The sequence below is a fragment of the Mesorhizobium sp. USDA 4413 genome (assembly GCF_056280365.1).
On record NZ_JBVPRP010000001.1, the window covers coordinates 1,741,622 to 1,799,292 of the forward strand.

At 64.7% G+C, this 57,671-nt stretch carries 48 protein-coding genes (2 of these 48 running past the window's edge); 20 read left to right on the plus strand and 28 right to left on the minus strand.

Annotated elements, in window-relative coordinates; all coding sequences use genetic code 11:
• A protein-coding gene (gene tagH / locus ACVMIM_RS08510) for a type VI secretion system-associated FHA domain protein TagH (protein WP_476111571.1) crosses the window boundary here: on the minus strand, nt 1-248 show its 5' portion. Its footprint begins 835 nt before the window's first position; the window shows 248 of its 1,083 coding nt (coding positions 1-248); the start codon lies at nt 246-248; its stop codon lies off the left edge, out of view.
• A 306-nt stretch (nt 249-554) separates the two neighbouring features.
• On the opposite strand from tagH (ACVMIM_RS08510), the gene ACVMIM_RS08515 reads away from it, so the two are divergent.
• From ACVMIM_RS08515 to ACVMIM_RS08525, 3 genes are read left to right on the plus strand one after another with little or no spacing between them, the layout of a single operon-like run.
• The gene (locus ACVMIM_RS08515; protein ID WP_476111572.1) at nt 555-2,879 is read left to right on the plus strand and encodes a type VI secretion system Vgr family protein; all 2,325 of its coding nucleotides are present in this window, start codon (nt 555-557) and stop codon (nt 2,877-2,879) included.
• A 9-nt stretch (nt 2,880-2,888) separates the two neighbouring features.
• The gene (locus ACVMIM_RS08520; protein ID WP_278047517.1) at nt 2,889-3,314 is read left to right on the plus strand and encodes a DUF6484 domain-containing protein; all 426 of its coding nucleotides are present in this window, start codon (nt 2,889-2,891) and stop codon (nt 3,312-3,314) included.
• Nucleotides 3,314-3,682 carry a hypothetical protein gene (locus tag ACVMIM_RS08525; RefSeq protein ID WP_278047518.1) on the plus strand — a complete coding sequence of 123 codons (369 nt, stop codon included), beginning with the start codon at nt 3,314-3,316 and terminating at the stop codon, nt 3,680-3,682. Before ACVMIM_RS08520 ends, ACVMIM_RS08525 begins: the two co-directional genes overlap by 1 nt.
• On the opposite strand, the gene ACVMIM_RS08530 is transcribed toward ACVMIM_RS08525, so the two are convergent.
• The 17 genes from ACVMIM_RS08530 to tssA all read right to left on the minus strand — a co-directional run bounded on the left by ACVMIM_RS08530 (nt 3,673) and on the right by tssA (nt 23,668).
• Nucleotides 3,673-4,515: a WD40/YVTN/BNR-like repeat-containing protein gene (locus ACVMIM_RS08530; RefSeq protein WP_278047519.1), complete on the minus strand. Its 843-nt coding sequence runs from the start codon at nt 4,513-4,515 to the stop codon at nt 3,673-3,675. The genes ACVMIM_RS08525 and ACVMIM_RS08530 overlap by 10 nt on opposite strands.
• Before the next feature lie 11 nt (nt 4,516-4,526).
• Entirely contained in the window at nt 4,527-5,489 is a 963-nt protein-coding gene (locus tag ACVMIM_RS08535) for a DUF4150 domain-containing protein (protein ID WP_278047520.1), read from the minus strand.
• Nucleotides 5,489-6,508, minus strand: coding sequence for a 3-oxoacyl-ACP synthase (locus ACVMIM_RS08540; RefSeq protein WP_476111573.1), 1,020 nt, complete (start codon nt 6,506-6,508; stop codon nt 5,489-5,491). The genes ACVMIM_RS08535 and ACVMIM_RS08540 overlap by 1 nt, the downstream gene beginning before the upstream one ends.
• Nucleotides 6,505-7,605, minus strand: coding sequence for a DUF2169 family type VI secretion system accessory protein (locus ACVMIM_RS08545; protein ID WP_476111574.1), 1,101 nt, complete (start codon nt 7,603-7,605; stop codon nt 6,505-6,507). Before ACVMIM_RS08545 ends, ACVMIM_RS08540 begins: the two co-directional genes overlap by 4 nt.
• Nucleotides 7,605-8,147, minus strand: a complete 543-nt coding sequence (gene tagF, locus ACVMIM_RS08550) for a type VI secretion system-associated protein TagF (RefSeq protein WP_476111575.1) — start codon at nt 8,145-8,147, stop codon at nt 7,605-7,607. The genes ACVMIM_RS08545 and tagF overlap by 1 nt, the downstream gene beginning before the upstream one ends.
• On the minus strand, nt 8,129-11,671 hold the full coding sequence (gene tssM, locus ACVMIM_RS08555; RefSeq protein WP_476111576.1) for a type VI secretion system membrane subunit TssM: 3,543 nt from the start codon (nt 11,669-11,671) through the stop codon (nt 8,129-8,131). The genes tagF and tssM overlap by 19 nt, the downstream gene beginning before the upstream one ends.
• A complete protein-coding gene (tssL, locus tag ACVMIM_RS08560; RefSeq protein WP_476111577.1) occupies nt 11,671-12,996 on the minus strand; it encodes a type VI secretion system protein TssL, long form in 1,326 nt (441 codons plus the stop codon). The genes tssM and tssL overlap by 1 nt, the downstream gene beginning before the upstream one ends.
• 4 nt (nt 12,997-13,000) lie before the next feature.
• Entirely contained in the window at nt 13,001-14,335 is a 1,335-nt protein-coding gene (tssK, locus tag ACVMIM_RS08565; protein ID WP_476111578.1) for a type VI secretion system baseplate subunit TssK, read from the minus strand.
• Nucleotides 14,336-14,370: 35 nt separating this feature from the next.
• Nucleotides 14,371-14,823: a type VI secretion system lipoprotein TssJ gene (tssJ, locus tag ACVMIM_RS08570; protein WP_040994279.1), complete on the minus strand. Its 453-nt coding sequence runs from the start codon at nt 14,821-14,823 to the stop codon at nt 14,371-14,373.
• 4 nt (nt 14,824-14,827) lie between these two features.
• Entirely contained in the window at nt 14,828-16,276 is a 1,449-nt protein-coding gene (gene tagH, locus ACVMIM_RS08575; RefSeq protein ID WP_476111579.1) for a type VI secretion system-associated FHA domain protein TagH, read from the minus strand.
• Nucleotides 16,276-17,340, minus strand: coding sequence for a type VI secretion system baseplate subunit TssG (tssG, locus tag ACVMIM_RS08580; protein ID WP_476111580.1), 1,065 nt, complete (start codon nt 17,338-17,340; stop codon nt 16,276-16,278). Before tssG ends, tagH (ACVMIM_RS08575) begins: the two co-directional genes overlap by 1 nt.
• Complete coding sequence (tssF, locus tag ACVMIM_RS08585; protein ID WP_476111581.1) at nt 17,304-19,178, minus strand: type VI secretion system baseplate subunit TssF; 1,875 nt, start codon at nt 19,176-19,178, stop codon at nt 17,304-17,306. Before tssF ends, tssG begins: the two co-directional genes overlap by 37 nt.
• Nucleotide 19,179: 1 nt before the next feature.
• Nucleotides 19,180-19,932: a type VI secretion system baseplate subunit TssE gene (gene tssE / locus ACVMIM_RS08590; RefSeq protein WP_476111582.1), complete on the minus strand. Its 753-nt coding sequence runs from the start codon at nt 19,930-19,932 to the stop codon at nt 19,180-19,182.
• Nucleotides 19,919-20,368 (minus strand): Hcp family type VI secretion system effector, encoded by a 450-nt coding sequence (locus tag ACVMIM_RS08595; RefSeq protein WP_278047792.1) that lies wholly within the window; start codon nt 20,366-20,368, stop codon nt 19,919-19,921. Before ACVMIM_RS08595 ends, tssE begins: the two co-directional genes overlap by 14 nt.
• Before the next feature lie 73 nt (nt 20,369-20,441).
• Nucleotides 20,442-21,947: a type VI secretion system contractile sheath large subunit gene (tssC, locus tag ACVMIM_RS08600; RefSeq protein WP_278047531.1), complete on the minus strand. Its 1,506-nt coding sequence runs from the start codon at nt 21,945-21,947 to the stop codon at nt 20,442-20,444.
• 3 nt (nt 21,948-21,950) lie between these two features.
• A complete protein-coding gene (gene tssB, locus ACVMIM_RS08605; RefSeq protein WP_040994294.1) occupies nt 21,951-22,487 on the minus strand; it encodes a type VI secretion system contractile sheath small subunit in 537 nt (178 codons plus the stop codon).
• Nucleotides 22,488-22,492: 5 nt separating this feature from the next.
• Nucleotides 22,493-23,668: a type VI secretion system protein TssA gene (gene tssA, locus ACVMIM_RS08610; protein WP_476117148.1), complete on the minus strand. Its 1,176-nt coding sequence runs from the start codon at nt 23,666-23,668 to the stop codon at nt 22,493-22,495.
• Between the two features lie 331 nt (nt 23,669-23,999).
• Here tssA and tssH point away from each other — a divergent pair, with 331 nt between their 5' ends.
• Nucleotides 24,000-26,831: a type VI secretion system ATPase TssH gene (gene tssH / locus ACVMIM_RS08615; RefSeq protein WP_476111583.1), complete on the plus strand. Its 2,832-nt coding sequence runs from the start codon at nt 24,000-24,002 to the stop codon at nt 26,829-26,831.
• Nucleotides 26,832-26,856: 25 nt separating this feature from the next.
• Here tssH and ACVMIM_RS08620 read toward each other — a convergent pair whose 3' ends face one another.
• Together ACVMIM_RS08620 and ACVMIM_RS08625 are read right to left on the minus strand one after the other, a co-directional pair.
• On the minus strand, nt 26,857-27,591 hold the full coding sequence (locus ACVMIM_RS08620) for an SDR family oxidoreductase (protein WP_476111584.1): 735 nt from the start codon (nt 27,589-27,591) through the stop codon (nt 26,857-26,859).
• A 25-nt stretch (nt 27,592-27,616) separates the two neighbouring features.
• Nucleotides 27,617-28,387 (minus strand): 2-keto-4-pentenoate hydratase, encoded by a 771-nt coding sequence (locus tag ACVMIM_RS08625; RefSeq protein ID WP_476111585.1) that lies wholly within the window; start codon nt 28,385-28,387, stop codon nt 27,617-27,619.
• Nucleotides 28,388-28,808: 421 nt separating this feature from the next.
• Here ACVMIM_RS08625 and ACVMIM_RS08630 point away from each other — a divergent pair, with 421 nt between their 5' ends.
• The 12 genes from ACVMIM_RS08630 to ACVMIM_RS08685 all read left to right on the plus strand — a co-directional run bounded on the left by ACVMIM_RS08630 (nt 28,809) and on the right by ACVMIM_RS08685 (nt 42,843).
• Nucleotides 28,809-30,062, plus strand: a complete 1,254-nt coding sequence (locus tag ACVMIM_RS08630) for a sarcosine oxidase subunit beta family protein (RefSeq protein WP_476111586.1) — start codon at nt 28,809-28,811, stop codon at nt 30,060-30,062.
• Nucleotides 30,063-30,075: 13 nt separating this feature from the next.
• Nucleotides 30,076-30,345, plus strand: a complete 270-nt coding sequence (locus tag ACVMIM_RS08635) for a sarcosine oxidase subunit delta (RefSeq protein ID WP_476111587.1) — start codon at nt 30,076-30,078, stop codon at nt 30,343-30,345.
• Nucleotides 30,342-33,221 (plus strand): sarcosine oxidase subunit alpha family protein, encoded by a 2,880-nt coding sequence (locus ACVMIM_RS08640; RefSeq protein WP_476111588.1) that lies wholly within the window; start codon nt 30,342-30,344, stop codon nt 33,219-33,221. Before ACVMIM_RS08635 ends, ACVMIM_RS08640 begins: the two co-directional genes overlap by 4 nt.
• Complete coding sequence (locus ACVMIM_RS08645; protein WP_476111589.1) at nt 33,214-33,738, plus strand: hypothetical protein; 525 nt, start codon at nt 33,214-33,216, stop codon at nt 33,736-33,738. Before ACVMIM_RS08640 ends, ACVMIM_RS08645 begins: the two co-directional genes overlap by 8 nt.
• Nucleotides 33,739-33,790: 52 nt before the next feature.
• On the plus strand, nt 33,791-34,453 hold the full coding sequence (locus ACVMIM_RS08650; RefSeq protein WP_476111590.1) for a TetR/AcrR family transcriptional regulator: 663 nt from the start codon (nt 33,791-33,793) through the stop codon (nt 34,451-34,453).
• A gap of 266 nt (nt 34,454-34,719) precedes the next feature.
• A complete protein-coding gene (locus tag ACVMIM_RS08655) occupies nt 34,720-36,729 on the plus strand; it encodes a CocE/NonD family hydrolase (protein ID WP_476111591.1) in 2,010 nt (669 codons plus the stop codon).
• Nucleotides 36,730-36,746: 17 nt separating this feature from the next.
• The gene (locus ACVMIM_RS08660) at nt 36,747-37,697 is read left to right on the plus strand and encodes an ABC transporter permease (RefSeq protein ID WP_476111592.1); all 951 of its coding nucleotides are present in this window, start codon (nt 36,747-36,749) and stop codon (nt 37,695-37,697) included.
• Complete coding sequence (locus ACVMIM_RS08665) at nt 37,681-38,568, plus strand: ABC transporter permease (protein ID WP_476111593.1); 888 nt, start codon at nt 37,681-37,683, stop codon at nt 38,566-38,568. Before ACVMIM_RS08660 ends, ACVMIM_RS08665 begins: the two co-directional genes overlap by 17 nt.
• Nucleotides 38,565-39,530, plus strand: a complete 966-nt coding sequence (locus ACVMIM_RS08670) for an ABC transporter ATP-binding protein (protein ID WP_476111594.1) — start codon at nt 38,565-38,567, stop codon at nt 39,528-39,530. Before ACVMIM_RS08665 ends, ACVMIM_RS08670 begins: the two co-directional genes overlap by 4 nt.
• On the plus strand, nt 39,527-40,558 hold the full coding sequence (locus ACVMIM_RS08675) for an oligopeptide/dipeptide ABC transporter ATP-binding protein (RefSeq protein ID WP_476111595.1): 1,032 nt from the start codon (nt 39,527-39,529) through the stop codon (nt 40,556-40,558). Before ACVMIM_RS08670 ends, ACVMIM_RS08675 begins: the two co-directional genes overlap by 4 nt.
• A 1-nt stretch (nt 40,559) precedes the next feature.
• Nucleotides 40,560-42,122, plus strand: coding sequence for an ABC transporter substrate-binding protein (locus ACVMIM_RS08680; protein ID WP_476111596.1), 1,563 nt, complete (start codon nt 40,560-40,562; stop codon nt 42,120-42,122).
• 43 nt (nt 42,123-42,165) lie between these two features.
• A complete protein-coding gene (locus ACVMIM_RS08685) occupies nt 42,166-42,843 on the plus strand; it encodes a TetR/AcrR family transcriptional regulator (RefSeq protein WP_476111597.1) in 678 nt (225 codons plus the stop codon).
• Nucleotides 42,844-42,915: 72 nt separating this feature from the next.
• On the opposite strand, the gene ACVMIM_RS08690 is transcribed toward ACVMIM_RS08685, so the two are convergent.
• Nucleotides 42,916-43,761: a LysR family transcriptional regulator gene (locus tag ACVMIM_RS08690; protein ID WP_278047547.1), complete on the minus strand. Its 846-nt coding sequence runs from the start codon at nt 43,759-43,761 to the stop codon at nt 42,916-42,918.
• A gap of 173 nt (nt 43,762-43,934) precedes the next feature.
• On the opposite strand from ACVMIM_RS08690, the gene ACVMIM_RS08695 reads away from it, so the two are divergent.
• The 3 genes from ACVMIM_RS08695 to ACVMIM_RS08705 are packed head-to-tail and all read left to right on the plus strand — an operon-like array spanning nt 43,935 to nt 46,055.
• Nucleotides 43,935-45,020, plus strand: a complete 1,086-nt coding sequence (locus tag ACVMIM_RS08695) for an amidohydrolase family protein (RefSeq protein WP_476111598.1) — start codon at nt 43,935-43,937, stop codon at nt 45,018-45,020.
• On the plus strand, nt 45,020-45,397 hold the full coding sequence (locus ACVMIM_RS08700; RefSeq protein ID WP_476111599.1) for a Rieske (2Fe-2S) protein: 378 nt from the start codon (nt 45,020-45,022) through the stop codon (nt 45,395-45,397). Before ACVMIM_RS08695 ends, ACVMIM_RS08700 begins: the two co-directional genes overlap by 1 nt.
• Nucleotides 45,398-45,431: 34 nt before the next feature.
• Nucleotides 45,432-46,055, plus strand: a complete 624-nt coding sequence (locus ACVMIM_RS08705) for an HD domain-containing protein (protein ID WP_476111600.1) — start codon at nt 45,432-45,434, stop codon at nt 46,053-46,055.
• 69 nt (nt 46,056-46,124) lie between these two features.
• On the opposite strand, the gene ACVMIM_RS08710 is transcribed toward ACVMIM_RS08705, so the two are convergent.
• Complete coding sequence (locus tag ACVMIM_RS08710; protein WP_476111601.1) at nt 46,125-47,663, minus strand: trimethylamine methyltransferase family protein; 1,539 nt, start codon at nt 47,661-47,663, stop codon at nt 46,125-46,127.
• 67 nt (nt 47,664-47,730) lie between these two features.
• A complete protein-coding gene (locus tag ACVMIM_RS08715; RefSeq protein WP_476111602.1) occupies nt 47,731-49,833 on the minus strand; it encodes an oxidoreductase in 2,103 nt (700 codons plus the stop codon).
• Between the two features lie 210 nt (nt 49,834-50,043).
• Between ACVMIM_RS08715 and ACVMIM_RS08720 the strand changes: the two genes are divergently transcribed.
• Nucleotides 50,044-50,223 (plus strand): putative quinol monooxygenase, encoded by a 180-nt coding sequence (locus tag ACVMIM_RS08720; RefSeq protein ID WP_476111603.1) that lies wholly within the window; start codon nt 50,044-50,046, stop codon nt 50,221-50,223.
• 58 nt (nt 50,224-50,281) lie between these two features.
• Here the strand turns inward: ACVMIM_RS08720 and ACVMIM_RS08725 are convergent, their stop codons facing one another.
• The 5 genes in view from ACVMIM_RS08725 to ACVMIM_RS08745 are tightly spaced (at most 4 nt apart) and all read right to left on the minus strand, a layout consistent with a single transcriptional unit that may run on beyond the window.
• Nucleotides 50,282-51,094: an NAD-dependent epimerase/dehydratase family protein gene (locus tag ACVMIM_RS08725; RefSeq protein ID WP_476111604.1), complete on the minus strand. Its 813-nt coding sequence runs from the start codon at nt 51,092-51,094 to the stop codon at nt 50,282-50,284.
• Between the two features lie 4 nt (nt 51,095-51,098).
• Nucleotides 51,099-52,301: a pyridoxal phosphate-dependent aminotransferase gene (locus ACVMIM_RS08730; RefSeq protein WP_476111605.1), complete on the minus strand. Its 1,203-nt coding sequence runs from the start codon at nt 52,299-52,301 to the stop codon at nt 51,099-51,101.
• Nucleotides 52,301-53,917: a hydantoinase B/oxoprolinase family protein gene (locus tag ACVMIM_RS08735; protein WP_476111606.1), complete on the minus strand. Its 1,617-nt coding sequence runs from the start codon at nt 53,915-53,917 to the stop codon at nt 52,301-52,303. Before ACVMIM_RS08735 ends, ACVMIM_RS08730 begins: the two co-directional genes overlap by 1 nt.
• Before the next feature lie 2 nt (nt 53,918-53,919).
• Nucleotides 53,920-56,010: a hydantoinase/oxoprolinase family protein gene (locus tag ACVMIM_RS08740; protein WP_476111607.1), complete on the minus strand. Its 2,091-nt coding sequence runs from the start codon at nt 56,008-56,010 to the stop codon at nt 53,920-53,922.
• Nucleotides 56,007-57,671 carry the 3' portion of a thiamine pyrophosphate-dependent enzyme gene (locus ACVMIM_RS08745; protein WP_476111608.1) on the minus strand. Its footprint extends 6 nt past the window's final position, so the window shows 1,665 of its 1,671 coding nt (coding positions 7-1,671); its start codon lies beyond the right edge, outside the window; it ends in the stop codon at nt 56,007-56,009. The genes ACVMIM_RS08740 and ACVMIM_RS08745 overlap by 4 nt, the downstream gene beginning before the upstream one ends.

Below are 57,671 nucleotides of genomic sequence, written 5' to 3' on the forward strand. Positions count from 1 at the left end.
TGCGGCCCGCTCATGCGCTGGCTCGAACCGTTGACGAAGGTGCCGTTGCGCGAAAGGTCGTAGAGCCAGAACGAACCCGCCTGGTAGCGGACCTCGCAGTGCCGGCCCGAGATGAACTTGTCCGGATCGGACAACGTCCAGTCGCAATTCTCGCGGCCGATCTCGAAGCTGCGGTCACGGGCGGCATAGCTGGCGGCGGTGCCGGCCGGCAGCCTGTCGACATTGCTGATCTGGAGCGAGATGAACATCCGCAAGCGTCGCCGAACTTGGTCAACAAATGCTTATCTTTTCCGCAATTCCGGGCAGAAACGCCAACGTACCATCCAGGAATTGCTTTGGCATTCTAGCAGCTTGCGAGCGCGGCGGGAGAGGAGCGTTTCACACCGGCGCATAGGCCTGTTTAGCCACAGCTGTTATTTGGCCGCCGCCAAACATGTGCTAGGCTGAAAGCGGTCCGGTGCGGTGGGCGTGAAAAGTTCCCGAACGTGATGCGGTTAACATAGCGGGGGCTTCAATCCATCATACTGGCGGCCGCGTCCAGGAGGGGCACGACCATGCCGAACGAACGCGCCACGGTTGTGCAGACGCCGGCTGGCGCCGACCTGACCTTCACCCATCTCATCGGCCGCGATGAGATCAGCCGCTGCTTTGCCTACACGGTCGGCTTCGTCTCGAAGAACCGCGACATCGACCCGCTGAAGATGCTGGGCGGCGCCGTTTCGGTCGAGGGCGAATCCGATCCGAAGCGCTGGTTCAGCGGCCTCGTGTCGGACTTCAAGCTGACCCGCATCGAGGACCGGCTGGCCTTCTACGAGGCCACCGTCAGGCCATGGCTGTGGTTCCTCGGCAACACCACCGATTGCCGTATCTTCCAGAACATGACGGCGGTGGAGATCGTCGAGAAGATCTTCTCCAAATACGGCATCGCGAAATTCGAAAAGCGCCTGCAGGGTTCATACCCGTCGCGCGAATATTGCGTCCAGTACGACGAGAGCGACCTCGATTTCGTGCAGCGGCTGCTCGAGCATGAAGGCATCTTCTATTTTTTCGAGCATGACGAGGGCAAGCACACGCTCATCCTCTGCGACGCGATGAGCAAGCTGAAGCCGGCGCCGGGTTACGAGAAGGTGCTTTACAACTTCGAGGGACAGGCCTCGCGGCGCGATGTCGAATACATCACCGAATGGATCCCTGGCAGTGCGGTGCGGCCGGGCGCCTATGCCCACACCGACTATGATTTCGAGAAGCCCGGCGCCGATCTGATGGCGAAATCCGCCCAGCCTTTCGCCCATAAGGAGGCCTCGGGCGAAAATTATCGCCAGCCCGGCGCTCATCTCGATGTCGGGCGCGGCGACAAGATCGCCGCGATCCGCCGCGAGGAGCTTCAAGCCGTGCACCAGCACAGCACGGCGGTCGGCACGGTGCGCGGCCTTTTTTCCGGCTGCAAGTTCACGCTGGAGAGCTTTCCGCGCGACGACCAGAACCAGGATTATCTGGTGGTCAGCGCCGAATACCGGCTGTTCGATCCGGGCTATCGGACCCAGAACGAGGCCCACAGCGAGAATTTCAAGGTGGTACTGGGCGTGGCGCCCACCAAATTGCCCTACCGGCCGCCGCGCATCACGCCGCGGCCGATCATGCGCGGGCCGCAGACGGCGACGGTGGTCGGTCCCTCAGGCGAAGAAATCTTCACCGACAAATATGCCCGCGTGAAGGTGCAGTTCCATTGGGATCGCCTCGGCAAGAAGGACCAGAACTCTTCCTGCTTCGTGCGCGTTTCGCAGACCTGGGCCGGCAGCAACTGGGGTTTCATCCAGATCCCGCGCATCGGCCAGGAGGTCATCGTCGACTTCATCGAAGGCGATCCGGATCTGCCGATCATCACCGGCCGCGTCTACAACGCCTCGCAGATGCCGCCCTACGGGCTGCCGGGTAACGCCACGCAATCCGGCTGGAAGTCGAACTCGTCCAAAGGCGGCGGCGGCTACAACGAGCTGATGTTCGAGGACAAGGCCGGCTCCGAGCTCGTCAACTTCCAGGCGCAGAAGGACCATCACCTGCTGATCAAGCACGACCGCAACAAGACGGTCCAGCACGACCAGTCCGACCGCATCGACCACGACGCCAAGCACTCCGTCGGCCACAACCTCGACGAGGACGTCGGCAACAATAAGACGGTCAAGATCGGCGTAGACCAGACGACGAACATCGGGTCGAACGATACCGAGACGGTGGGTAAGAACCGATCGCTGACGGTGATGGCAAACGAGACGATTCACGTCGTTTCGAATTCGACGGAAAACATCGACGCGAACCATTCGCAGACAGTGGGGCTCAACCAGACGGTCACGGTGGGCGTTGCACGGGTCGACACCGTGGGGGCAGCGGAAGCCCGAACAGTCGGCGCCTCGCAGACGAACACGATTGGTGCGTCGCGGAGTGTGACTGTTGGGACGGCGCAAAGCCATAGCATTGGGGCAGATGACAGCTGGACGGTGGGTTCGAACCAATCAGTGGACGTCGGTGCAAATCAGAGCTTCAAGATAGGCGGAGCGCATACCTCCAAGATCGGCAAGGGACGTGATGCGAAGATCGCGGAGGACGATGCGACCGATGTGGGCGGTTCGCGGGCTTTGAAAATAGCCAAGGGCAGCCTCGTGGAGGTCGGCGAGGACGGAGCTATCAAGGTCGGCAAGGCCCTCGTCATTGAAGCCGGCGACGCCATCACCATCACTTGCGGCTCGGCAGCGATCGCGATGAAGAAGGATGGCACGATCTCCATCTCCGGCAAGGACATTTCGGTGAGCGGATCGGGCAAGATCAACATAAAGGCATCGAGCGACATCACCATGAAGGGCTCGGAGATAAAGCAGAACTGAGGGGTTTCGATGACCAAGACAGTCGAGCGCATTGAAGGTGTGGTAATCGGCCTATTCCTGGGTTTCGACGAGGGCGGGCCGCTTGTCGTCTTTCCGGGAAACCCGCGGGAGACAGCCGTTGCGGCGCGCAGCCTCGCAGAACTCACGTCGGATATGATCGGCGCGGAGGTGGCGTTGCTGTTCCAGGACGGAGATCTCGGTCGACCGCTGATTGTCGGGCGCATCATCGATCCTCAGCAACGATCAAATATCCCCCACATCATCCGCGACGGTGAGCAGATGCGGATCACGGCAAATGAGCGCCTCGAGCTTCGTTGCGGCAAAGCGACCATTGTCATGGAGAAGGACGGGCACATCACAATCCGCGGCACCTACGTCACAAGCCATGCAAGCGCCGCCAATCGCATCCGCGGCGGCTCGGTCAATTTGAACTGATGCCGGCACCCGTCCTTCGCGAAATTATCCGCCAGCACGCAGAGATGGCTGCGTTCCTCTGGACAATATACGACCATAACCTCCTCAACCCCGGAAGGAACCCGGACATGGACGAGGAGCGGCTTGCCCGACTCGTCGAGCGCCTGGAAGCACATCTTGACGGGCTACGAGTCGCTGGCGAGGTCGGCATCGAGATCGCAAACGAGCGCTACGCCGAATATCCCGAAGCCGGGGAATTGTTCGTCGTGCGCATGCTCTCGGTCAAAGAAGCATTGCCGGTTGCCGAACTCGATCTTGCCAGGGTGCGCACCTATCTGGCTGCGAAGCCGAAGCCAGACACGCAATCTCATTCGAACCGTCAAGTATAATCTGGACCGTCCCAGTCCGAGCCATTGTATCTAACGGCGGAGTTCCCGCCTGCCAGCGCAAGGTACGAGCCATTGGATGAAAGCCGATAGACGGGGAAACTATCCTTCAGGTTGGAAACCGTTGCTCCATCGAATATGAACACTCCTTGCCCACCGCCCGCAATGTGGATTTTTTTTCGGTAGAACGCCATTTTGTAGAAGTCTCGGCCTCGCTGGGAGACATCGGTCCAGTTAAGGCCAGAGCCGCGAAACAAGGTCCCTGCGCTGCCCGAGACGAGGACATCGCTCGAGGACAGTACCAACAGTCCAACCAAGATCGCGTTGGTGGGCAGCTGGATTTGGGCCCACTGCCTGCCGTCGTAGTGCCAGAAAAGTGCACCTTCGCCAGATACGTAAAGATCGTTGGACGACGACCCAGCTATGCAAAGAATGGTGTTGCCGAGCGCGGGACTGGCAGCGGACCAGCGGATGCCGTCCCAGCGATAAACAACTCCCTCCGATCCTCCGGCATAGATGCTGTTGTCGTCGAAACCCCAGACCGTATTCAGGTGGCGGGGCGAGACCTGGGCTTCCGCCCATTCGGTCCCTGAGCCCGAATGCACCACGCCATTGTCATCGCACACGTACAAACGACCGGAGTTGGAACGCCATATGTCTGTGAACCAACACGGCTTTTCGTAAAGTCGTTCGGTCTGATTGTCGTCGCTTGCCACATCGGATTCGGAGATGACGAACGAGTAGAAACTTTCACCGTCATAGTATGCGACGGCGGAAGAAATGGTCCCGTCATCGGCCACAACCGTGCCATTTACCGTTACGCTGTAATCAGCCATACCATGTCTCCTTAGCGTCCTCTGCGAACTGTACTCGTGGGACTTGGCTTGAATTTGCCGGTCGCGGGCGCGCGCGCCTGGGTGTCGTCTTTCTTGCTTTCTGGGCCGCTCATCATTGCCTTGAAGTGAATGTCGCAAATCATTCTCAGGCACTCGATGGCCGGGTGCTCCTTACCCCTTGGCCCATCCGGGATGTTCTTGGCCTTTTTCATGGCCTCCATATTGGCTTCCCGAACTTCCTCGTAGCTGGGGTTCGTGCCTTTTGCGCGTTGTGCCTTAGCCCACTCGCCTTGCGCTGCGGTTTTGCGGCCATGCTCGGTGTTCGGATCGGTAGCGTCTTCAAGGCACACGCAGGGGGCATCGTTCATAGTGTAGCCCGGTGTTGTGCTAATGGCCTGCCCTCCACGTGAATTCTGGAAACAGGCATTTTGTAGGATATGGTCCGATTGTTGGTTGGACGCGCATTCCTTGCTGGCGTCGCCGTAGCGGTGCACCTTCATGCCGAGCTTCGCCAAGATCGACGCACACGACTGCCGGCCGATTTTCAACTTTCCGATCTTCGGCCAAGGCGGCGCGTTGCCGGTCGGCGAGGCGTGATTGTTGGTTGACAGATCGGTCATGCGGCTGACCGGTTCACCGTCAGCCTTGACGTCGCTCGACCAGGCTACGGCATACTCCTTGCCGGTGTTGACCGAGGTGATTACGCCCTTCTTCGCAGCACACCCGGCCTCGGTACCACTGGTCTTGGTATAGTATGACTTATTTTTCTGAGTGATGGTTTTACCGCCGATTTTGACGGTCCCCGTCCCGTTATCGGTATCGGAATCGAGTCCGAACGAAGGGTATGGAATAGGCACGCCCGGTGGCGTTGCCGGATTTTCAGGCGGCGTGAAACAAACGTCTGGAAAGGCAGCAATCACCTTGTTCGCCTGTGCTTTGCAGGCAATCTCCAGACCATTCGCGTAGACAGTCATCAGGCTGCCCTCGCAGCGAGGATTGCCGCCCCGCAGGCACCGGCATCGTTAGATGCCTCAATCAGAACGGGATTTCCCGCGGCGTATCCCTTCCGCGCTGCCATCCAAGCCATGCCGACCATTAGCGGAACCACCGCCGCGCCAATATTGCCGAGGGACTCGCCAGGGGACCAGATGTCTTGAAAATCGTGGCGGCCACGCAGCAATCTGAGGCTGGCCAAGGCGCTCTGCTTGAACCAGTATTGCTCGCCAATGAGGTCAGCTATCCGATAGCCAAGCCGGTTCATCTCGATGCCGGTTTCTTTAAACGCAGTGCTGTAGGCCGAAGTCATTCCGTCCGCACGCAATGGCAGGTCCTCGGAATTGTAGATTGTTGCCGGTTCACGCGCCAAACCAAGTCCGAAGAGGCGCAGGCCGTCACCGCGCGAGCGCGCGCACAAGACGGCGGCGGCGGCCTCACCCGGAATAAATCCGTTTGGATTGTCGGCGGCGAGCAGGCGATTTTCGCCGAGATAGTAAGCGATGGCAGGCGCGGTGAGGTAGCTGTCGACGCCTGCAATCATCACATAGGGCACTTCGCCCGATGCCATTATCCTGCGCGCCTGATCGAGTGCGATATGCCCGGAAGGTCGACCATGCGCGACGATACGGGAACGCATATTGGGTTGAATTTCGGTGATCTCCGCAACACTGTGTAGCAAGCGCAGGCCATCATCAACCGGCCGGCCGGGGCGATCTTCCTCGGCAAGACAGAGGATGAGGGCAGTATTGCCGCGCGCCTGTGGCACGGCTTCAAAGGCTTCAGAAATCGCTGCTGCAGCGAGGTGTGCCATACGCTTCTCGCCAATCCAGCTTCGGGGCAACGGCACGGGCGCACCGATCAGAGTATCGGCGCCTGACACGAAACTCGTCTCTTGGAAACCGTCGAGCCGAGCACGCATGGCCGCGCAAGCCGAAGGCGCGTCGAGACCAACGGCGGTCACCATGCCGACCGAGGCGATGTCGAGTCTGGCGCTCATGCGTCCTCGACCTCCTCAGGCGCGGTTCCCTCTGCACGGACATACTCCTTGCCTGCTGCGTGCGCACGCAGCATCGACTCCGTGGGTGGGCCAACCCAGCATTCCGAAAAATCGAGGATGGACCTATGAATGCGTTGCGAAGCGCGCCATACAAGCGAGAAGCGACGGTTCTCCAGATCAAATAGGACAGTGTCTGGATGGATCGTCGCCTCCAGCGACTTGTCGCTGTCCTTGAACAGCGTCAGCGGCAGCGCCGTGTTGGGCAGCCGGAAGCTCACGCGCCCCTCAGGCGTCAGATTGACTAACACCACGTCCTCGCCGCCACGCGGGTGATCGATCTGCTGGTCGGGTGGCGCCATCTGGAAATAGCGCTCATCGAAATCCTCAGGCAGAAAAGGGAAGACATTGTCGATCCAGTTCTGGTCATAGGTACCGCCATATTCGATGCGGCCAGGCCAGCCGCGGCCCATCGGTCCGAAACTCATCGGCTTGTAGTCGCCGAAGGGCGAGCGGATTTCCTCATTGATAGCCTGCGTGTTCGGCAGGCGAAGGCCTGGAATGAAACGCTGGTTCTTCGCGCGCGACCAGCCGGTACCGACCGGGTTGTATTTGTAGCTGGCGGGAAGCTGGTCGCCGGGGTCCAGCCGGTCGACGCCACCCCAGGCGACATTGTAGGAGATCGGCAGTTTCAGGAAGGGCTGCGGTGCGGTTGCGGTGAACATGGGCCCGACAGCACGCCATTCGCGGTGGCCGACGACTTCGAACAGCTTCGACCAGTTGCCGACCTTGATGCCGACCGGCACCCGCTCCGCCGGGCGTCCGCCCGGCGCGTAGGCGCAGCCATTGGCGATCACGTCGCAGCGCGGTTTGCGGAAGGCGAAGTCGGTTTCCCACAGTGCTGCCGAATAGCCCGGCGCGCCGGTATGCGTATCGGCCATGACCAGCGGAACCTGTCCCGCCGATTTCCGCACCAGTCCGCCCGGCTTCTCCGGAAAATCGAACGTGCCCTTCACCACCACGACCAGCCACTCATGGCCGGCCTTATCCATGCCCATAGTGAACTGGTGCGGATAGCCCATCTGGTTCCAGATCTGCATCAGCTGGTCTCCCACCTCGCGGCGAAGATCTGCTCCAGCGTCAATTGCGGCGCCTGCGGATCGACGTCGAAAATATCCGTATGCGCCGTCCACATGACCAGGTCGCCGATGACATCGCTTTCGCCATCGACAAACGGAGCGGGCAGTTTGACCAGCATCGCGTCGAGCTCGTCGGGCGCCAACTCCCCCCGCTGTGCCGCGAAGGCTGCGCCCTCGATGCCGTCGAACCAGCCATCCGCATAGGCCAGCGTGAGAGACGCCTCGGTGAGCCGCACGACGACGCTCAGGGGAAACCGGCGGCCAATCCTGTCGGCGCTTTGCACGACGATGCCCATCGAGGCGCCGAACGAGGCTGGGCCCGCTAGGAAGCGCAACGCGGTCTCCGCCGGCCAAGTTTCAAGGTCGAACAGCGGCACGATGTGTTGCGCCAGCCAGCGGTCCCACACGCGCACGAAATCGCCCGGCAGCCGGCGCGTCACGAAATCGCCGGCGGCGGGCATTTTGCCATAGAAGCCGGGCACATTCATATCTGTGGCGGACATGTGAACTTCTTGAACATCTCTAACGTGTAGGGGTTCTCGACGCTGGCCGCCTTGAGTTCGAAATCGGCCCACATTCCTTTGGTGCCGAGCCGCAGGCTGTAGACGTCGGTGAGCTTGGTCGCGGTGAAGCGGCCGCCGCGCAGCATTCTCAGCCACGCCCAGCTGCCGGTCTCGTTGAGCATCACTTCGGGCGAGCCGTCGACCGGCTGGAAGGCGAGCGAAATCACGCCGGTGCCGTCCTTGCCGGGCCATGTCATCGGCTGCGGCCTCGTCGCGTTGTTGTAGTAGACAAGGTTCTGGCCATCGAGGTTGAGCGTCACCCTGGCCACGTTAGGCGACAGGTCCTTCGGCTCCAGGGTAAAATTCATCACCGGGCCGGTGCCGCCCGGAAAGAGGTCGTCGCGGATGTGGCGCGCCTGCTCGAAGGCCGCCAGCGCCGCCGGATCGAGGCCGAAATCGGCGCGCCATTTCCACGGTTCGCTGGCGGTGTCGACATAGTTGATCAGATGGTCGTTGGTGAAGGCGTCGATCAGTCCGGTCGGCCCGAACAGGCGCTGGAAGTCGCGCACATTGACGTCGACCGCGCTGTCCGGGCTGAACGGATAACGGTTGTTGAGCGCGGCCTGGCAGAAAGGCAGGATGTCGGCGCGCCAGATGGCGTTGAGCTCGTTGGTGACGGCCTTCTGCGACAGGCCGCTGGTGTCGCCGGCAATGCCGCCCAGCCAGTCGTTGATCGGCGAGGGCAGGATCTGCGCCTGTCTCGCCACCGCGCCTGTCAGTTCGGCCAGCCCGCCCTGCTTCTTGATCGCATCCTGCGGATCGGGATTGGCAGTCACCGTCTGCAGCACGTTGGACAGCGCCGTCAGCGCCACGACGGCCGCGTCGAGCGCCGGCGGCTGGCCGTCGACCTGGGCGATCGTGCCCTTGAGCGGCTTGAAATGCTCGGCCACCAAACTGCCGGTCATATCGACCTGATCGGCCGAGCCCGCGCGGGGCAGCAGTTTCGCGCCCGTCTTTACCACCTTGCCCAATTTGCCGAGCTTGCTGAGCAGCTTCGAACCGGTCTTGGCGGCCCCGCCGCTCTTGTCCTCGGCCGCCGCGTCGTCGGATCGGGTCAGGTCGGTCTCCTGCACCACCGCCGTCAGCAGGCGCTTCAGCGCGGAGTCGGCGCTGGAAAGGTCCTTGAGGTTCTCGCTGGCGACGTTGAGGTCGGTCAGGGGCGCCAGCCGCATGTCGCGCAGGAAACTGTCCCACTGCGCGATATAGTCGTCGTAGTAGAGCTTCAGGATGTCTTCCGACAGCGCGGAGACCGACGTCTCCGAATTCTCCGAACAGCCGCCGGCAAACACGGCGCGGTCGAGCGCCGCCTGTCCCGCCACATCCTCGACCCGATCGAGGATCGCGTCGTGGAAGCCGGCATAGGTGTAGGGGCCTGGCACGCCGACGCGCAGCGTCTTGTCGGAGCGGCGCGCGAACACCTTGGCGCCGTTCGGCCCGGCGAAATTGGCCGGCACCCATTCCTTGACGGCTGCCACTTCCGGGTCAGCCAGAAGCTGCTTGTAGGCGCGCTCCGGCAGCGAGATCGTGCAGACCGTCTTCAGCGCCTCGGCGACCAGTTCCTTGTCCGGCGCGATGTAGCTGTCGTCGACCGCCATGCGGCGGATTGCGGCAAGCTGGTGCTCCTCGGCGTCGGCGGTCGGGAAGGGCGCGGCCGGCGCGAATTGCGGCAGGCTGTTCACCCACCAGTTCTGCACGAAATCGGTGTCCATCTGCGACAGGCCGGTCATCATGCGGTAGGTCTTCAGCGCGCCGAGCATGAAATCCGGATCGCGGATCTGCCGCCACATCGTGGCCTCCAGGAGCGCGACCATATGCGGCTCGAGCACATTGCGCAGCGCATGGTCGTAAGTGTCGGCCTGCGCGCGCACCAGCTCGGCGGAAGCGGTCGGACCGAGCAGATTGTGGATCGCATCCGGCGGCGCGGTTCTGGCGGCTGCCACCGCGTCCATCGCCGCCAGCGCCCCGTCCATGGTCGGCTGCTCGACCGCGGCCGGCATGGCGGCGACGTCGGTCAGCGGCTGCTGCAATGCCTCGAACTGGCCGGCCTGTTCGGTGATGGCGTTGCGGTTGTCGAGATAGGACCAGGTGAACAGTCCGCCGGCGAGCAAAGCTGCGAGCGCGCAGGCGGCCGCTGCGCCGCGCCAGATCCAGGCGCGGCGGCGCTGCGCCAGCGGATCGAATGTGCCGAGGCCGGCCTCCTTGAAGATCACCTCGGTCAGGAGGTTCCTGAGGAAGAAGCTGCGCTTCTCGACACGCGACACCGGCATGGCGCGGCGCGGCGGCAGCCCGAAGGATGAGGACAGCGCCGCGGTCAGCCGGTCGATCGGCGCGCCTTCCTGCGTCGCCGAGGTCAGATAGAGGCCGCGCAGCCAGGCGGCTTCTTCGTACCGGCTCTCGCCGAACGTGGCCTCGACCAGCACCTGGATCGGCTCGGAAAGGCTCGCCAGCTGCGCCGGGAAGCGGAAGATTTCCGCGCGTGCGCCGAGCTTGTCCTCGTCCTCCAGGCGCGGCACCAGCCGCCGTTCCAGCTCGGCGGCAAGCCTGGCAAGTTCCGTCTGGATAATGCCGGCGTTGACGCGAACGTCGAGCGGGAAAGTGGTTCCCCACACCTGCTCGCGCACCGTCGTCGACAAGCCGCCGAAGAAGGCCTCGAAGCCCTTGATCAGGTCGGCCTTGGTCAGCATCAGATAGACGGGCAGGCGGATCTCGAGCCGGTCGTTCAGCTCCGCCAGCCGGCGTCGGATTTTCCGGCCATGCGCCTTGATCGCCTCGTCGCCTTCCGAGAGCACATCGATCGACAGCGCGACGATGACGCCGTTGAGCGCGCGGCGGCCGCGGTGCTTCTTCAAAAGGTCGAGGAAGCCGAGCCACTCCGCCGCGTCGACATCCGGCTGGCTCTCCTGCTGGACGTAGCGGCCGGCGGTATCGATCAGAACCGCGTTTTCGGAGAAGAACCAGTCGCAATTGCGCGTGCCGCCGACGCCCTGCAGATCGTCGGTGAGGTCGATCGGGAAATTGAGGCCGGATTGCCGCAAGGCCGTGGTCTTGCCGGTGGCCGGCGGACCGACGATCACATACCAGGGCATCTCGCGCAGGAACTTTCTGCCGCCGAGCTTGCGCCGCTTGAGCTCGGCCATCACCTCGCCGAACTTGGCGCCGACGGCCGCGACGCTTTCCTCGCCGGGCGTGAGCTGCTTTTCCTGAACAGGCGCCGCGATCTCGGCAACGAACATGCGGTTGGCGCGGATCGCGCGGCGCTGCGCGATGATCAGCCAGATCAGCCACAGGATGATCAGCCCGGCGATGATGGCAATGCGCACATTGTCGGATTCGAACGGGGCGTAAGGGCCGACCTGCACGATCGGGCCGAACACCCAGATCAGCAGCGAGAGCAGCGCTATCCCGATCAGCGTCCAGAGAAAACGCGAGGTGATGACGGCCCAGAGGAAGCGCAGGATGAACATCAGAGCCTCTTCTCGACCAGAACCTCGACCCGCCGGTTGAGCGCGCGGCCCTCGCGTGTCGAGTTGTCCGCCACCGGATCGGTTTCGGCGCGGCCCTCGGAAGAGATGCTCTCCTGCGGCACGCCCGCCTGCACCAGAAGCTTGGCTATGGTTTCGGCGCGCGCTTCCGACAGACGCTGATTGCTGGCCAGCGGGTTGGACTTTTGCAGGCGCACATTGTCGGTATGGCCGACCACGGTGATCTTTCCGATCAGCTCCTTGTTGTCGAGGATCACCTTGGCGATCGACTCGATCAGCGGCTCGTAGCCTTCCGTCAGCGTCGGTCGGGAGGATTGGAAGAGCTCGGGATTGGAGGATTGGATGACCAGCTTGGCGAGCGAAACGCTCTCGGTGCCGCTGAGCGCTCCTTTGAGGTTGTCCGGCGCCTCGGCCTTGAACTCCGGCAGCAACGCGAAATCGACCGGCTGCGGCTCAGGCGCGGGCGCGTCCTGCTTGGGCGCCGCGCGGGTGACGTCGCCGCGCGAGGCCGGCGGCAGCGTGCGCACGAGCGCGGAGAGCTCGACCGCCTGGCTGCTCAGGCCCATCGACAGGCCGATATAGGCAGCCGCGGCGACGACGACCGCCGCAAGCGCCATCACCCAGATCGGCACGATGAAGCGCTGCGGCTCGTCGGAGGCGATCACGCCTTTCCAGTTCGGCGACAGCGGCGCGTCCTCGGCATCCGCATTGCGCAGGAAGCGTGCCGCCGCCACGCGCACGGCATTGAGCGACCGGTCGCCGGCGCGGCCGGGCACGCGGTATTTGCCGCGGAAGCCGAGCGCCAGGCAGTAATATTGCAGTTCCAGCATCTCGCGGTCGCGGTTGGGATGCCGCTCCAGCTCGTCGAGGCGCGTGAAGAACTGGGTGCCGGCATCGACGTCGCCGCGCAGCATCACGACAAGCGGCTGGCGGGGCCAGGCGCTGGCGCCGCCCCATGGCGTGTTGAGCGCGAGGTCGTCGAGCAGCGCCGCCACGGCCCATGCGGCTTGGTCGGCGCGCTCCAGCGAGGAGCCCGCGGCAACAGCGGCGTCGCGCGCCCGCACCAGCTCGTCGAGCAGGCGCGTGCGCATCACCTCCGGGTTCTCCGGCGCCAGCGCGCTTTCGAGCTCCGGTGCGAATTCGAGCAGCGGCGCGAAGATGTTGATCAGCGTGTTGGGATGGGCGCGCGCGCGTTTGACCGGCGCGCCCGGCGCCAGCGGCGCCATCGGCCGGGGCGCGGCGCCCGTCAGCCGGATGCGTGTGCGTTCGCGATCCTCCGACAGTCCGAAAGGATCATCCCGGCTCATGGCCTCACCTGTTCACCGAATAGCAGTCGACCTGCGGCTCGCTCGGCAGCACGCCGGAAACGCCGATGACGAAGCCGGGGGCGTCGAGCAGAGAGGCCCAGTGCTCGCTCTTCTGGTCGAGCTCCAGGCACAGCCGGTCGCCGTCATAGGGGATCTCGCGCGGCTGCGAATGCAACGGCTTCAGCGGAATGCCCGGCAGACGCGACTTCCACAGGCCTTCGAACTGGTCCGCCGAGCCGACCGTCGCCTGGTTGACGAAGATCTTGCGCAGCGCGTCTTCCGAGAGCTCGGAGCCGACGCGGATGACGATGCGGCTGGCGACCAGAAGCTTCGGATTATCGATGCGCACCTTCCACACGTTGGTCGCGTGCCGCATGACCGGCAGCGCGCGCGACTTCGGCTCGATGTAGCGCAGGCTAAGGATGAGCGAACGCAAGGCATCCGCCAGCGCCATATAGGCCGGGCCGGGCCCCATGTGGTCGTAGGCCGGCAATTCGCCGAGCCGCCGCGAGCTCGAGCCGTAAGTGGCCATCTCGCCGGCGAGGCCGGCAAGCTCGAGATAGAGCTCGGCCGGATGGAAGACGTCCTGCGCCAGCATATGCGCAAGCCGCGGCCGCGCGGCATTGGCGAGATGCAGCATCAGCAAATCTTCGACGCTGCGGCCGGCCCCGCCCATCACCATCTTGCCATGCGCCTCGGCGATCTGGTCGAGGCCGGTGACGACCTCCTGCAGCAATTGCCGGTACCAGTGCACGGCGCCGGTGATCAGTGTCGGCGGCAGGAAGCCCTCGTCGAGCGAGACGCCGCCATCGGCGCGCACGCCCTTGATGTCGGCGACCGGCAGCGCCGTGTAGCCGCCGACCGATTTGCCGGGCGCCAGCAGCACCGCCTGCGGCCGGGCGATTTCGATCTCTTCCGGATCGGCGCCGCCCTGCACGGCATCGCGCACCGGGACGATCTTGCCGTGGTAGCGCGCGCCGGTCGATTGGGCATGCGCCGGATCGAAGCCGACGCCGCCGGGCGGCTCCAGCGGCAGCGCCACCAGCACCGGCCCGGCGCCGGTGTCGGCCGTGACCGGCAACGGCTTCGGCGCGTCCATCAGTTCCGGGATGGAGAAGGGCGTGCCGTCCGGGAAGATGCCCCGGGCGGACACGATCGACACCTGGCCGGCGTCGAGCAGCGACTGGTCGAGCGTCAGCTGCTGGAAACCGAACGTGTGGAGCTGGCCGGCCTGCAAGGCGCCGCGCACCATCCCCTCGAAGAACCGGTCCTGCTGCTGGAAATGCTGGGTCCTGAGAAACAGGCCCTCCGACCACAGCACCCTGTTTGCGTCGCTCATGCCACTGCTCTCTGCACTGTCCTGCCGTCGGTTTGCTAGGCGGATATGCCGCCCTTGCCGAGGCTGACGTTGATGGTGAATTTCGACCCCGGCGAAACGGACTTGGTCGTACGCCAGTTGCGTCCGCCCGGTTCGCGGATCAGCGCCACGAAGCCGAGCGCCGTCGCGTTCGGCTCGACCGTGATGGTCTTGGCCGCCGTCTTGCCCGGCGCGACCGAGATCGCGTCGGAGCCGATCAGGTCGGCGCCGAGCGCCGAGCCGGCATCGCCCTGCAGTGCGAAATAGTCGGCCGAGTTGAACTTGCCGGTGCTGGCAAGCCGCATCACCAGCACGGTCACCGGCCTGTCGCTGCCGCCCGGTCCCGGGTTCATGCCGGCGCCACCGGTCACATTGACCGTGATGACCGATGGTTTCGGCGGGCCGCTCTGACAAGCCGCAAGCAGCCCCGTTGCGCCAAGGGCAACGATGAATTCCCGTCTGTCGATCATGTCCCTACTCCTCTTCATATGCGTCCCTGAAGTCTGCGCCGATCTCCCCCAGGAAGCTCGATTCCGCGCCCTGGGCGATGTCGCGATGGCGTTTCTGGTAAAGCTCCCAAAGCTTGGCGTTACGCCCGCCGGCGAGCAGATTGCCGATCGCGGAATTGGACTTTAGCTCTTCCTCGATCGCGGCCGGATCGAAACGGTCGATCATGCGCCGAAGCGCTGCCTGCACGCCGCGCCAGGCGCGCACGTGATGCTGCGCGAGATCCTTCACCGCGTCGCCGATCGCCGCCTCGCCGGAGAGGAAGCCCGGGCTTCGTTCCGAGATGATGGTGACGATCACATCCTCGACCGTCGGCAGGAATTTGAGCGGGTTGACCTCGGAGGCGCCGACCATAGTCTGGGCGACGCGCGCACTTCCTTTTTCCTCGGCGCGCTTGCGCAAGAGCTGCATCAGACCATCGAGCATCAGCCTGTATTCGCGCCCGAACTTTTCCATTTCGGCGATCGGGTCGCGTCCAGGAAAATCGGCCTCCTCGATGCCCATGCCGCGCAGGAAGGCGGCGCGCAATGCCATGTCGCTCGGCGCTGCCGATATCGGGCGTGACGGTTTGGAGACGGGGCGAGGCGAGGGTGCAGCGGGTCCGGCTGCCTGCGCCGGTATCTCCCATGGACGAACGGCTTTCGGCTTCCCGGCCGGCCGTTCGACCCGGCCAGTTGGATCGGCACCGTTGGCGGAAGCGGGCGCCGCTGGCGGCCCGAAGCTGAAATCGTCGAAGCCGGACGGTTTCGGCGCGGGCTCGGGCAAATCGTTGCGCGACGGCATGTCGCCGAAGCCGAACGGATCCGACCGGCCGGCGGCGGGGCCTTCGTCCGAGGCCGGCGTCGCCACCGGATCGAGGCTGAACGGGTCGTCGAAGGCAGGCGAGCTACGCTGGTTCGAGGCGCGGTCATAGGCTCCCGGCACAGGCTGCTCGAACGGGTCCGGCAACTCGGCCGGGCGCGGCGGCCGCGGCTCCTCCTCGACCTTGGCCGAGAAGAAATCGTCGCCGCCGAGGCTGGCCGGCGTCCGCGATTGCGGCGATGACCATGCCGGCGCGGCATTGGCGATCGGCGCCTGATCGATCGACGTGTGGCCGGCGCTGGGTTGAACCTCGACATGGAGCACATAATCGCCCATGCGCAGCCGCATGCCGCTTTGCAGCCGCGTCGACCTGCCGGCGCCGAGCGGGCTGTCGGAATCGTCGATGAACAATCCGCTGCTCGACGTGTCGGTGACGAAGTAGCCGTCACGCCCGCCACTGATCTTGCAATGGGCGCGCGATACGAACATGTCCGGATCGTCGATCTGCCAGCCGGCATCGGCGCTGCGGCCGATCACCAGCTCGCCCTCGTCCAACCGGGTCTGCCTCACCACTTGCGAGCGCGGGCCTTGTTCCAGGGTCAAAAGCAGGCTCATCAGGCTGCCTCCGCCATGTCCGGCCGCCAGCCGACGATGGTGCGCAGTCTGAGATCGTCGGCGTCGCCCTTTTCGGCGGGGCGTGAAAGCCAGGAGGTTCGGCCGAGCTGGATGGTTCCCATCTTCGGAGGTGGCACGGCGTCGCGCGCGAGCACGATCCTGAGATCGACATCGAGCGCCTCGCCGATCATGTCGCGCACCGCCTTCTTGAACAGGGCAAGGCGCCGTTCGCCGGGCAGGAACGACTTGAAGTCGTCGAGGCTGAGCGGACCGACGCGCAATTCGATCCGGCTCTGCCGGCTGAAGACGCGCGGGCCGATCGTTGCTCCGCCGCCCAGCGCCGCATAGGCTTTGCCGACTTGGCTCTGCAGCGCCTTCGGAATGGTGATCCAGGCGGCGACGAATTCCTTGATCTCAACCGGCACCTTGAAGGCGGTGGCGAGGAACAGCGTCAGCCGCTCCGCGCCGTCGACCTGGTTGGCCAGCGATCCGGCCTGACGCAGCCGCACCGTGTCGAGCTCGGGATCCTGGGTGCCGGGGAGTCCGATCCCGGCCATCGCCTCCAGCATGGCGCGCACGCGTCCGCCGACCGAACGTTCGACCTGCACCGCCGGATGCGCATCCGCCCATGCGCGGTAGTAGAGCGCGATCATCCGATGCTGCAGGATGTTGACGAAGTCGACGAAGGTCGTGTCGCTGGTCTGCTCGGCGCCGGTGCCGGTGAACCAGCGCTGCGACAGCCGGTCGAGCACCCAGCGCGTCAGATGCAGCGGCATCGGACCTTCCGGCCCGAGCAGGCCGAGATTGGCGATGGTGACCCGCGCCGGAGCCTTTTCGCCTGCATCCTGGAATCTGATCACGTCCCTGGCCGAGAAGCTCAGCCGCACATGCTGGCCGAGCCTTGCCGGCTCGCGGTCCGCGGTTCCGGAATGCCCGAACAGCCCGCGTCGCTGCTCCAGGCGGCGCAGCAGCTCGAAGAAATCATATTCCTCCGACAGCGACTCCGATTTGGTTAGGGCAGGCTGCGCTAGATCAGGTAGCGATTGCCGGGCGTCATCGGCCATGGCACATCCTCCTGCTTCTGCAGCAACCGCGTACGCGTCCGCACGAAACCATTTATCCCGGCATGGCGGGCGAACAGCCGCGCCAGCAGGGCCGAAAGCAGCAGCGTGCTTTGGCCCGCCAGCACCGACTGGTCGACATGCAGCGTCACCTCGGTGCCGCGGCCGAAACACATCGGTCCGTCGATCTGCAGCCGTTCGATCACCGGGCGCGAGTCGATGCGGGTGATCGAATGCACGTTGCGGGCAAGGCTCGGATCGCCCCGGTCGGCATAGAGGTCGAGCAGGGCGTGCAGCGGATCGACACCGCGGCCTTCCTTGGCGAGGCTGAGGAAATTGAGCGAGAGCTGCGCCACCAGCCGCCAGGCGAGATTGTCGGCGCGGGATTCGCCTTCGGCGCCGGCCGGCAGCGCTGCCGGGATCGCCGGCTGCGGCGGCCGGAGGGCGCCGAGCAGCCGCACCGCTTCCACAGGATCGGCGGTCTCCAGCGTCAGCGTCGGCGTGTCGTCCAGGATCGGCAGATCGCGGTTGGTGCAGAGCGCCATCACGTCGAGCCGCTTGAGCGGCCGGTTCGCCGGGCTTCCCGCCGGGCGTGAGACGGCGATAAAGACATCGTCGCCGGTGTAGGAGGTGCGGGTCAGGCCGTCGCGGCGCTCGTCTTCCGTCGCCCGGCGCGGGCGCCGCTCCGTCGAATAGACCCAGCCGCTGCCGCGGTTCTGCCCGAGGCTGAACAGTTCTGGGATTACCGCCTCGCTGCTTTCGGCGTCGGCATCTTCCACCCGGGTGACGCGGAAGATCTCGAAGTCGCGCGCCCGGGTGCGATCGGCATGCAGCACTTGGCGAGTCCGCCGCGGATCGATCTCGATGATGTCGCACTCGCGTTCGAAGAGATTGATGATCGGCGTCACGAACAGCTCGAAATCGGCCGCCGTCACATCGGCGAGTTCCGGCACCGGACGCCGGAACAGGAAGATGATCTCCATTCCCCCATCGCATTTGCGCACCACGGGCTGCAGGCCTGCGACGCGTACATAGTGGAAGCGCTCGGGGATCATGAAATATTCGCGCAGCAGCCGGTATCCCTCGAAGGTCGGCCGCGTGCGCGGCATCAGCGCTTCATCGTCGTGGATGCCGATCATTTCGGGTTCGGGCAGGGCGGTGAGCGGATTGGTCTTGCCTTCCGCCCGCGCGCCGGCGGCCGAGCAGGCGCCGAAGATAGCGTCGAAGATGAGTGGCGCCTTGGTGCGTCCGGTGAAATAGAGGTCGAGACGGTCGAGCGACAATTCGCTGAGCTTGCCTTTTCCGGTTCGCGCGAGCGTGATGCGAAATGCCGCTTCGCCGCGCACCCCGCCGACCGGCGCGATGCCGGCGGCCGCCAGCGCGCTGCGGTCCTGGAAGTAGCTGACCGAGGTGATCGCGATCGGCCACAGCGTCACCTCTTGCGCGGTGGTGAAGGTCGAGCGCGTCGAAAGCCCCGGATGCAGGCTGGAGACCAGCCGCGTGCCGCGCGCGACGGCGTGGCCGGCGATCATTGACTGCACCTGCTGGCCGGGCTTCAGCACGGCCATTGCCGTCGCCGGAGCCGGGGTCACCAGGTCGGGATAAAGCACGTCGAGCACGGCACGCGAGAAGCGCGAGCGCTCTGCGTCGAGCTTAAGCCGCGTGCGAGCGGCAAGGAAAGCCACGCCGTCGAGCAGCCGCTCGACATAAGGATCGGGGCAAGGGACGGTGTCGAGGGAAAGGTTGCGCGCGACCGCCGGATGCATGTCGGCGAATTCCGCGGCCAGCGCACGGATATGGGTCAGTTCCTCTTCGTAATACTCCACGAAGACCCGATCCATCTCAGGTCTCCCGGAATTCGGTTCGCGCCAAGCCGTTGTCGAGATTGATCGTGGTGCGCAGCCGCATGCGTTCCGGCGTCGGCGTCATGATCAGCACGGCATCGATCTCGATCTTGAGGCCGACGCTTTTGTCGCCGAGCGTGACGTTGACGGTCGTGGCGCTTTCCTTGAGACGCGGCTCGAAGGTGGCGAGCACCGCGCGGATCTCGCGCGCCAGGGTATCGCGGTCGAAATCCCGCGACGAGCGGCCCGAAAAGGACGGCACGCCGTAATTGACGACGCTGCGGCGCACCTCCGGAAAATCGCCGAGCGGCGGCAGCTCGTCCAAAGGCTGTTCGTGCTCGGCGCCTGAAAGCATCGGCACGGATTCGAAGCGCTCGGTGTTGAACAGGGCCTCTATGTCGCGCCGGACCGCTTCCCTGAGCACACGCGCTGACACCACCACGCCGCGGCTTTCGATCTCGGCGCGATGCTCGGTCTGGAAGATGAGCCTGTGCAGCCGTCGTTTCTGCTCGGATGTGAGTTCGGCATCGGCATCGATGGCGCGCGCGCTGCCTCCAAGAAGAGCCTCGACGCGCTCGGCGCCGAGCTCTTCGTCCAGCAGACGGCGCAACCCATCGATCTCCGAGGTCAGCCCGGGCAGATCGTTGACGAGGCGGTCCCAGAGCGAGGGCTGGACCGCCTCGCGTTTTGCCCGGGAGCTGCCAGCGAGCTGCGCTTTCGCGCCAGGCCGCTTGGCCTCACTTGCCGACATAGACGTCCATTTCGATCTCGTCGTCCTTGTCGTAGACGAACTTGATCTTCTTGTAAGCGAAGCTGACCTCTTCCTCGATCAGGTCCGACTCGTTGGCGTCCTGGCGCATGTCGTATTCCATGATCGAGGCGTCGGTGAGCGTCACGACCAGATAGTCGCTGGTCTCGCCGTCGATGGTGCGGCGGGCCGAGAACACCACCTCGTCGAGCGCCTTGTTCTCGAACAGCGCCTTCTTCAGATAGGGCGACGACTTGTCGTAATGCTTGAGGAATTTGATCATTCCCATCGACACGCGGCCGCGCCGCGAGAGCGAGTTGGGGTCGTAGGGCGCGATCATTTTGTAATCGACGCCATGGATCTCGATTTCGTCTTCATGGCCGTCGCGCTTGCTCGGGCCCTTGATGTCCGGGACTTTCAGGAAGCCGTCGATCTTCATCGAAGGCGAATCGGTTCTGTCTGGCATTGTCTTTCTCCACCGCTACGAAACAGGATGACTTTGCTTAACGATTTCAGCCCTTCACCGACGGCAGTTCCGACACCAGCCGGAGCGAGGCATTGATGCCTTCCAGCTGGTAGTGCGGACGCAGATAGAAACGGGCATTGTAGTAACCGGGCCGGCCCTCGACGCTGTCGACCTGGACCTCGGCGGCGGCAAGCGGGCGCTTGGCGCGCGCCTTGTCGTCCGCAAAGGCAGGGTTGGCCAGCACGTACCGGTTGATCCATTCGGTCAACCAGATCTCCATATCGCTGCGTTCCTTGAACGAGCCGATCTTGTCGCGCGCGATCGCCTTGAGGTAGTGCGCGAAGCGCGAGACGGGGAACAGATAGGGCAGGTTAGCGCTCAGCCGTTCGTTCGCCTGCGCGTCCGGATCGACCAGACGCCCGGCGCGCGTCTCGTCGTCCTGCAGGGAATGCGCGCCGATGAAGGCCGCGAGATCGGTGTTCTTGCGATGCAGGATCGGCATCAGGCCGAGCTTGGCCAATTCCGCCTCGCGCCGGTCGTCGATGGCGACCTCGGTCGGGCATTTCATCGCGATCGACCCGTCGTCGGTCGGGAAGGCGTGCACCGGCAGGTTGAGCACCGTGCCGCCATTCTCGACGCCGCGGATCTGCGTACCCCAGCCGTAAAGCTTGTGGCTGCGGTTGATGTTGACGCCCATCGGGAAGGCGGCGTTCATCCAGACATATTTGTTGTGGTCGCCACCCACCTCTTCCTCGAAGGTGAAACCCTTCACCGGAACGGTTTCCGAGCCGTAGGGCAGGCGCGCCAGCACGCGCGGCATGGTGAGCCCGATATAGCGAGCGTCCTCGCTTTCGCGCAGCGACTGCCATGAGGCATAGGCCGGGTTGTTCACGATCATCTGCAGGTCCTGCGGGTTGGGCAGTTCCTGCCAGCTGTCCATGCGGAACAGCCGCGGCGAGGCGGCCGCGATGAACGGCGTGTGCGCGGAGGCGCAGACGCCGGAAATGTTGCGCAGCAGGCCGACATCGCGCGGGTGGTTGGAGAATTCGTAGGCGCCGATAATGCAGCCGATCGGCTCGCCGCCCAGCATCGAATATTCGTCCGTATAGACTTTCTTGAAGATCGGGCTCTGGTCCCACATCTGGCCTTCATAGTCTTCCAGCGTGTCGGCCAGCTGCTCCTTGGAGATGTTCATCACCCGGATCTTCAGCTTGGTATCCGTCTCGGTGTTGTTGACGAGGTACCAGAGGCCGCGCCAGGTGCCTTCCATCTCGCGCACTTCCGGCGCATGCAGGATTTCGTTGACCTGCGTCGTCAGCATCTTGTCGATGCCGGCGATCAGCGACTTGATCGACTTGATCGCATTGGACGAGATGGTCGTCGTCTCGGAGCGCGACTGAGCGGCCAGCGCCAGATTGCGCACCAGCTGCTGCAGCTTTTCGCTGTCGTCTTTCTTGACCTTGAAATCCTTTTCCAGGAGCCCGCTGAACTCGCCGAGATCTATCGCTTCCGCTTCGGCGGTGGCGACTGCGGTTTTTTGCTGTTCGGCCATGACTTACTCCTCGCCCTTGCCGTCATCCATCGCCTGGCTGGCGATCTTGCTCAGCAGCGGCTCGTTGTTCAGAAGCTGCGCGATGCGCTTTTCGGCGTCGACGCGGCCGTCCATGAAGCCGAGCAGCTCCTCGAGCTGCCGGCGCATCTTCAGGATCTCGGCCAGTTGCGGGACCTGCTCGGCGATTTTGTCGGGCGCGAAGTCGCCCATCTTGGAGAAGGTAAGATCGATCGCCAGCTCTTCCTCACGCTCCTGGCCTTCGGGCTGCGGCAGGGTGTTCTTCACCCGCGCCTTCACGCGCGGACCCATCGCTTCCATGAATTTCGGGAACCGGTTGGCGTCGGTTTCGACGAAGTTGCGATCGAGGACCGACTTCGACGCTTCCTTGGTCTGCGATGCGCCGGCAAGGTCGGCCATCACGGCCATGACGAACGGCAGTTCGATCGTCGTCGGGCTGCCGTAGGTTTCGACGTCGTAGGCGATCTGCACGCGCGGCGCGCGGTTTCTTTCGATGACCTTCGCTTTGCTCTCTGCTGGCATGCTTTCTACCTTTCATCCTTCTGGACGGGCTTCTTGGGATCGGGGACACCGGCGAGCAGCCGGAATTCCTTCAGCCCCGACGGGGCGAGATCTTCCATCAGTTCCACGAAATCCATGTGCACCATCCGGCGCACGCGCCGGGCGAGATGCGGGATGGGGCTGGACGGTTCGGTGCGGTCGTAGAAGGCGACGACGAGGTCGAGGCATTTGACGACTTCGTCGCGCGAGTTGATCCGATCCGGCAGACCGGCGCTCGCTTCCATGGGGCTTGCCACACTTGCCATCGTCTCGGCTCCATGACCGTTGCGGGCGGGCATTGCTGGTTCCGCTACCGCTTGCGGAGCGGGCTTAGCGGCACCGTTCGTCGTGGCGGCGGCACCGGAATTCCGCTCCAGCGTCGTCAGCAAACGCTGCAGGAACTTCTTCAATTCCGGGACGGTGGCGCCATGGCCTTCGATACGGGCGTTGAGCGCGGCGTCCACGGCGTCGAGGGCGGCGATCGCGGCATGCGCGTCGCCCAGCAGCGACGTCATCGCCTCGCCGGCCTGATCGATTTGTGCCGCGCATCCGGCGCGCACCCGGTTCAGCAAGTGGTTGTGCGCGCTTACCAAGGCCGCCTTTTCGGCGGCGTTCAGCCCCGAGGCCGCTTCCTGCAGCATGAGGCGCTCGTCGAGCGCGCCCTGTTCCAGATCGCGTCCGCTGATCGGTCCGACCTGGCGCGGCGAAAAGAAGATCTTCTCGCGCAGGTTCGCCAGCAGGCCCTGCTGGGCGTTCTGGAGGTCGAGAAGCGCATTGATGCGCCGCAAGGCCGCTTCGCGCGGCGGCGCGTTCGCCCGCAGCGCCGGATGCATCGTGTCCCAATGCCGCTCGAAAGTCTCGGCGATAAGCCTCAGGCCCTGGGCGAGACCCGCCAGCCCTTCTTCGTTTGCCAAGGCCCGCGCGACGATGACCAGCAGGCGCAGGTCCCTGCCGCGGGAGCGCAACTCTTCGGCCTTTTCGAGCACCGCCACCCAGTCGACCGGACTGGATTGCGAGGTGGGCTTGCCGTTGCCGTCATGGACAACCTTGAGCTGAGGCTCTGTCAGGCGCTCCAGCTCATGAAAGGCCGGGTCGTTGCGCAAGTCCTCTCCCGACGGATTCTCACCGTTCAGAGGATTGAGCCAGAGTGCGAGATCAATCACACTAACCCCCAGCCAGCGGCCCTGAGACCCTATGTGACGTAACGTTATCACCGGCCTCACGCGACGACAATTGAGCATCTGCGCAAAAACTAACGGAAGCTAAACGCGACCGTTCTCTTCGGCGAAACCCATTGCGCGATTGTCGGACCCGGTATGTGAAATGGCTCGCATAGCCCGGACAGCAATCGTGTTTGTTGGCCACGAGTTTGCAAGGCTTGTGTAACCGGGCGGTGCCGCCCGGATAGATCCAAATGCCTTATCCGTCGCACGGCTTTGTCAAGCAGCCGCTTATATGGCAGGGTACGGTCGGCAGATTGCGGGAGCAGGTTCGATGGAACAGCGCCGGTCATCGCAGAGCTTCAAGCGTAAGGAACTGGTCGCCAAGCTCAACGCCACGGGCGTGCGCGCCTTCAAGGCCGCGGCCGACACCGCCAAGCTGCGCGGCAATCCCTATGTCGAGCTCGCCCATTTCATCCAGCAGCTGGTGCTGTCCGAGCGCTCGGACGTGCAGATGATCCTGGCCGACGCCGGCATCGATGCCAGCCGGCTGACGGCCGACATGACCCGTGCCATCGACAAGCTGCCTTACGGCGCCACCTCGGTGGAGGAATTCTCCGATCACATCTTTCACGCCATCCAGGAGGGCTGGAACCTGGCGACGCTGGAGTTCGGCGTCGAAGAGGTGCGCAGCGCCCATATCCTGCTTGCCTGCCTGAAAACGCCGGCGCTGGAAGGCCTGGTCTCCAAGATCAGTGCCGAGTTCGACAAGATCGACACCGACGGTGTCATTTCCCGCTTCGCCGATGTCACCGAAGGCTCGCTCGAAGCCGGCTCACCTCCCGTCGAACCCGCCAGTGAGACGCCCATGAAGCGTGGCCCGGGCGCGGATTCGGCGCTGGCTAAATACGCCACCGACCTCACCCAGCGCGCCCGCGACGGCAAGATCGATCCGGTCGTCGGCCGCGATCCGGAAATAAGGCAGATCGTCGACATCCTGATGCGACGCCGCCAAAACAACCCGATCCTGACCGGTGAGGCCGGCGTCGGCAAGACGGCGGTCGTCGAGGGATTTGCGCTGCGCATCGCCCAAGGCGACGTGCCGCCGACGCTTCAGAATGTCAGCGTGCGCATGCTCGATGTCGGGCTGATGCAGGCCGGCGCCAGCGTCAAGGGCGAGTTCGAGAAGCGGCTTAAGGCAGTCATCGACGAGGTCCAGGCCTCCGAGGTTCCGATCATCCTGTTCATCGACGAGGCGCATACGCTGATCGGCGCCGGCGGCGCGGCCGGCACCGGCGATGCGGCCAACCTCTTGAAACCGGCATTGGCGCGCGGCGAGCTGCGCACCATCGCGGCCACGACCTGGGCCGAGTACAAGCAGCATATCGAGAAGGACCCGGCGCTCACCCGCCGTTTCCAGGTGGTCAAGATCGACGAGCCTTCGGAAGCGGTGGCCGTGCTGATGCTGCGCGGCGTCGCGGGCGTCTTGGAGCAGCACCACAAGGTGCAGATCCTGGACGAGGCGATCGAGGCGGCGGTCTCGCTTTCGCATCGCTATATCCCCGCCAGGCAACTGCCGGACAAAGCCGTCAGCCTGCTCGATACCGCCTGCGCCCGCGTCGCGGTCTCGCAGCATGCGACGCCGGCCGAAGTCGAGGACATCCTGCGCCGCCGCCAGGCGCTGGAGGTCGAGAGCGGCATCATTGGCCGCGAGGCGGCGATCGGTATCGACGTCGCCGACCGGCAGGCCCGTGTCGATGCCGGGCTGGCGGAAACCGAGACGACCTTGGCCGCCGCCCAGGCGCGCTGGGACCGGGAAAAGGCGCTGGTGGCCGAGATTCTCGACCTGCGCGCCAAATTGCGTGGCGAGGGCGTGCCGCTCGACGAGGCAGCGGACGAAGAGGCCACTGCGGAGACGGCGAATGCGGAGAGCGCGGAAAAGGCGCCCGAGCAAAAGGCTTCCGAAAGCAAGATTGGCGAGAGCAAGGCTGACGAGACCAAGAAAATCAAGGCCTCAAAAGGTAATGGGGCCAAGGGTGCGAAGGCCGAAACAACTTCAGCCGAGCCGGCGGATGAAGCCGCTGCCAATCTTGCGCGGCTGCGCGACCTGATGGCCGAGCTTGCCACCGCGCAAGGCGAGACACCGCTCATCCTGCCGTCGGTCGACCGCAATGCGGTCGCCGCCGTGGTGCAGGATTGGACCGGCATTCCAACCGGACGCATGCTCTCCAGCCAGACCGAAAAGGCGCTCAGGCTCGCCGCGACCCTGTCCGAGCGGGTGGTCGGCCAGGACCATGCGATGGAGATGATCGCCAGACGCGTGCAGACCAGCCGCGCCGGCCTCGGCGCGCCGGAAAAGCCGGTCGGCGTGTTCCTGCTTTGCGGCCCCTCCGGCGTCGGCAAGACCGAGACCGCACTGGCGCTGGCCGAGACGCTTTACGGCGGCGAGCAGAACCTGATCTCGATCAACATGTCGGAGTTCCAGGAAGCGCACACCGTCTCGACGTTGAAGGGCGCGCCGCCCGGCTACGTCGGCTATGGCAAGGGCGGCATCCTGACCGAGGCCGTCCGCAGGAAGCCCTATTCGGTGATCCTGCTCGACGAGGTCGAGAAAGCGCATCCCGACGTGCACGAAATATTCTTCCAGGTCTTCGACAAGGGCATGATGGACGACAGCGAAGGCCGCCGCATCGATTTCAAGAACACGCTGATCCTGCTCACCTCGAATGTCGGCTCCGACGTCATCATGGACCGCACCAAGAACGGCACCGTGCGGACCGGCATCGACGATCTCGACGCCGCGCTGCGCGCCCCGCTGCTGAAGGTCTTCCCGGCCGCCTTCCTCGGCCGCGTCGTCACGATACCCTACTATCCGTTGTCGGATTCCATGATCGAGGCGATTGCCCGTCACCAGTTCGGCAAGATCGCGCGCCGCCTCAAGGCCACCAATGACGCCGAGCTGGTGATCGGCGACGGCGTGATGGACCTGGTCAAGGCGCGCTGCACCGAGATCGAATCCGGCGGCCGCATGATCGACGCCATCCTGACCAACACGTTGCTGCCGGAGCTGAGCCGCGGCGTGCTCAACCGCTCGCTCGAGGGCAAGACGATGGCAAAAGTCACCGTGGGCGCCTCGGCGGAAGGATTTACCTACTCGTTTGAATAGGCCTCCACGGTGAGGGAAGCCGTCCTCAGATGGACCAGAGCGCGCCGCCGTCGCAGGCAACGGCCTGGCCGGTGATGTAGGAGGCGCGATCGGAGGCGAGGAAGGCAGCCAGTGCCGCGAACTCTTCGGGACGGCCGATGCGCCTGGCCGGTATGGCCTGGCTCACTTTTTCGAGATCGAGCTTCGCGTCCGCCAGCCTCTCGGTCAGCGTATAGCCCGGCATCAGCGCGTTGAAGGTGATGCCGTTGGCTCCTTCTTCCTTGCTCAGCGTGTTGACCAGCCCGTGGATGCCGGCGCGCAGCGAGTTGGAGAGTGCGAAGCGGTTGATCGGCTCCTTCGCGGCGATGGAGGTCACGAACAGCACGCGGCCCCATTTCTTCTCGCGCATCGAAGGCAGCACCGCCCGCACGATCTCCACCGCGCTCATGAACAGATTGTCGAACGCGGCGCGCCATTGCTCGATGGTGATCTCGTCGAAGGGTGCGGTGGGCGGGCCGCCGGTGTTGACCACCACGATATCAGGTGCGCCCAGTGTCGCCGTGGCGCGCTCGACCAGCTCCGTCGCCGCGCCCGGCTTCGCCAGGTCGCAGACGAGTGCCGTCGCGCCGATCTCGCGGGCGGTCTGTTCCAGCGTCGCGGCGGTGCGGGCGCAGATCGCCACGCGCGCGCCCTCGTCCAGCAATTCCTTGGCCACGGCGCGGCCAAGTCCCTTCGACGCGCCCAACACGAGCGCGTTCCTGCCCTTCAATCCAAGATCCATCCGTTCTCTCCGATGATGCGGCGGCTCAGGCGCCGCTGACCTCGACGCTGCCGAGGCCGGCAATGTCGAACCGATAAGAAAATGCCTTGTCGGGGAAGCGCGTGCGCACGATGCTGCCCGTCATGACGATGTCGCCCGCCTTCATGCCCCTGCCGGAGGCGCCGAGATGGTCGGCCAGCCAGGCCAGCGGCTCATAGGGATGACCGAGCGCATCGGCGCCGACTCCTCTGCCGATCTCGACGCCGTCCTGGTAGACGATTGCCTCGACTTTCTCCAGCGCTGCCGGCGGGGCGACGAAATCGCCCAGCACCACACCGGCATTCCAGGAATTGTCGGCGACCAGTGAGCGCACGTCCAGCACCGAATAATCGGCGTGGCGATCGTCCACCACCTCGACCGCCGCGCAGACGCCATCGACCGCCGCGGCGACCTCTTCGCGCGTATAGGGTGCGGCGCGCGGCGCAAGATCGCGGCCGAGCCGGGCGCAGATCTCGAATTCCACGCCGAGATGGCCGTAACCGGTCAGCGAGAGCTTGGCTCCGCTATGCATCACCCGCCGCCCGAAAACAGTGCCGGCGACGGGATGGTCGATCCCGCACATGCTCTGCATGCTGTGCGAGGTCAGGCCGATCTTATAGCCGGCTATGCGATCGTCGCCGATGATCGCCCCGACATAGGCGTCCTGCACTTTGTAGGCGGAGGCAAGGTCCGACAATCCCTTGATCGTCACGAACTGCGTGTTGTCTCGATGGCCGCGCACCAGCGCTTGTGCGGCCCCAGCGATATCGAATGCCATGTCAGATCTCTCCATTCCCGTCCGACGGTCCGCTCGCCGATTGCCGAACCAGTTCGTCATCAGCCGCCGACCGCCTAAAAACGCGATGCCTGCTGCATCAAGATTTCCCGGTCTAGACCAATTCCAGGAAAAGTGTGAGCGATCAGGCTCGGCGACTTCGCCATATCAGCCTGCCGGCCAGTATCGGTCTCGTTGGACCAAGTGGCACAAAATCTGTGAAACACGCGGGAGCGTGCCATACGCTTTGAATGGACACAGGTGTACATTCACGCTAGATGTGCGCTTGACGCTGCTTTGGGAAATTCGGCACCAACAGCAAAGCAGGTATCTTTAAGGGGCGATCGATGCACATGTTCGAGCTGGAGACACGGCAGCCAGGCCCTTGCGGTGGAGCTCCGGCCCGTGACGGCGGTTTGCGCGCATGACGAGGCAGTATTCGGCGCTTTCGCTCTTCAAGGAAGGCATCGCCGGTCAGACCGGTTGGGAAAAGGCCTGGCGCTCTCCCGATCCGAAACCGCGCTACGACGCGATCATCATCGGCGGCGGCGGGCATGGACTTGCCACCGCCTATTATCTCGCCAAAAATCACGGCATCACCAATGTCGCGCTCCTGGAGAAGGGCTGGATCGGCGGCGGCAACACCGGCCGCAACACCACCGTGGTGCGTTCGAATTACTTCTACCCTGAAAGCGCGGCGATCTATGGGCTGGCCCACAGCCTCTACAAGACGCTATCGACGGACCTGAACTACAATGTGATGTTTTCGGCGCGCGGCATCCTGACCCTTGCGCACAGCGAAGCCGGAATGGAGACCGCCGCGCGGTCGGTCAACGCCATCCAGGTCAACGGCATCGATTGCGAGTTGTTCTCGGTCGAGGACGTGCGCCGCGTCGTGCCGATCTATAATTTCAGCCCGGATGCCCGCTTCCCGGTCTATGGCGGCACCTGGCAGCCGAGCGGCGGCACCGCCCGCCACGACGCCGTCGCCTGGGGCTACGCACGCGCGGCGAGCCGTCTCGGCGTCGACATCATCCAGAACTGCGAGATTACCGACTTCATCATCGAGAATGGGCGCTGCCGCGGCGTCGTCACCTCGCGCGGCGCAATCCGGGCCGAGCGTACGGGCATGGCGGTCGCCGGCCATTCGTCGGTGCTGGCGGCGAAAGCGGGATTCCGGTTGCCGGTCAATTCCTACGCGCTGCAGGCCTGCGTGTCCGAACCGGTCAAGCCGGTCATAGACACGGTGGTGATCTCGCCGGATACGGGCGTCTATGTCAGCCAGTCGGACAAGGGCGAACTGGTGATCGGCGGCGCGCTCGACCGCATCCCGTCCTACGGCCAGCGTGGCAACCTGCCGGTGCTGGAAGGCGTGATCGCCGGTATGCTCGAAATGTTTCCGATCTTCGGCCAGTTGAAGATGATGCGGCAATGGGCCGGCATCGTCGACGTCGTCCCGGATTCCTCGCCCATCATCGGCGAATCGCCGCTGCCCGGCCTTTTCCTCAATTGCGGCTGGGGCACGGGCGGCTTCAAGGCGATCCCCGCAGGCGGCACCCTGCTTGCCCATCTGCTTGCCACCGGCAGGCATCACGACATCAGCCGGCCCTTCGATCTCGACCGCTTCGCCCGCGGCCGCCTGATCGACGAGGCCGCCGGCTCCGGCATCGCCCATTGAAGGTATAGAAAAGATGCAGCTCTTTCCCTGCCCGTTCTGCGGGCCGCGCGAAGAAAGCGAGTTTCACTATGGCGGCGAGGCCGGCAATCTGAGGCCCGACGGCAGCGAGGTGACCGCCGAGCGCTGGGCCGGTTATCTTCACATGCGCGACAATCCGAAGGGACCGGCCCGGGAGATCTGGGTGCATCTGACCTGCGGCGAGTTCTTCGCGATGGGCCGCGACAGCGTCAATCACAAGGTGTCGGCCTCTTCCTTGCTCGGCGAAGCGGAGCATGGACGATGAGCGCCTCCCGTCTCACCACCGGCGGCAGCGACATCGACCGCGGCCGCCCGCTGAGCTTCACCTTCGACGGCAGGCACGTGGAGGGTTTTGCGGGCGACACGATCGCCTCCGCCCTGCTCGCGAGCGGCCAGGCCGTGGTCGGCCGCAGCTTCAAATACCATAGGCCGCGCGGCATCTGGGGCTCCGGTGTCGAGGAACCCAACGCGTTGGTCGATGTCGAGAGCGCGGTCGGCCGGGTGCCGAATGCGCGCGCCACGACCGTGCAGGCCGCAGACGGCATCAAGGTCAGGAGCGTCAACGCTTTGCCGACGGCTGAGAACGACCGCAACGCGGTTCTGGACCGCTTCGCCCGCTTCCTGCCGGCCGCCTTCTACTACAAGACCTTCATGTGGCCGGACTGGCACCTGTTCGAGCCGCGCATCCGCGCGATGGCCGGACTTGGCGTCGTCGACAGCGACTGGCAGCCGCGCCAAGTCTCCGATCAGGTCAACCACCATTGCGACGTCCTGGTGGTCGGCGCCGGGCCCGCCGGCCTTGCCGCGGCGGCCAGCGCGGCGGCGGCCGGGCACTCGGTCGTCGTGGCCGACGACAGGACGCATCCCGGCGGGTCGCTGCGCCATCGCGCCGGCGAAGTCGATGGCGTCGAGGGCAAGGCGTGGGTCGAGACGACTGTTGCCAGGCTGAAGAGCGGGGGACAGCTCGTGCTGAGCGAGACGACCGCTTTCGGCCTTTACGACCACAACCTGGTCGCGCTCAACCAACGCCACTCCGACGGCCGGCCGGACACGCTTTGGCGCGTGCGGCCGCGCCGTATCGTGCTGGCGACGGGCGCGATCGAACGGCCCGTGCCGTTCGCCAACAACGACCTTCCCGGAATCCTGTCCGCTGATGCCGCGCTCAGCTACCTGCGCCGGCATGGCGTGCTTGTCGGCCGGGAAATCGTCGTCGCGACCAACAACGACAGCGCCTATGAGCCGGCCTTGGCGTTGGCCGCGGCCGGCGCTTCGGTGACGGTAGTCGATTGCCGGCGCGACGGCGGTACGCAAGCGAAAGCCGGCATTCGTATTCTGGCCGGCCGGACGGTTGTCGCGGCGCGCGGGCGCAACGCCGTCCAGGGAATCCTGTTGGACGATGGCACGACGCTTGGCGTCGATTGCGTTCTGGTCTCCGGCGGCTGGACACCCACCGTGCACCTGTTCTCGCACGCGAAAGGCAAGCTCGCCTGGAGCGACGAGCTTGCGGCCTTCATTCCCGGCGAAGCCATTGATGGGATCGGCGTCGCCGGCTCCGTGGCCGGCACGGTCTCGCTTTCTGACGCTTTGGCCAGCGGCGCCGCGGCCGCCGGCGACTTCGGATCGTTGTCGCCGGCGCCTCGCGGTACTGGAGCGGAAGCAACATTGGGCGTCGTCAGCCTGTGGCCAAAGCCCAAGGCCAAGGGTCGCGTCTGGATCGACTATCAGAGCGACGTCACCGCCAAGGACGTCGAGCTCGCGGCGCGGGAGAACTTCGTCTCGGTCGAGCACCTGAAGCGCTACACCACGCTCGGCATGGCGACCGACCAGGGCAAGACCTCGAACCTCAACGGTCTGGCGCTGCTGGCGGATATCACCGGACGCGGCATCGCGGAAGTCGGCACCACGACCTACCGGCCGCCCTTCACGCCTGTTCCCTTCGCCAGCCTGGCCGGGTCGCGCCGCGGCAGCATGCACGCCCCGGTCCGCCGTCTTCCACTGGAGGCAAACCATCGCGCCGCCGGCGGGGTGTTTCAGGAATATGGCGGTTGGCTGAGGCCCGCCTATTATGGCGGCGGTGAAGCCGGCGCCTCGATCCAGGACGAGGCACGGCGCGCCCGGCAGTCGGTCGCGCTTTTCGACGGCTCGACGCTCGGCAAGATCGAGGTGATCGGCCCGCACGCGGCCGAGTTTGTCGATTTCATCTATTACAACACCATGTCGACCCTGAAGCCGGGCCATTGCCGCTACGGCTTCATGCTCTCGGAAAATGGCGTCGTCTTCGATGACGGCGTCCTGGTCCGCCTGGACGAGCATCGCTTCATCGTCTCCTGCTCGTCGTCGCATGTCGCCGCGGTCCACACGCGCCTCGAAGAATGGCGGCAGGACCGCTTTGGCCGCGATGCCGTTTATATCCACAACGCCACCGCGCAATACGCCACTTTGACCGTTTCGGGCCCGAATGCGCGCCAGGTCGTCGAAGCGCTCGATCTGGGTGCAGCGCTGGACGATGCCAGCCTGCCGCATATGGCCGTCGCCGCCGGCCGCTTTGCCGGCGACGAGGTGCGCATCGCCAGGGTTTCCTTCACCGGCGATCGCAGCTACGAAATCTCCATCCGCGCCGATCGGGCGGAGGCGCTCTGGGCAAGGATGCAGCAGGAGGGCCGCGCCTTCGACGCCGTGCTGCTCGGACTTGAATCGCTGATGATCCTGCGCGCCGAGAAGGGCCACATCGTCATCGGCAAGGACACAGACGGCACAACCATGCCGCACGATCTGGGCGTCGCCGGACCGCGGACCAAACGCGCCAGCGAGTTCGTCGGCCGGCGCTCGCTTTTCACGGACGCTGGAAACAGCAAGGACCGCAATCAGCTCGTCGGCCTTGCGCTGCGCGAAGGCGAGGCGCCGCTGGCGACCGGCGCGCATGGCGTGGAGAAACGAGACGGCCGCCTCAGAAGCATCGGTTTCGTCACCTCCAGCTACCAGAGCCCGACCCTGGGACGCCCGGTTGCGCTCGCGCTCATCGAACGGGGCGCGGCGCGGCACGGCGAAACCATCGACGTTCAGCATCTCGGCGTCGTGCGGCAGGCGACGATCGTCGCGCCTTGCGCTTTCGATCCGGAAGGGAGGCGGCTCCATGCGTAACCTTGCCGAAAAATGGCCGGCGGCGCCCGACTGGGCCACGTCCACGCTCAACAAAGGCGGCGTCAGCGTGCGGACGCTTGGCGGGCTGAACCAGTTGCTGGTCAGCGGCGACCTCGCTGCCTGGTCGAAGGCGTCAAGGCTTGCCGGCGAAGGCGTCGGCGCCGGCGCGATCGCCAGCGGCGACAAATACATGGTGCGGATCGCGCGCGACCGCCTTCTTGCGGTCGGGGAACAGCCGTTTCCCATTGCCGCCGGCTGGCACCCGGCCGGTTTCGCGGTCACGGCCATGGATGCGGCACTGCATGTGTTCGAGATCGAGGGGTCGGACCTGGAGCGCCTGATCGCCAGGGGCACGGCGCTCGATCCGGGAGCGGCAAGCCGCTCGGCTTCGATCCTTTTTGCCGGCGTCGGCGCTCTCTTCTACCGGTTCGGCAACCCCGATCGGGCGCGTCTCCATGTCGACCGGGGCCTTGCCCCCTATCTCTGGGAGTGGCTCGAACAGGTGCAAGTATTGTAGCGGGGTGGTTTCAGGTCTATCTAGCCGGCGTTCAAAACTTGGCCGGCCCGCTATGTTCTCCGATTCCAATGCTGATGAAGTCGTGCGGCGGCCCGGTCTGATCGGCAACACCAAGGTGACGCGCGAGGACTGGATGAAGCTCGCGCTGGAGACGTTGATCTCCGAGGGCGTGGAGGCAGTGCGCGTGCTTGCGCTCGGGCAGAAGCTGAACGTCTCCCGGTCCAGTTTCTACTGGTACTTCAAGAGCCGCCAGGACCTGCTCGACCAGTTGCTGGACTACTGGCGCAACAACAACACCCGTTTCATCGTCGAACAGGCCGGCAGGCCGGCCGTGTCGATCACACAGGCGGTGCTCAACGTCTTCGAATGCTGGCTGGATGAAGCGCTGTTCAATCCGCGGCTGGATTTCGCCGTGCGCGCCTGGTCGCGCCAGTCGGCAAAAGTGCATCGGATCGTCAACGAGGAAGACGATGCGCGGGTCGACGCCATCCGGGCGATGTTCTCGCGGCATGGTTATGCGGATACGGAAGCGTTCGTGCGGGCGCGCGTGCTCTATTTCACGCAGATCGGCTATTACTCGCTCGAGATCGTCGAGCCGGTCAGCAACCGTCTTTTCCTGACGCCGGCTTACCTGCTCACGCATACCGGCAAGAAACCGCGCGCAGGCGAGGTGGAGGCTTTCGCCGAAAAGATGCTGCTGAAAAGCCCCGGCTGACCCGCCCCGCCATTCGCGATCGCTTCAATTCAGATCGCATGGCCTCCGCGCCCACTATGACGACGCACTCAGGTCCGACGCAAATGGCAGCTTGGCGCCTCATTGCAGACGTCGGACAGCTATTGCCTGAACGCGGATTCCGTGTGCGGCCAGGATGGCTGAATGCAGTTTCCCTGCGCTCTGGATCGGAAATGCCTCAAACGGGATTGCATCCGGAATGCTCTTGTTGTACGAACGTTCAACAAGGCATTTGACGAGCGCCCACCGTGCTACGGACCGAGTTTCCCTTTGCCGTCGAAACCGTCGATCCATATTGGATCGCGCTGGCTGACGGCACGCGAATCGCCGCCACGGTGTGGCGCCCGCGCACCGACGCCAAGGTGCCCGTGGTGGTCGAAATGGTGCCTTACCGGCGCCGCGACGGCACCGTGGCCCGCGACATCGACATCCACCCCTGGCTTGCCGGCCATGGTATCGCCTGTGCCCGTATCGACATCCGCGGCTCCGGCGATTCCGACGGCGACCTGGCCGACGAATATCTGCCGCGCGAGCAGGAGGACGCCTGCGAGATCATCGCCCATCTGGCGGCGCAATCCTGGTGCAACGGCAATGTCGGCATGACCGGCATTTCCTGGGGTGGCTTCAACGCGCTGCAGGTCGCGGCGCGCCGCCCGCCGGCGCTGAAGGCCATCATCGCCAATTGCGCCACCGACGATCGCTATGCCGACGACATCCACTATATGGGTGGGGCACTGCTTACCGAGCAGGAAATGTGGTCGAACTTCATGCTGGTGAAGAAGGCGATGGCGCCCGACCCGCAGATCGTCGGCGATGCTTGGCGCGCCATGTGGATCAGCCGCCTGGAAGCGACGCGCTCGCTGTCGGAAATCTGGCTCGCCCACCAGCGTCGCGACGACTACTGGCGGCAGGGTTCGGTCTGCGAGGATCATGCCGCTATCGAATGCGCCGTCATGGCCGTCTGCGGCTGGGAAGACAGCTATTCGAACTTCGTGCCGCGCCTGCTGGAACATCTGCCGGGGCCGAAGCTCGGCATCGTCGGGCCATGGTCGCACGCCTATCCCTGCCGCGGCGCGCCGGGTCCGCTGATCGGCTATCTGCAGGAGGCGCTGCGCTGGTGGCGTCATTGGCTTTGCGGCGAAGACACCGGCATCATGAACGAGCCGCTCTACCGGGTCTGGATCACCGGCGAGGAGCGGCCGCGGCCTTTCTACCTTCCGGATCATGCCGGCAGTTGGGCAGCCGAGGACCAATGGCCGTCGCCACGTGTCGAACGCCGCGTCCTGCATCTGAACGCCGCCGGACTGAGCGGCCAAGCGGCGCCGGGCGCCACTCTGTCAGTATGCTCTCCCGCCACCGCCGGCCGTGACTGCGGCCGCTGGGGCGGCTATGGCGGTTCATGCCCCGACATGCCCATCGACCAGCGCCGCGAGGACGGCCTGGCGCTGTGCTTCGACACTTTGCCACTCGACGATGATCTGACGCTGCTCGGTGCGCCCGAGCTCGATCTGCTCGTCAGCGTCGACCAGCCGCATGTCAACCTTGCCGCCCGTCTCTGCGACGTCTATCCCGACGGCACCTCGGCGCTGATGACCTATGGCGTGCTCAACCTCAGCCACCGCGACAGCCACGAGCATCCGACGCCCTGTCCGATCGGAACGCCGTTCCGCGTCAGGCTCAAGCTCAACGATTTCGCCCGCACCATACCCAAGGGGCACCGCGTCCGGCTGGCGCTGGCCAACCAGCATTGGCCGATCCTGTGGCCGCAACCGAAACTTTCGCTGCTGTCGGTCGCGAGCGGCGACAGCAAGCTCGTTCTTCCGGTACGCCCCCCGTCGCCGCGCGACCGCGACGTCCGCTTCGAGCCGGCCGAAACCGCGCCGACGGTCCCGACCACGACGCTGGACGAAGGCTTCGACCGTCGCATCGTCACCGATAACGTCGGCTCGGGCCTGCAGATCATCGCCTTGACCTCGGACCATGGAAGCAGGCGCTACGACGATCGCGCCATCACCGTATCTTCCGCCAACAGCGACACGATGAGCATCAGCAGCGGCGATCCCCTCTCGGCAAAGCTCGTCACCGAATATCGATGGGCGATCACCAGCGCCGACGCCGATACCGAAGCGCGCGCGGTGACCGAGCTCACGGCTGATGAAACGCATTTCAACCTGAGTTGGCGTCTTGAAGCCCGAGAGCGGGGCAAGCTCGTCCACAGCGCCTCGGCGACACGGCGCATCAGGCGCGATTTCGCCTGAGGGACAGGGAGGAGGCCATGCTTGCATATGCAGTGAAGCGCATCGGTCTCGGTCTCCTGATCCTCGTCCTTGTCATGGTCGCCATGTATGCGGCCGTCTTCCTGGTCCCGGGCGATCCGGCAACCGTGGCGCTCGGTCCGCGCGCCACGCCGGAACTGAAGCGGCTGCTGATCGAGCGTATGGGGCTCGACCAGCCGGTCTGGTGGCAGATCGTCGAATTCTTCCGCAACGCGCTGACCGGCAATCTCGGCTACGACGTCTGGTCGAACCGGCCCGTTTCCACGCTGGTCCTGGAGGCGTTGCCGAACACGCTCGTCCTGGGGCTGACGGCGCTCGCCGTGGCGCTCCTGATCGGCGTGCCGCTCGGTTGCCTGTCGGTGATGCGGCGCGGCACGGCCGCCGATGCCGCCATCGGCGTGCTCTCGGTCGGTGTCATCGCCGTGCCGTCCTTCGTCGTCGCCATCTACTCGCTGCTGCTGTTTGCCGTCACGCTTCGCTGGCTGCCGGCCATCGGGGCGGGCGAGACCGGCGATTTCTTCAGCCATGCCAAGGCGCTGGTCATGCCAGCCGCCGCGATCGCCCTCGGCTGGATCGGCTATATAGCGCGCATGGTGCGCGCCTCGATGATGGAGGTGATGGGCGAGCCCCATATCCGTACCGCGCGTTCCTTCGGACTGCCGGAGTGGAAGATCGTCTCCAAATATGCGCTGCGCATCGCCATCATCCCGACCATCTCGCTGGTCGCGGTCGGCCTCGGCAGCATTCTGTCCAGCGCCGTCTTCGTCGAGGCGGTGTTCGCCAGGCCCGGCATCGGCAAGCTGATCACCGACGCCGTCAGCACCCGCAACTATCCGGTCGTCATGGGCACGGTGCTGATCATGACCGCCATCTATGTCTCCATCACCATCGCCGCCGATCTTCTCATCGCGCGGCTCGATCCGAGGGTCCGTGATGTCTTCCGTGGCTGAGGCCTCTCCATCCGCGCCCGATCGACAACGGCTTGTCCTGCTGCACGCACTGCTCGCCGACCCCTTCACCCGCGTGGCGCTGGTCCTGGTCGCCGGGTTCCTTGTCACCGCGATCTGCGCGCCCTGGCTGGCGCCCTATTCGCCGGTCAAGATCGATGTGCTGCACAAGCTGCAGCCGCCATCGGCGGAGCACTGGTTCGGCACCGATCATCTCGGTCGCGATCTCTTGTCGCGCGTCATCTACGGCGCGCGCACGGCACTCACTATCGCCATGGTCTCAGTGGCCATAGCCGGCGCCATCGGCCTGCTGCTCGGCCTCATCGCCGGCTACGGTCCGCGCTGGCTCGACGCCGTGCTGGTGCTGACCTTCGACAGCATGAATTCGCTGCCGATGATCATGTTTGCGCTTGCCATCATCACCGTGCTCGGCGCCGGCACCGGGACGCTCATCATCGTCATCGCCGCGACGTCCTTCCCAAGCTATGCGCGGCTCATCCGGGCCCAGACGCTGGCGCTGAAGAACAGCGACTACATCCTTGCCGAGCGCCTGCTCGACGCGAGCGCTTCGCGCATCATCTTCATCCACCTCCTGCCCAATGTCGTCGGTCCGCTGATCATCCTTTTGTCGATGGACATTCCGGTCGTCATCATGGTGGAGGCCGGCTTGAGCTTCCTCGGCCTCGGCGTGCGCCCGCCGACGCCGTCCTGGGGCTCGATCCTCTACGACGGCTACACCAGCATCCGCTCGGCACCCTTCATGGTGATCTTCGGCGGGCTGCCGCTGGTGCTGGCGACGCTCGGCTTCACCTTTCTCGGCGAGGGCCTGCGCGACTATCTCGACCCGCGCCTGCAACTGCGGAGGCCGGCATGAGCGGCTCGCTCGCGGCCAGCGGTCTCAGGGTCCGCTACGAAACACCGCATGGCAGCGTGCAGGCTCTTCGCCATGTCGACATCGAGGCGCATCCTGGCGAGGTCATCGGCATTGTCGGTGAGAGCGGCTGCGGCAAGTCCACTTTGGTCACCGCTCTGGCAAATCTCTTGCCGGCGAACGCCCGCATCGACGGGTCGATCCGATACAACGGCGTCGACCTGACAAAGCTCGATGCGCATCGCCAGCGGCTACTGCGCGGCGACGAGATCGCGCTGGTCGGCCAGGACCCGATGACGGCGTTCAACCCGGTGCTGACCATCGGCGACCAGCTCGTCGACTTTCAGCACCACCGTAAGGATCTCAGCCGCGCGCAGAAACGGGCCCGCATCGCCGCCATGCTCGGTCGCGTCGGCATCGCCGATGCCGAACGGCGCATGCAGAGTTATCCGCACGAGCTTTCCGGCGGCATGCGCCAGCGCGTGGCGATCGCCGCCGCCTTGCTGACCGATCCCGGCCTGCTCATCGCCGACGAGCCGACAACCGCGCTCGACGTCACCATGGAGGCGCAGATCATCCATCTGCTGCGCGAGCTCAGGCGCGAATATAACGGCATCATCATCGTCGTCTCGCATCATCTCGGCGTCATCGCCGAGCTCTGCGACCGCGTCTATGTCATGTATGCCGGCGAGGTGGTCGAGGGCGGCGAGGTCGACGCGATCTTCCACGATCCGCGTCATCCCTATACCCAGGCGCTGCTTGCCTGCGATCCCGCCCGCTTCCATGATCGGCTGGACAGGCTGCCGACCATTCCAGGGTCGTTGCCGAGCCTGACCCAACCATTACCGGGATGCGTTTACGCGCCGCGCTGCGATCGCGCCTTCACGCCATGCGGCTCCATTGCGCCACCTTTGACGAGGCTCACCGCATGCCATGCCGCCCGCTGCCACGCGGTGACGCCATGAGCCCGCTGCTTGCCGTCGAGGACCTCTCGGTCAGCTTCGTGCGCGGCAGCCTGCTCGACCGGCTGATCAACCCGTTCCCGTTGCCCGGCTTCAACGTCGTCGACGGCGTCACGCTGTCGCTCATGCCGGCCGAGACGCTTGGGCTGGTCGGTGAATCCGGCTCCGGCAAGACGACGCTGGCCCGCACCATCCTCGGCCTCATCCGGGCGGCAGCCGGTCGTATCGTGTTCGATGGGAGGGAGGTCGCGACGCCGTCCGACTTTCGCGCCATGCGCCGGCGCTCGGCGATGATGTTCCAGGATCCGGTCGCCTCGCTCAGCCCGCGCCTGCGCGTCGGCACGCTGCTCACCGAACCGCAGGTCATCCACGGACTGCCGATGCCGGATCGGCGCGCCGCGGCCAAGGCGATGCTGGCGCTGGTCGGCTTGCCCGACTCCTTCGTCGACCGCTTTCCGCATGAATTGTCGGGCGGGCAGGCTCGTCGCGTCGGCGTTGCGCGGGCACTTGCGATGAAGCCGCATCTGCTGCTTGCCGACGAGCCGACAGCCGGGCTCGATGTGTCGGTGCAGGGCGATGTGCTCAACCTGATCGGCGAACTCAAGCGCGAGCTCGGCTTCGCCGCCATGATCGTCACCCACAATCTGGCGATGATCCGCCATGTCAGCGATCGGCTGGCCATCATGTATCTGGGGCGGCTCGTCGAGACGGGACCGACGCAAGAGGTGTTCTCAGCCCCATTGCATCCCTATACCGCGACACTGATCCGCTCCGAACCGATTCCCGATCCGCGCCGGCGCAGCCACAACCCTGCCGTCACCGGCGAAATTCCGAGCGTGTTCCGGCGACCTTCCGGGTGCGAGTTCCACACGCGCTGTCCCCTCGTGCAATCCCGCTGCAAGACCGAGGCGCCGGTCTATCGGCCGATGGGGACCGGCCGCATGGTGCGCTGCCATTTCCCGCTGCAGACCGGCGGGCAAGAACGGGAAGTCGTCTTACGCGCTTCTTCCGCAAACCAAAGGGGAAACTGAGATGACGAAATGGACAATGGACAGACGTGCATTCCTGAAAGCCGCTGGCGTGCTGGGCGCCGGCGTGGCGATGAAGCCGGGCTTTGCCTGGGCGGCGGCCGGCGACACGCTGCGCATCCGCATGGAAGGCGATCTGCAGACGCTTGACCCCGCGTTCATGATCGGCGGTATCGAAGACGTCATGATGCGCGGCATTTATGTGTCGCTGAACCGCCTTGGCGATCTCAGGCAAGGTTCGCCATGGTCGCTGTGGGGTGCGGAGAAGCTCGAGCTGAAGGATCCGAAAACCATCGCCTTCACCCTGATCGATGGGCTGAAATGGTCGAACGGTCTTGGCCCGGTCACCGCCGAAGACGTGAAATTCTCCTATGAGCGCATAGCCGATCCGAAGCTGTCGTCGCCCTGGGCTTATCAGTTCGAAAAGCTGGACCGTGTCGAGGTCGTCGACGCCAGATCCGGCATCATCCACCTCAAGGACCCGTACCAGCCGATCTTCGTCACCAGCCTGCCTTACTATGGCGGCCACATCATCAGCCGCGCCGGCACCGAGAAGGCCGGCGGAAAATTCACCACCGAGCCGCCGGCGACCTGCGGTCCCTATCTCTTCTCGGACTGGCAGCAGAAGCAGAAGGTGACGCTGACCGCCAATCCTGACTGGCCGGGACCGAAGCCGGATTTCGGCAAGGTCGAGATCTATGTCGTCGCCGACGACCAAGCGGCGCAATTGGCCTACGAGGCCGATGCTTTCGACTACACCAAGATCGCCATTTCGGCGACCAAGGCCGTGAAGGCCAAACCGCCCGCCAACACCAGCCTCATCGAGGCGCAGTCGACCCGCTATGTCTGGCTGACGATCAACATGCTGAGCCCGCGCCTCAAGGATCTGAAGGTGCGGCAAGCCGTGCAGTACGGCGTCGACGTCGGGCAGATCCTGACCGGCGTCTATGACGATCTCACCAAGCGCTCCACCGGCGTCGTCCAGCCCGGCACGAAATTCGCGCGCCCGAGCAATCTGATCGCGGCGCCCGATTACGAAAAGTCCGCCGCCCTGCTCGCCGAGGCAGGCGTCAGCGACTTGTCGTTGACGTTGACGGTGATGAACGATTCGATCCGCACGGCGACCGCGCAGATCATCCAGGCGAGCCTCGAGCAGGCCGGCATCAAGGTCGAGATCCAGCCTTACGACGAAGCCGCCTTCTGGGGCGTCGGCGACAAGACGCAAGGCGACGGCTATAAGAACATCGACCTGGCGCTGATGGATTTCGCCGGCGGCGTCGACCCGTCCGAGAACCTCGTCTGGTTCCGCCCCGACCAGATCGGCGCCTACAATTGGTCCGGCTTCGACAGTCCCGAATTCGAGACCTGCTATCAGCAACTGATTGCCGAAAGCGACGAGGCCAAGCGCATCGCCTTGTCCAACCGCATGGAGGATTTGATGGAGCAGTCCGGCGGTTTCGTCTTCATCTGCCACCAGCCGCTGGTCGCGATTCATAGGACCGCATTCGAACCCGTCATCTATCCGGACGGTCACCCCAATCCTGTGCTGTTCAAGAAGACGGCGTGATCGCTTGATGGACAGGACGGGCGCAATCCATTAGCTGGGTTGCATGACGCAAGCCCAACCGGAAGATGCAAAAAGGAAGCGCGGCGCGAAGAAGGCGCCACGCTTCAGCCGCGAGCAGGCGGATGTGCGCCGCTCCATGCTGATCGAGGCGGCGACGCGGTGCCTGTCTGTCGGCGGCATCGGCGCCTTCACCATCGATCGCATCTGCAAGGAGGCCGGCGTCTCGCGCGGGCTCATCAACCATCACTTCGAAAGCCTCGACGGGCTGCTGGTCGAAGTCTACAAGTCCTCGCTCTATGCCAGCGTCAACAACCAGATCGGTGAAGCCAAGCGCCGCCGCGCCGAGGCGTCCGGCTGGCCCCCGGAGGCCGCGCTGGCTGCCCTGGTGCGGTCCAACTTCGCGCCGGAATATTTCAGCCGCGAGAACCTGCTGATCTGGCTGTCCTTGTGGGGTGAGATCGCCGTCAACGCTCGGCTCAAGGCGGCGCATCGCGAGCTCTACGACGCTTACCGCGCGGAACTTGCCGAAGACATCGCGGCGGTTGCCGTTGAGCGTGGAAGGGAGGTCGACGCTTCCGCGCTGGCGCGCAATTTCATTGCGCTGGTCGACGGGCTCTGGCTCGAATGGTGCCTCGACGAAAGCGTGGTGACGCCGCAGGCGGCGGAGGCGGCAGGGTTCGAGATGCTCGAAGCGCAGGTCGGACCGCTGCGGGACAGTTGAATGTGAGGGCAGCGCTGCTTTGCACCTTGCTGAGTAAGGCTGCCTCAACCTTTCTTGCTGCTTGGACAGCGGCTATCCGGTCATCTGCTTAAGCGCCTTGAGCAGGCGAACATGGGTGTGGGAATGATGGTGCCTGACATGAACGGCCGAATAGATGGGATGTGAAATCTTCGGCGCATCGGCGACGAACTCCGCCACGCCCTCCTGCCGCAATCTGGTCGCCACCGTCTCGGTGACGAAAGCGGTCCCGCCCCGGCTCCGCAGGAGATAGGCGACGGCGCCGCCATTTCCGGTCGAGACGGGGGTGTTCTCAAGCTCCGGCAGCATCTGCCTGTGGGCCCGGTTGAAGAAGGCCGAGTAGTTGGCCCGGATATAGTCGGCCGGCGTGACTGCGCCGAAGGTAAGGCCGCGCGTCGATACCATGACGAAATTCTCCTCGGCGATCTGCTCGTAATGCATGTCCGGCAGGTGCTGCGGCGAATAGAGCACCGCCAGATCGAGGCTGCCGGTTGTGAGATCGAGGATCATCTGGTTGGAGTAGTCGATCTCGACGTAGATCGCCAATTTGGGCAGCGTCGCCCGCACCCATTCCAGCCATCCTTCCAGCACGCGTTCATAAAGCTCGAACTGGATGCCGATGCGGATCAGTCGGTCGAACTGGCCGACCGCCTGGATTTCGCGGCGGGCGTCGAGCCAGCGCAGCCTGACCGCGCGCGCATGCTCCTCGAACCTCAGGCCGGCGACTGTCGGCTCCGTGCCGCTCTTGCCGCGGATGAAGAGCTGCTTGTCCAGCAGTGTCTCGAGCGTGCGGATGCGGCTCGAAACGGTGGACTGGGTGATGCCAAGGCGCTCCGCCGTCCTGTTGAAGTTGCGGCTTTCGATCAGGTCCAGGAATGTGTCCAAGAGTTCAATCTGCATCTCGGCTATCCAGCGCCAGCAATTCTCTCATGGCTAACGCTTTTCGGGCCGGTCCGACAACGGGTAATCGGATTCTTCGATTAACGTCCCGCCGCTGGCTGCGTTGCCGGCCCTGCCTTGGAAGCGCACGTTTGCCGCAACTCTCGTCCCACCCAATGGCAGGCAAGACATCCATGTTCATCGTCGACACCGACGTTCACAATTACTGGTCCAGCGCCGAGGTGTTGCTGCCCTATCTCGAACCCTACTGGCGCGATTTCCTGATGCGCGGCGAGAAGCCCGGGCCCAAGGGAAGCTTCCCGCATGGTCACCGTCCGTGGCTGCACCCGGAAGGGTTCTCGAGGCACGACATTCGCCCGGAGACCGAGGACGACAATTATCTGATCATGAAGGAGAAGCACCTCGATCTCTATGACATCGATGTTGCGATCCTCACCGCCGACGAGCCCTTGGAAGCCTCGACTCTTGCCAACTACCACTATGCCAACGCACTGGTGAAAGCCTACAATGACTACATGATCGACTGGTGGCTGCCGAAGGATAGCCGCTTCAAGGGATCGATCATCATTTCGCCGACCGATCCCCATGGCGCCGCGGCCGAGATCCGGCGTCTCGGCCGCCACAAGGACATCGTCCAGGTCCTGGCGAGTCATGGCTCGCAACGCCCCTATGGCGATCCCTTCTACAATCCGATCCACGAAGCCTGCGCCGAGGTCGGGCTGCCCTTCGCCATCCATTTCGGCGGGCAGGGCGGCGTCAACCACAATGCGGTCGCCAGCGGCCCGACCGCCTATTATTGGGAAACGCACGCCTTGCTCAGCCAACCGGCGATGACCCATGTGGTCAGCATGATCTCCAACGGCGTGTTCGAAAAATATCCCGACCTCTATTTCGTCGTGATCGAGTGCGGCGTGTCGTGGGTGCCTTCGCTGATGTGGCGGCTTGATGCCAACTTCAAGGCGCTGCGAAAGGAGACGCCGTGGCTGAAGATGCTGCCGTCGGAATATTGCCGCCGCAACATCCGCTTCAGCACCCAGCCGTTGGAGCAACCCCAGAACGTCAGGCATCTATGGGAAACGCTGGAGCACATGGACGGCCAGAACACGCTGCTTTTCGCCTCCGACTACCCGCACTGGGACTTTGACGCGCCGACCAATCTGCACATCCCATCGGGCTGGCGCGACAAGATCATGGGGCTGAATGCGTTGGAGGTCTACAAGCGCATCGAGGCTCCAGCGGCGGCCGTGAGGGTCGCCTGATGAGCGCCGCCACAACCGCTGCGGCGCGGACCTTTGCCTGCAAGGCCGCCGAGGTCGCTGTGGGCAAACCCAGGATCGTCACCATCGGCCGCATCCGCGTCGGCATATTCCAACTCGAGGATGGCTATGCCGCGCTGCTCAACATCTGCCCCCATCGGGCGGGCAATCTATGCGAGGGGCCGGTATCGGGCACCAATCGGCAAACGGACAAGACGGAATTCGTCTATGAGCGCGCCGGAGAGCTCATTCGCTGCGCCTGGCATGGATGGGAGTTCGACATCCGGTCCGGCAAATGCCTTGTCGACGAGAAGCTCAGGGCGCGCACCTTTCCCGTTCATGTCGACGGCGACGACCTCTATCTCGAAATGCGCCGCTGACCGCAATGTGCCCTAAACTTTGGGAGTTTCGACAATGGAAACCGTGAAGTTCACCCAGATGAAGGATGGCGACCGCGAGGACTATGCCTTCCTGACCGAACATGAGACCGAATACGCCGCCGGCACGGCCGACCGGCTGCTGGCGGCGATGGTCGAACTCGACAAATCGTTATCGGGCTACAAGGTGACGCGACTCGGCCATTCGCTGCAGGCCGCCACGCGTGCCTGGAATGCCGGCGCGGATATCGACTGGGTGGTGTCGGCGCTCCTGCATGACATCGGCGACATCTACGCACCCTACAATCACGACGAATACGCGGCCGCCATCTTGCGTCCATTCGTACGCGAGCAATGCGCCTGGGTGGTGGAAAAGCATGGCGATTTCCAGCTGATCTACTATGGCGCGCATGTCGGTGCGAATCCGCACAAGCGGGATGCGCTCAGGGACAACGCCTATTTCGACGATTGCGCCGAGTTCTGCGAGAGATGGGACCAGTCGAGCTTCGATCCGGATTATCCGACACGGCCAATGAACTTCTTCGCGCCGCTGGTGCGGGAAGTGTTCGCCCGCAAGAGCTACGATCCCGCTGTCGTCAGGCCCGGAATGCGCATTGCGCTGTCGGATGACGCGGCCGCCGCCGAGCGGTCGGGCATGTAGCGAGACTGAGATATTTTCCAGTGGAGTGCCCCGGCCAGTCCTCCCCGCTTCGCCCTCGAAGGTTGCCCCTCAGTTCAAGGGCGATCCGCCTTCGCGCTTGCGCCGCTCCATATAGTCGCGCAGCGCCTCGTCGATGCCGGGATCGATCGGCGGCTGCTCATATTCAGCGACCATGCGTTTCCAGATCGCGTTGGCCCGTTCACGCGCGGTGATCTGGCCGCGTTCCATCCAGGTGTCGTAGTTGTCCCAGTTGGACAACAGGGGCGAATAGAAGGCGCGCTCATAGCGCTGCATGGTATGTGCGGCGCCGAAGAAGTGCCCGGCCGGCCCGACCTCGCGCACAGCGTCCAGCGCCAGCGTGTCGATGTCGACGACGGGCGGATCGAAATAGGCCGACATCATCTGCAGCATCTCGGCATCGATCACCAGTTTCTCGAACGAAGCGGTCAGGCCGCCGCCGAGCCAGCCGGCCGCGTGCAGCACCAGATTGGCGCCGCCCATCAGGCAGCCCCACAAGGACATCGCGCTCTCGTAAGCCGCTTGCGCGTCGACAGCATTGGCGGCGGTGACGTTGCTGGAGCGGAACGGCACGCCGATCAGCCGGCAGAGCTGCCCGGTGATCTGCGCGGCTTGCGTATATTCCGGCGTGCCGAAGGCCGGCGCTCCGGTCTTCATGTCGACATTGGAGGTGAAGCCCCCATACATCACCGGCACGCCGGGACGGACGATCTGCGTCAGCACGATGCCAGCCAGCGCCTCGGCATGCTGCTGCGACAGCGCGCCGGCAAGCGTCACCGGGCTCATGGCCCCGGCCAGCGTGAACGGCGTGATGACGTTGACCTGGCCGTGCTCGGCCAATGCGATCAGCCCTTCGGCCATCGGCTCGTCGAGCTGCAGCGGTGAATTGGTGTTGATGATGCCGGTGAACACCGGCATCTCCCGCGCCAGATTTTCGCGCGTCGTACCGAGCGAGATCGCCACCATCTCCAGCGCGTCGATGGCGCGGCCGTGACCAAGCGCCTGCGGCTGCCAGTTCTTGTCGAGCAAGGTGATCTCGGCATAGTAGAGGTCGAGGTGCCGGGTGTTCTGATGCAGGTCGAGCGGTTCGAACGGCCCGCCGCCTTCCTGGTGCAGCACGTTGAAGGACTGGATGAGCTTCAGATAGTCGCACATCTCCGCATAGGTGCCGGGGCGACGACCGCGGTCATTGTCCATGACATAGGCCGGCCCGCCGACCGACGACAGGATGCAGTGCCGCCCGCCGACCTTGACGTTCTTCTGAGGGTTGCGGGCGCGCAGCTCGAAGGATGACGGCGCCATGGCGACCCGCTCCATCACCATGGCGCGGTCGAAGCGCACGCGCATCTCGCCTTCGTCGACGGTGCAGCCGGCCGCTCGATAGAGCTGGCGCGCCCGCGGCTGCAGCACGCGCATGCCGATCTCCTCGAGGATGGTGAGGCCCATTTCGTGGATAGCCTGCACCTGGTCGGCCGATAGGATCTCGATCGGCGCGTAGGGCCGCGTCAGCTGCTTCCAGGGCCGTTGCGCGATGCCGCCCACCTCGCGCTGGGGGCGACCGGGCCTGCGACGTGCGGCAATACGCTCCATGGCTTTCTGGACCTCCTTGTTGACGCAATTCCGAACGGAAAACCCGTTCGCTTTTCCTGGAATTGCTCTATTCGGCTGCCGTTCGCATCTCGAAATCCGCTGCCGCATCGACGATCGGCGTGTCGCGGCGGTAAGGCCGCCAGCGAAGCTTCTCGCCGATTTCGCGTGCCAGCTTGTGGCCGCTATGCACCGCATGGGCGATGGCGCCGGGCGCCAGCGTGTCGCCGACGCGATCGACGCTCCGGATGCCCGCCGCCGCGAGCACGTCCGCTCTTTCGCTCAGCGCCTCGAACAATTCGTTTCGCGGCAAACGCAGGCCGACGATCAGCACCGAGCGGCAGGCCATGCGGGTCTCCTCGCCAGTGAACAGATGCGCCAGTGTTGCCGTCTCGCCATCGAAGGATTTCAGCAGATGCAGCGTCGTCACCGGCACGTTGCGGCGCGCCAGCGCCCGGTGCACCAGCGGCAGCTCGTTGGTCATAATGGTCCATGCCGACGCTTGGCCGGCCGATGTCGCATAGCTGACCGGAATGCCTTGCGCGGCTAGATGCTCGGTGAGGACGCTGCCCATGTAGTAATTGTCGAAATCGAAGACCAGCGTCGGCCCTTCAGGGAGCTTGCCGGCGGCGATGTCGTCGGGTGTGAGTACGTTCGCATGGTCGAGCCGTCCGACGGGGATCTCCATCGAGGAATAGAGCATGTTCGTCCAGCGCGCGCCGGTCGCCAGCACCACGCGCTCCGGCGCCAGGTCGATGATCTCGTCGGCGCCGAGCGCGCTTTCGGGATAGAGCGAGACATTGCTCATCTCGCCGATGCGGCCGAGGCGGTATTCGACGACACGATTCCAGGCCGACAGCCCTGGCAATGTCTTCTCGAAGGTCAGCCGTCCGCCGAAGCCGCGGCTGGCGTCGGCAAGCATCACCTCGTGGCCGCGGCGGCCGAGTGTCATGGCGCATTCGAGCCCGGCCGGTCCGCCGCCGACAATGAGGATGCGTTCGGGCCTGTCGGCGCGCCCGGCGCGCTCGGGATGCCAGCCGCGCCGCCACTCCTCGCCGGCGGTCGGATTCTGGGTGCAGCGCACCGGCACGCCGTCATGCCAGCTCGAAATGCAGATGTTGCAGCCGATGCATTCGCGGATCTCGGCCTCGCGGCCCTCGCGGATCTTGGCCGGCAGGAAGGGATCGGCGATCGACGGCCGCGCGCCGCCGATGAAGTCGAGCACGCCGCGCCGGATCTGCGACACCATCGTGTCCGGCGAGGTGAAGCGCCCGACGCCGACCACCGGCTTTTTCGTCAGCGACTTGACGAAATCGATCACCGGCTCGTGGCTGCCTTCGCCGGTGAAGCGCGACGCCGAGCAATCCGTCGGGCTTGAGTCCATCTTGACGTCGAACAGGTCGGGCAGGTCGGCCAAAAGTTCGATCAGCTCATGGGCTTCCGAGGGCTGGTTGCGGCCAGGCCGGCCGCGCAGCTCCTCAAGGCTGACACGAAGCGCGACACCGCAATCCTTGCCCACGGCGTCCTTCGTCACCTCGATCATCTCGCGCACGAAGCGGACACGGTTCCCGATCGAGCCGCCATATTCGTCGACGCGATGATTGTATTCCGGCAGCAGGAACTCGTAGCCGAGATAGCCCATCCCGGCATAGACATAGACGATATCGAAGCCGGCCGTGCGCGCCTTGCGTGCCGCTTCGGCCTGGCATCTCAGCACCTCGCGGATGTCGGCCTTGTCCATCGTCTTCGGCCTCAGATTGCCCATGAAGCCGACATGCGTGGCCATCCACGGAATGCCGGATGGCGACAACGGCGGCAGGCGGCTTGTGCGGTTCATCACCGAAGCGCCGCCATGCCACAGCTCCACGCCGGCAAGCGATCCATGGCGGTGCACGGCTTCCGTCATCAGCGCGTGAGCGCGGATGTCGTTGTCGTCCCACAGCGTCGCGAAAGGCAGCGGCGCATCGTCCGAAGTCGGATCGATCGAGCAAGCCCCCGTGCAGATCACGCCCCATCCGCCTTCGGCCTTGGCTTCGCGAAACGCTGCGCGAACGCGCGGCAGCGCGTTTGTCATCCCGCTAGCATGCGGCACCTGATAGAAGCGGTTCGGCGCGGTGACGGGCCCTATTCTTACCGGCTCGAACAGGATTTCGTAACGAGGGTTGCACGGCATGGCGGCGTCTCGAATGCACTGTTGAACGATCGTTCAACAACGTAATCGAGATCGTTCTGGAACGCAATGGCCAAAGCGAGCCGTCCTTCCAGCCTGGCGCGCATATGACGTCCATGTGCCAAATGGCGAGACCCGTCAGGATCACCAACGGCCCGGCGAAACCGACAGTTCATCATTGGCGTCAAACTGGAGCCGGACTCAAAGCGAGGCTTGAAATGCACGTATGATCGGCACCGTCATGTCGATCCGGCCGATCCTTGCGTGTTCATGTTCTACGAGAACTGGCGCTCGAAGGACGACCTCGAGCGGCATCTGGCGGTGCCGCATTGGAAGCCGCTATTTGGACGCCTTGACGATCTGGTCGCACGTCCGACGTCCGTCGTTTCGTGATGTTGAGCCGAATGGCGACGTGAAGCAGCGTCGCCGATTATAAGCTCAAGCCTGATCGTCACGCCGGCTTGTCGTCAGGGTGCCCAAGCTCGCAGAACCAGCCGCCGAGATATTTCACCGACGGTTTGTTCGGATCGGGAACAGGCGTCTTCGCCTCGATGGCGGCGCGGAATGGTTCGGCGCTGTCCTGCGGGACAAAGCCCAGATGGTCGGCGCCGCTGTTGTCGACCATCTTCAGCTTGTTGTTGGAAATGCCGAAGGAGATCGTATGGCCGACGCGCGGCGCGGTCAGCGACGCCTCGACCAGCCGCACGCAGTCGGCGAAGGAGAGGTATGACCACAGCATGCGCCGATCGGCCGGCTCGGCGAAGGACGAGAAGATGCGCAGGCACACGGTCTCGATGCCGAACTTGTCCCAATAGAGCCGGCTGAGGCTTTCGACGAAATTCTTCGACACGCCATAGAGGCTGTCGGGGCGCACCGGTGCGTCGACGCCGATATGCGCCTCGATCTCGTGATAGCCGATGGCATGCACCGAGGAGGCGTAGATGACGCGCTTCACGCCGTGTTTCCGGGCCCCTTCATAGATGTGGTAGGAGCCGCGGATGCTGGAATCGAGGATGGTCTGCCATTCGCATTCGAGCGGCGCGCCGCCGAAATGCACGATCGCGTCACAGTCCCTGGTCGCTGCGATGGTCGCCTCCATGTCGGCGAGGTCGAAGACCGCTTCCTCCTCGTGCGGCGCGAGATCGCCGAACGGCTCGCGCCCCGCCAGGCGGATTGTCCTTGCCAGCGGCACCAAGCCCTTGCGCAGTTGCGAGCCGAGCCGGCCGGCGGCGCCGGTGATCAGGATACGTTCGTAATGCGGCATTCGTTTACTCCACTTGCGCGACCGCGGCGTTGATGCGCGCGATCGCTTCGCTCAGCACCTCTTCGCTGGTCGCGGTCGAGATGCGGAAAAAGGGCGACAGTCCATAGGCGACGCCGGGCACGGACGCCACACGGCCTTCGCTCAGAAGATAGTTGGCCACGGCCGCATCGTCCCCCAGAACGTCGCCCTTGGGCGTCTTGCGGCCGATCAGGCTGGCGCAGCCGATATAGGCGTAGAAGGCGCCCTCCGGCGGCGACAGCGTCAGGCCGTTGATCTTCCTGATGCCGTCGACGACCAGGTCGCGACGCCTCTCGAAGGCCTGGCGGAAGCGCGCCACCTCGTCCTGCGGCCCGTTAAGCGCGGCGACGGTGGCGGCCTGCGCGATCGAGCACACCGAGGTGCAGGACTGGCTCTGGATCGTCGACATCGCCTTGACGAGCGGTGCGGGTCCTGCCGCGTAGCCGACGCGCCAGCCGGTCATCGCATAGGATTTCGAGACGCCGTTGACGATCAGCGTGCGGTGCTTGAGTTCGGGACATGCCTTGCCGAAGGAAACGAACTCGCGCCCGTCGAAGAGGATGTGCTCGTAAATCTCGTCGGAGAGGACAAGCACATGCGGGTGCTTGGCCAGCACCGCGCCCAGCGCCTTGAGATCGGATTCTGAATACACCGCGCCGGATGGATTGCCCGGCATGTTGAGGAAGAGCCACTTCGTCCTCGGCGTGATGGCCTCCTCAAGCAATGCGGGCGTCAGCCGAAAGCCAGTGGTTTCTGGACATTCGACGACGACAGGCGTGCCGCCGAGCAGCTTCACCATCTCGGGATAGGAGACGAAATAGGGCGCCGGCAGGATCGTTTCGTCGCCGGTCTCCAGCGTCGCCATCAGCGCGTTGAAGATGATCTGCTTGGCGCCGTTGGCCACGACGATGTCGTCGGCCGAGTAGTCCAGCCCGTTCTCGCGACGGAACTTGCCGGCTATCGCCTCGCGCACTTCGGCTGTGCCGGCGGCAGCCGTGTAGAGCGTCTGGCCGGCCTTCGCGGCGAAATGGGCGGCGTCGATGATGTGCAGCGGAGTCGGAAAGTCGGGCTCGCCCAGCCCGAGATCGATCACATCCACGTCCTTGGCACGCAGCGCCCTGGCGGCCTGCGAAGCGGCCATCGATGCGGAGGGTTTCACCACCGACAGGCGCGAGGCAACATAGCTCATCAATCGTTCTCCGAAATATAGCCCTTGGATCGGTCGTTGGCCCGCGCCGCGGCGCTGCGCTTGGCCGGATCGCCATAGCCGCCGCCGCCCGGCAGCTCCAATATCAGCCGCCGGCCGGCGGGCACATGCTGCCAGCCCTTGGGGCGCATCTTCGTGCCGTCATCCAACTTGACCACGCCGGCGACGCCAGGCTTGCCGCCATTGCGTCCGCGTGGCGGATGGTTGACGCGGTCGAACATGGCCGAGAAGTCGAATTCATGGCCTTCGGTCGCGGCGATCTCGATGATCTGCCCGAGGCCGCCGCGGAATTCGCCGTCGCCGCCGGAATTGGGTCGTAGCTCCTTGCGCCAGATGACGATCGGGCCGGTGTGCTCCGTCGCCTCGATCGGCATCGTGTGCACGCCAGACGGAAAGGCCGTAGCCGACAAGCCGTCGAGCTCGGGGCGGGCACCCATGCCGCCGGAGTTGAACATCAGCACTTCGGCGCGGCGGCCGGTGCCACCGGCGACCGGGCGTGCCGAAATGTGGATGTTCCACAGCGCGCCGGCACCTTCGGCGAGGATTTTTCCCGGCAGAGCCTTGGAGAATGCGCCCAGCACCAGATCGGGAACCATGTGGCCGAAGATGTGCCTGAGCGCCACCGGCGCCGGCCGCACGGCATTCAGGATGTTGACCGGCGACGACACGGTGAAGAAAGCGAGCGAGGCTGCATTGTTCGGAATGTCGGGCGCCACCATGCATTTCAGCGCGTAGCAGGCATAGGCCTTGCTGTAGATGATCGGGCAGTTGATGCCCCAGCGGCTCATCGGATCGGTGCCGGTGAAGTCGACCTCGACATGGTCGTCGCGCACCGAAACCGTAGCCGCGAGCTTAACGGGCTCGTCGTAGCCGTCGGTCACGAGCTCGTTCGACCAGCTTCCCTTGGGCAGCGCCCCGATGCGTTCGAGCATGGCGTCGCGGGTACGCGAGAAGATGAAGTCGCCGAGACGGTCGAGCGAGGTGAGGCCGATCTCCTTCATCATGTCGACGAGACGCCGGTGGCCGACCTCGTTGCAGGCCGCGAGCGAATAGAAATCGCCGACCACCTGATTGGGCTCGCGGACATTGGCGCGCAGGATCCTGACCAGGTCGAGATTGACCTTGCCCTTCTCCGCGAACTTCATGATCGGGATCTGGATGCCTTCCTCATAGACCGACTTGCCGTCGGCGCCGAAGCCGCGGCCGCCGACATCGACGACATGCGCCGTGCAGGCGAAGAAGGCGACGAGCTCGCCGTTGAGGAAGGACGGCGATACCATTGTGATGTCGTGCAGATGGCCGGTGCCCAGCCAAGGATCGTTGGTGACATAGGTGTCGCCCTCGAACATCTCCTCGCGCGGGATCGCGTTCATGAAATGCAGCACGGCCTCGGCCATGGTGTTGACGTGACCGGGCGTGCCGGTGACGGCCTGCGCCAGCATCTGGCCGCGCGGATCGAACACGCCCGCCGACAGGTCGCCGGACTCGCGCACCGAGGTCGAGAAGGCGGTGCGCAGCAAGGTCAGCGCCTGCTCCTCGACCACCGAGATCAACCGGTTCCACATGACCTGCATGCGGATTTCGCCAATGTCGCTCATGCCTAGCTGCCTTTGCGGATCAGGAGGATCGCGCCGTCGCTCTGGATGACGGCATCGAAGCTGGTGGTGACGACGGTCGATGTCTCGCGCTCGACGATGACGGCCGGGCCCGCCACACGATCGCCCGTGTAAAGCGTCTCGCGCTCGACGATGCCATAGCTGCGCGGCGCGCCGCTGACCGGATCGAACACCTCCCGGGTCGTTGTCGGTTGGCTGGTCTTCTTGCCCATGGTGAGTTCGTGCCGCGCAACCGCAGGCCGAACATCCGTTGCCTTCACCGACCAGGTAACGATCTCGATCTCCAGCCCGTCGAGCCCGTCGATGGCACGGCCGAAGAAGCGCTGGTAGCTCTCCTCGAACAGCTCCTTGAGCTTGGCGACGGCATCGTCGCCGAATGGCGCATCGGCCACCGGCACGGGGATTTCCCAGCCCTGGCCGGCATAGCGCATGAAGGCGGTGATCTCGCAGACGATTTGGCCGCTGGCGACGGTGCGCACAAAACCTTCAGCGGAGGCTTTGAGATCGGCGAGCAGGGCGTTGACCTCGGCCGGCTTAAATTGCGACAGGCGCGCCAGCTTCGAGGTCAGCGCTTCGTAGCCGAACGGGGCCTTGAGGAAACCGATCGCCGACCCGACGCCGGCGCCGCGCGGCACGATGCACCGGTCGATGCCGAGCTTTTCGCACAGCCTTGCCGCGTGAAGCGGCGCGGCGCCGCCAAAGGCGATCATCAGATTCTCAGAGATGTTCTTGCCGTTCTCGACGGCGTGGACGCGCGCGGCGTTGGCCATGTTCTCGTCTACCACCTCGCAGATGCCGAAGGCGGTCGCCATGGCGTTGAGCGACAGGCGCTCGCCGACCTCGCGCAGGATGGCCTGTTCGGATGCAGCCGTATCGAGCCTGATCGCGCCGCCGGCGAAATTGTGTGGATCGAGCTTGCCGAGCACGAGGTCCGCGTCGGTGATTGCCGGGCGGCTGCCACCGCGGCCGTAGCAGGCCGGGCCCGGCTCCGATCCCGCGCTCTCGGGCCCGGTCTGGATGCGGCCCATGGCGTCGACCCAGGCGATGGAGCCGCCGCCGGCGCCGATCTCGATCATCTCGATGACGGGGATCGAGATCGGCATGCCCGAGCCTTTCGAGAAGCGGTAGGTGCGCGCCACTTCGAAGGTCCGCGCGGTGCGCGGCGCATAGTCCTCGATCAGGCAGATCTTGGCAGTGGTTCCGCCCATGTCGTAGGAGACGACCTTTTCCAGTCCGAAGCGCTTGGCGATGTCGGCTGCGAAAATGGCGCCGCCGGCCGGGCCGGATTCAACCAGCCGTACCGGAAATTCCGAAGCGGTTTCCACCGAGATCAATCCGCCGCCGGAGTGGATCATGAAGACGGGGCATTCGGCGCCCATGTCCTTCAGCCGCGTCTGCAGACGGGCGAGGTAGTCGGCCATCTGCGGCCGCACATAGGCGTTGGCGCAGACCGTGTTGAAGCGCTCGAACTCGCGCATCTGCGGCGAGACCTCGGCGCTGATCGAGATCGGGATTCTAAGCTTGCGAGCAAGGATTTCGCGCGCGCGGCGCTCATGGTCCGGGTTGGCGTAAGCGTGGATGAAGCCGATCGCCACCGAGCCGAAATTGCCGGCCGCGATGCGGTCGGCGATCTCCTCCAGGGCGACTTCGTCAAGCGGCTGCAATTCCTGGCCTTCCGCGCCGATGCGGCCCTTGACCGTGAAGCGGTCCTCGCGCGGGATCAGCGGCGTTGGCAGCTGCAAGTTAAGGTCATATTGCTCGAAGCGGTTTTCCGTCCGCATCTCGATCACGTCGCGAAAACCTTCGGTCGTGATCAGGGCCGTCCTGGCCCCGCGCCGCTCGATCAGCGCGTTGGTGGCGAGCGTCGTGCCGTGGATGATGATGCCGATCTCGGCCGCCGAAATCCCGGCATCGCGGATGACGACGTCGATGCCATCCAGGATCGCCTGCTCGGGCGCCGAATAGTTCGTCAGAACCTTGGTCGAGAATATCGTTCCCCTGACATCGAGGGCGATGTCGGTGAAGGTGCCGCCGATGTCAGCGCCAAGGCGGATGTCGTCTGATCTGGAGGTCATGCCTTGGCTTTCTGGGAAGCGAGCGCGGCGTCGCGCATCTGGGAGAGGGTTTGGCGAGGCGTCAGCGCTTCGGGTGAGATGGCGATGTCGAGGACGGCGCCGGTCGCGGATTGCAGCGCGCGCTCGAATGCCGCCGCGAAATCGCCGGTGGCCTCGACGCGCTCCGCGTGGAAGCCGTAAGCCTTCGCCAGCGTCACGAAGTCGGGGTTCTCGAGCGAGGTGCCGGAGACGCGAGCCGGATAGTTGCGTTCCTGATGCGCGCGGATCGTGCCGTAGATGCCGTTGTTGATGATCAGCACGATCGGCTGCGCGCCCGCCTGCATGGCGGTGCCGAGTTCCTGGCAGTTCATCTGGAAGTCGCCGTCGCCGGCAAAGCAGACGACCGTGCGCTGCGGATAAGCGACCTTGGCGGCGATTGCCGCCGGCAGGCCGTAGCCCATGGCGCCGGACTGCGGCGCGAGCAGCCGGGCCCCAGGCCCGAACTTGAAGAACTTGTTTGGCCACACGGTGAAATTGCCGGCGCCGTTGGTGAGGATGACGTCGGCCGGCAAGGTCTCGCGCAGCCAGGCGCTGACCGCGACCATGTCTACGGGACCGGGCTGCACCGGCGCGGCAAAAGTTCCCTCATAGGCCTTACGCGCCGCAGCGCGCCAATCGGCCCAGCCACCCTTCACCGGCGTCAGCGCCTTGGCGAAAGCGTTCGGGCCGGCATGGACGCCGATCGCGGGCACGTAGATCTTGCCGATCTCGCGGTCGGAGCCGTGCACATGGATCAGCTTCTGGCGCGGCACGGGCACGGAGAGCAGCGTGTAACCGTCCGTCGTCATCTCGCCGAAGCGGACATTGACGGCGAGGATCACGTCCGCGTCGCGGATCAGGTTCTTCACATGCGGCACCATGCCGACGCCGGCCTCGCCGACGAAGACCGGCGAGTGATTGTCGAACTGGTCCTGATAGCGGAAGGCGGCGACGACCGGGATGTCGGAGGCTTCGGCGAAGACCTTGAGCGCGGTGCGTCCGTCCGCCGTCCAGTTGGCGCCGCCCATGAGGAGGACCGGCCTCTCGGCCGCCGCCAGCATCTTGAGTGCCGCAGCAGTCGCCTCCTGTGCCGGCGCGGCTTCGAAAATCGCTGCGGGACCGCTCAGCGGCACGGATTCGGTCGCGGTGGTCAGCATGTCTTCCGGCAACGCGACCACGACGGGGCCGGGCCTTCCCGTCAGGGCCGCGGTCCAGGCCCGCGCCACGATCTCCGGGAGGCGCTTGACGTCGTCGATCTCCACCGCCCATTTTGCGACCGTTCCATACACTGCCCGGTAGTCGATTTCCTGGAAGGCTTCTCGGCCCTTCATGTCGGTGCCAACCTGGCCGACGAACAGGATCATCGGCGAACTGTCCTGCATCGCCGTATGCACGCCAATGCTGGCATTGGTGACGCCAGGGCCCCGCGTCACGAAGCAGATACCCGGCGTGCCCGTCAGCTTGCCGTAGGCGGAGGCCATGAAGGCAGCGCCGCCTTCATTGCGGCAAAGCACATAGTCCAGCTTTCCACGCGTGTCGTGCAGCGCGTCGAGAACGGCGAGATAGCTTTCGCCGGGTACGCCGAAGCTCTTGGTCGCGCCCAGGGCGATCAGGCACTCGACAAGAAGGCGACCGCCATTGCG

Coding starts and splice junctions, on each gene's coding strand:
- ACVMIM_RS08630 (WP_476111586.1), top strand. CDS start 28,809: ATGACGAGGCAGTATTCGGCGCTTTCGCTCTTCAAGGAAGGCATCGCC.
- ACVMIM_RS08715 (WP_476111602.1), bottom strand. CDS start 49,833: ATGCCGTGCAACCCTCGTTACGAAATCCTGTTCGAGCCGGTAAGAATA.
- ACVMIM_RS08665 (WP_476111593.1), top strand. CDS start 37,681: ATGTCTTCCGTGGCTGAGGCCTCTCCATCCGCGCCCGATCGACAACGG.
- ACVMIM_RS08705 (WP_476111600.1), top strand. CDS start 45,432: ATGGAAACCGTGAAGTTCACCCAGATGAAGGATGGCGACCGCGAGGAC.
- ACVMIM_RS08730 (WP_476111605.1), bottom strand. CDS start 52,301: ATGAGCTATGTTGCCTCGCGCCTGTCGGTGGTGAAACCCTCCGCATCG.
- tssG (WP_476111580.1), bottom strand. CDS start 17,340: ATGGCCGATGACGCCCGGCAATCGCTACCTGATCTAGCGCAGCCTGCC.
- ACVMIM_RS08650 (WP_476111590.1), top strand. CDS start 33,791: ATGTTCTCCGATTCCAATGCTGATGAAGTCGTGCGGCGGCCCGGTCTG.
- ACVMIM_RS08530 (WP_278047519.1), bottom strand. CDS start 4,515: ATGGCTGATTACAGCGTAACGGTAAATGGCACGGTTGTGGCCGATGAC.
- tssE (WP_476111582.1), bottom strand. CDS start 19,932: ATGTCGGCAAGTGAGGCCAAGCGGCCTGGCGCGAAAGCGCAGCTCGCT.
- tssC (WP_278047531.1), bottom strand. CDS start 21,947: ATGGCCGAACAGCAAAAAACCGCAGTCGCCACCGCCGAAGCGGAAGCG.
- tssK (WP_476111578.1), bottom strand. CDS start 14,335: ATGAGCGACGCAAACAGGGTGCTGTGGTCGGAGGGCCTGTTTCTCAGG.
- ACVMIM_RS08520 (WP_278047517.1), top strand. CDS start 2,889: ATGACCAAGACAGTCGAGCGCATTGAAGGTGTGGTAATCGGCCTATTC.
- ACVMIM_RS08710 (WP_476111601.1), bottom strand. CDS start 47,663: ATGGAGCGTATTGCCGCACGTCGCAGGCCCGGTCGCCCCCAGCGCGAG.
- tssF (WP_476111581.1), bottom strand. CDS start 19,178: ATGGATCGGGTCTTCGTGGAGTATTACGAAGAGGAACTGACCCATATC.
- tssB (WP_040994294.1), bottom strand. CDS start 22,487: ATGCCAGCAGAGAGCAAAGCGAAGGTCATCGAAAGAAACCGCGCGCCG.
- ACVMIM_RS08670 (WP_476111594.1), top strand. CDS start 38,565: ATGAGCGGCTCGCTCGCGGCCAGCGGTCTCAGGGTCCGCTACGAAACA.
- tssM (WP_476111576.1), bottom strand. CDS start 11,671: ATGTTCATCCTGCGCTTCCTCTGGGCCGTCATCACCTCGCGTTTTCTC.
- ACVMIM_RS08595 (WP_278047792.1), bottom strand. CDS start 20,368: ATGAAGATCGACGGCTTCCTGAAAGTCCCGGACATCAAGGGCCCGAGC.
- ACVMIM_RS08540 (WP_476111573.1), bottom strand. CDS start 6,508: ATGAGCGCCAGACTCGACATCGCCTCGGTCGGCATGGTGACCGCCGTT.
- tssL (WP_476111577.1), bottom strand. CDS start 12,996: ATGAGCCGGGATGATCCTTTCGGACTGTCGGAGGATCGCGAACGCACA.
- ACVMIM_RS08740 (WP_476111607.1), bottom strand. CDS start 56,010: ATGACCTCCAGATCAGACGACATCCGCCTTGGCGCTGACATCGGCGGC.
- tagF (WP_476111575.1), bottom strand. CDS start 8,147: ATGTCCGCCACAGATATGAATGTGCCCGGCTTCTATGGCAAAATGCCC.
- ACVMIM_RS08695 (WP_476111598.1), top strand. CDS start 43,935: ATGTTCATCGTCGACACCGACGTTCACAATTACTGGTCCAGCGCCGAG.
- ACVMIM_RS08545 (WP_476111574.1), bottom strand. CDS start 7,605: ATGCAGATCTGGAACCAGATGGGCTATCCGCACCAGTTCACTATGGGC.
- tssJ (WP_040994279.1), bottom strand. CDS start 14,823: ATGATCGACAGACGGGAATTCATCGTTGCCCTTGGCGCAACGGGGCTG.
- ACVMIM_RS08690 (WP_278047547.1), bottom strand. CDS start 43,761: ATGCAGATTGAACTCTTGGACACATTCCTGGACCTGATCGAAAGCCGC.
- ACVMIM_RS08660 (WP_476111592.1), top strand. CDS start 36,747: ATGCTTGCATATGCAGTGAAGCGCATCGGTCTCGGTCTCCTGATCCTC.
- ACVMIM_RS08685 (WP_476111597.1), top strand. CDS start 42,166: ATGACGCAAGCCCAACCGGAAGATGCAAAAAGGAAGCGCGGCGCGAAG.
- ACVMIM_RS08680 (WP_476111596.1), top strand. CDS start 40,560: ATGACGAAATGGACAATGGACAGACGTGCATTCCTGAAAGCCGCTGGC.
- ACVMIM_RS08620 (WP_476111584.1), bottom strand. CDS start 27,591: ATGGATCTTGGATTGAAGGGCAGGAACGCGCTCGTGTTGGGCGCGTCG.
- ACVMIM_RS08700 (WP_476111599.1), top strand. CDS start 45,020: ATGAGCGCCGCCACAACCGCTGCGGCGCGGACCTTTGCCTGCAAGGCC.
- tagH (WP_476111579.1), bottom strand. CDS start 16,276: ATGAGCCTGCTTTTGACCCTGGAACAAGGCCCGCGCTCGCAAGTGGTG.
- ACVMIM_RS08625 (WP_476111585.1), bottom strand. CDS start 28,387: ATGGCATTCGATATCGCTGGGGCCGCACAAGCGCTGGTGCGCGGCCAT.
- tssH (WP_476111583.1), top strand. CDS start 24,000: ATGGAACAGCGCCGGTCATCGCAGAGCTTCAAGCGTAAGGAACTGGTC.
- ACVMIM_RS08675 (WP_476111595.1), top strand. CDS start 39,527: ATGAGCCCGCTGCTTGCCGTCGAGGACCTCTCGGTCAGCTTCGTGCGC.
- ACVMIM_RS08635 (WP_476111587.1), top strand. CDS start 30,076: ATGCAGCTCTTTCCCTGCCCGTTCTGCGGGCCGCGCGAAGAAAGCGAG.
- ACVMIM_RS08640 (WP_476111588.1), top strand. CDS start 30,342: ATGAGCGCCTCCCGTCTCACCACCGGCGGCAGCGACATCGACCGCGGC.
- ACVMIM_RS08515 (WP_476111572.1), top strand. CDS start 555: ATGCCGAACGAACGCGCCACGGTTGTGCAGACGCCGGCTGGCGCCGAC.
- ACVMIM_RS08735 (WP_476111606.1), bottom strand. CDS start 53,917: ATGAGCGACATTGGCGAAATCCGCATGCAGGTCATGTGGAACCGGTTG.
- ACVMIM_RS08525 (WP_278047518.1), top strand. CDS start 3,314: ATGCCGGCACCCGTCCTTCGCGAAATTATCCGCCAGCACGCAGAGATG.
- ACVMIM_RS08725 (WP_476111604.1), bottom strand. CDS start 51,094: ATGCCGCATTACGAACGTATCCTGATCACCGGCGCCGCCGGCCGGCTC.
- ACVMIM_RS08645 (WP_476111589.1), top strand. CDS start 33,214: ATGCGTAACCTTGCCGAAAAATGGCCGGCGGCGCCCGACTGGGCCACG.
- ACVMIM_RS08535 (WP_278047520.1), bottom strand. CDS start 5,489: ATGACTGTCTACGCGAATGGTCTGGAGATTGCCTGCAAAGCACAGGCG.